Source organism: Lientehia hominis, assembly GCF_021044755.1.
Classification (GTDB): Bacteria; Bacillota; Clostridia; order Lachnospirales; family Lachnospiraceae; genus Lientehia; species Lientehia hominis.
Window position 1 is genome coordinate 343397 of sequence record NZ_JAJNOR010000004.1, and the last position, 57671, is coordinate 401067.

Sequence of the window (57671 nt, forward strand, 5' to 3'; positions counted from 1 at the left end):
GAACCGGAGAGGTTTGACATTGTAGTCTTTCGGTTCACCCATAAAAAGGACACCTTTTATATCAAACGTGTGATCGGCCTGCCCGGCGAAACAGTGCAGATCATCGGCAGCGATATTTATATCAACGGTGAGATACTGGAAGAGGATTACGGCCTGGAACCCATCCAGGACGCGAAAAGAGCGGCACAGCCCATCACCCTCGGAGAAGATGAATATTTTGTCATGGGCGACAATCGGAATGACAGCTCCGACAGCAGGGATCCTGCGGTAGCCAATGTGAAGCGGAGCCAGATCGTGGGCAAGGCATGGCTGCGTATCTGGCCTCTTAATAAGATTGGATTTATCAGCCATCGGTAGCGTGATATACAGTAGGAGAACTATATGACCATACAAGAGATAAAAATACAGATTGAACAGGCAGGCAATGCGGATTTACCCGCATTGCTTGCGTTTTATAAGAAGGATGAGAGAGCCGGCGTCAGGAAGCTGGCGGAATCCGCGGAAAAAAAGCAGATGCTCCTGCAGGCAGAATATGACCGGCTGGATTCCATGCTGTCATATGAACGGAAGTACAGGAGGTTTGGAGTCATCTGCGGAATTGATGAGGCCGGACGGGGACCGCTGGCGGGGCCGGTGGCTGCTGCTGCGGTGATCCTTCCGGAGGACTGTAAAATTCTTTATGTCAACGATTCGAAGAAGCTTTCCGAAAAGAAAAGGGAGATGTTGTATGATGAGATCATGGACCAGGCGGTAAGCGTGGGAATTGGTATCGTAGGGCCGGGAAGAATCGATGAGATCAACATTCTTCAGGCGACTTATGAAGCAATGAGGGAGGCGGTCTCGGAGCTCTTGCCCTGTCCGGATGTGAGTCTCAATGATGCGGTCACGATTCCCGGCCTTCCCGGGTCTGTGCGGCAGGTGCCGATTATCAAAGGAGACGCAAAGAGCCTGTCCATAGCGGCCGCCAGCATCATCGCGAAGGTGAGCAGGGACAGGATGATGCGGGAATATGACAAGCTTTATCCGGAATATGGTTTTGCCGGTCACAAGGGCTACGGTTCGGCGGAACATATTGCCGCCGTCCGGAAATATGGAATGACGCCCATACACAGGAGGAGCTTCCTGAAGAATCTGCTGTGATCGGCGCCGGGGATAAGAATACCAAAAAGGAGTGGGCATTTGAACCGTCGGCAGATCGGAGTCAAGTATGAGGAACTGGCGGCCAGGATATTGTGCAGTTCCGGTTATCGGATACTAGAAAGAAATTTCCGCTGCCGGCTGGGAGAGATTGATATCATAGCCAGACACAGGGGCTATCTGGTGTTCATTGAGGTCAAGTACAGAAAAGACGCTGGGACGGGATATCCAGAGGAGGCCGTGGACGTGAGGAAACAGACGGTCATAAGAAAAACAGCGGAATTTTATATGAAGAGCCGTGGGTATGGACTGTCGGTCCCCTGCCGGTTTGATGTGGTGTCCATGGAAGGGGAACAGATCCGAATTATCGAAGACGCCTTTTGGACATATTAGGAAAGGAGTGCGGGATGATGTGCGGAACATCTTCAGAGCAGACGGCTGCTGGAAGGGTGAAGAAAGAAAAGACGATATCGTGGAACAGGAAAGCCGGAGAGAAGGAACAGGAGATTCGGTGCCGTACACGGGATGGGATTCCGTTTTTAAGCTTTCCTTTGCTGGAAAAATCAGGGCTTGTGAAACATGGCTTTTCCACCCGTTTGGGAGGAGTCAGCGAGGGGGCTTGTGCATCTATGAACCTGGGATTTCATCGGGGAGACGCCAGGCAGAAGGTAATGGAGAATTACCGGCGCATGGCGGAGGCCCTGGAAATGCCCATGGAGCGGATGGTTTTGTCTCAGCAGACTCATACGACGAATGTCAGAGTGGCGACAGAGGCCGATGCGGGAAACGGCATTATCCGCCCGCTTCCCTATTCAGATGTGGATGGGCTGATAACGAACGTGCGCGGACTTCCGCTGGTCACTTTTTATGCGGACTGTGTGCCCTTATACTTTGTCGATCCGGTCAACAGGGCCATCGGTCTTTCTCATTCCGGCTGGAGGGGGACAAAAGACCGGATGGGCCGCCATACTCTGGAGAAGATGCGGGAAGCTTACGGCAGCCGGCCAGAGGAGGTACTGGCCTGTGTAGGTCCCAGCATCTGCCGAAGCTGCTATGAGGTGAGCCTGGATGTGGCGGAGGAATTTCGGAAGTCTTTCGGAGAGCTGGCGGATGAACGGCTGCTGGATGAAAAGCCGGACGGCAAATTCAAACTGGATTTATGGGAGGCGAACCGTCTGATCCTGCTGGATTCCGGTATTTTACCGGAGCATCTTGCCGTAACGGATATATGTACCTGCTGCAATCAGGAGCTTTTATTTTCCCACAGGGCGTCCGGGGGCAGACGGGGAAACCTGGCGGCGTTTCTTTGCCTGGAATGACAATATGAAGATTATGATTTCACCTGCTAAAAAAATGAAAGAAGACATGGACAGTCTGGAGATTTGCGGCTGTCCTGTATTTCTGGAAGAGGCGGATATACTCCGCCGGTATATGAGGTCGCTGTCTTTTCAGGAGGCAAAAAAACTCTGGTGCTGTAATGACAAGATTGCTGAGCTCAATTACAGGCGGTTTCAAACAATGGACTTAAAACGCCGCCTGACACCGGCGCTCCTTGCGTATGAGGGAATCCAGTATCAGTATATGGCCCCAGCCGTTTTTGAATCGGAGAGTTGGAAATACATCCAGGAGCGCCTGCGGATCCTTTCCGGATTTTACGGAGTTCTGAAGCCTTTGGACGGCGTAGTGCCCTACCGTTTGGAAATGCAGGCAAGAGCAGAGGTTTCAGGAAAGAAGAACCTCTATGAGTTTTGGGGCAGAAAGCTTTTTGAAGAGGTTTCCAAGGAGACCGATCTGATCTTGAATCTGGCCTCGCGGGAATACAGCCGCTGCATTACGGAATATCTGGCGGAGGGAAGCCGGATTTCCGGCCGGTCTGGGAGAATCCGTGTTCTCACCTGCCGGTTTGGGGAAGGACGCGGAAACAGGATAGTGGAAACAGGAACACAGGTGAAAATGGCCAGAGGGGAAATGGTCCGTTTTCTTGCGGAAAATCAAGTGGAGAATCCGGAGGAGATGAAGGGATTTGACGGTCTGGGCTATCATTTCAGCAGGGAAATGTCGGAGGAAGACTGTTATGTGTTCTTAAAAGGGAAATATATATGAAAATTATATTTTATATTAAAAAGTGCCTCCGGGAACGATTCCGCGGAGACACTTTTTTGTATACGGTGTTTTACGCCTGTTGTTTAGTCTTTCCAAAAAGGACTTTGAAACCATCGATTACCATTATGATGGCCAGTACGACGATTGGTACTACCAGAATATCCTGAAGCCCTTCTACCAGGAATGTCCCGGTTCCGTCAACCAGCTTCTTTACGTTGTTTACGAAGGTGATGACCAGAGAGGACAAGGTTGCTGCAAGCATGAAGAACATCGGGAAATAAAACATTTTGTGGTTTCTGCCGATTTTTTTAAGCCAGCAGGCCACGGCCAAAAACGCAGGTACAGCCACCAGCTGATTACAGGCGCCGAACAATGCCCAGATTTTGCTGTATCCGGCGATGGTCAGAAGCCCGGCGGCGGCAATTGTGATAATGGTCGCCACATACATGTTCCCGAGGATATTTTTGCTTCCGTCTTTTTTAGTGGCAAAGAGCTCCTGGAAGAGGAAGCGGCCGAGCCTGGTGGCCGTATCCAGGGAAGTGAGGGCAAAAGCGGAGATGGCCAGCAGGATGATGGTGTGTACGGTGCTCACTGCCTTGTCTCCCATACCCATGTTCGCGAAGAAGGTACTGATGGCGGTGGCGAATACCTTCGGCGGGGTGCCGATGCTCGTATATGCGCCGTCGGCGGTCAGATAGCCGACAGCAACCAGTGCGATCACGGCCAGGACACATTCGATAAGCATGGAACCATAACCGATGAGTTTGGCATCTTTTTCACTGTTGATCTGCTTAGAGGTAGTGCCAGAACTGATAAGGCTGTGGAAGCCGGATACGGCGCCGCAGGCTACCGTGATGAATAAGAAGGGGAACAGAGTCTGCCCGTTGATATTCCATCCGGTGAACGCGCTCAGCTGTACATTGGGGTTGGTGCCGAAAATGCCGATGATGGCGGCAATGATCATGAAGTACAGTAAGAAGCTGTTCAGATAATCCCTGGGCTGCAGGAGAATCCACACGGGAGCCACAGACGCGACAAAAATATAAGCGAATACGATGAACAGCCATACATTTTTGGACACATGGAGCGGAAAGTTGAGGCCGGCCACGATACAGACGGCCAAAAGGACTACGCCGATGACAGTTGAGATCAGCAGATTCAGATTTTTCCGGTTCATGAATCCGAACATGACGGCCAGCGGTATAAACAGCATGGAGGCTGTAGCCACAGAGCCGTTGGCATTGGCGGCAGATACGGCAGCGGCGTCCGCGGAATCAGCGGCCACACCGGCGAAGGTACCTGCGACAATATCCGCAAAGGCGGCCACGACCAGAATCAGGACCAGCCACGCAAATACAGTGAAACAGACTTTTGCCTTGGTACTGATGTTTTCTTCAATTACTTCGCCAAGAGATTTTCCTTTATGACGGATGGAAGCAAACAGAGATGAGAAATCCTGTACAGCTCCAAAAAAGATACCACCGATGACGATCCATAACAGTACGGGGACCCAGCCGAAAATTGCAGCCTGGATAGGGCCGTTTATGGGACCCGCCCCGGCGATGGAAGAGAAGTGATGTCCCAAAAGGACCGGAGCCTTGGCCGGCACAAAATCGACACCGTCTTCTTCTGTATGGGCGGGGGTCTTCCTTGACGGATCCACGCCCCATTGCTTTGCCAGCCATGAACCATAGGTTACATAAGCAATCAGAAAGACTGCAATGGCAATACCTAAAATTGCTATACCACTCATTATTTTTTCCTCCCTTGTTCTTATGTTATGAATGGATTTTATTCTACAAAAAGATCATTTGAAGATCTTTTTATATTCTTTGACCAGATCCCTTGCAGCCGGGTTTCCGTATACTTTTTTTGTGGACAGATCGAACCCGACAGTGCGGAGCTGGCAGAAGCCGCGGATGGAAAACCGATAATTTTTGTGAAATTTCAAATGCCGGACCGCTTTTTTTGTTTTTTCGGAACCCCCACATTCTTCAATGAAGATGACCGTTACGTATGTATACATATGATCCTTGGGCGGACAGGTCTTTCCCTCCCGCACCAGATCTGGCTCGATATGGGAGATCAGCTGTTCCCGGAATGCTGATATCAGTTCCGGTGAGATGTGTTCCCGGCGGATAAAGAATACATGCTCTTTACATTCGGAGCGCCAAAGCTGCGCACGCTTGACCAGAACATAGCGGGAATTGCTCATGGAAAAAGAGGCGTACAGATCATAGGACATATTGCCGAAGGTATGATCTTCCGCTAAATCATAATTGGCTTCATAATAGGAACGAAGCCGGCGGGTGAACTCATCATCTTTCATCATAGCGAAACAGAGCCCTTTCTAAAAAACGCTTAAGTATGTTGCAAATATAAAGAAATTATAAAAATTCCATAAAATCATATCATTTTTAGTCCGGAAATACAAGAAAAAGTGAAGAAAATTGTGCTGAGAACATATAAGAATATGATATTGCAGATATAATCAGAAGCTATAGCAGATGAATTTCATTCAAACATAAGGAAAATACAAAGGAAAATATAAATGACCGGCTGCTTTATGGCAGCCGGCAAATGTACAGCAATATTTCAGTTGTCATCAGATTGTCCGGAACGGGCCTGCATAGCCGCGTGTTCCTTTTGTAATTCTCCATGGAGTTCGAGAGAATTCCAGTACTGGTTATGTTCGGTGACCACAGCCTTCAGAGGGATAGAGGGGATTCCATGACGGCGAAGGAGCTGCAAAAGCTCATCGATCCTGCTTCCGGTGAAACCGCGCATGATCAGCATCTGTTCCTGGAAGCCGCTGCCTTTATAGACTTCTCCTGAAGGAGGGATAGCTTTGATTCCGGCCAGCCAGCCAATGGGTTCCAGATATTGGTCCGGCTCCACAAGTTTGATGCGGACGCGCATCTGTAAGAGGACAGATTTAAGCTTTTGTCCGATACCGCTGCCAGAAAAATTATATAAGAGTACCGTTTCTGTAGGATTCATAGGGGTTCCTTTCTGCTTGTCAGGAATCGTCAGATTCGTTTTTCTAGATTCTGTCTTTCATTTTAACAATGAAAATCCCGGCCGTCAACGGGGGACCGCTGAAAAAATACTTGCATAATAAATGGGGATATGCTACAATAAATCTCGGCTTGAAAAGTCACGCGGATGTGGCGGAATGGCAGACGCATCAGACTCAAAATCTGACGGGGGCGACCTCGTGTGGGTTCAAGTCCCACCATCCGCATTTTAAAGGAAAACAGTTTTCCCATTTAGATGGCTGCCGATAAGGAAGTATTATAAGAAAACTAACTTAATGGCGATAGTTTGCAAAAAGTGGTATCGTACTAGAAATAGTGTGATACCGTTTTTTATTGCCGTATGACTTCCTGCACCAAAGGATCATTTAATAAAACACTTTTTGGAATCATTTCTAGAAAGCTCTGATCAAGCTCCAGTTCAGCACCGGCAGAAGTTCCAGACCGTCACGATTTCGGTTCGCTGGCGATGCCGTGGCCGCTTTATCTCCGCTCCGGCAGTACCGCTCACATGTCGACAGGAAATTAATGTCTGCATAGTGGTAAACGGCATAATAAAACTTCTGTCCAAAAGAGAAAAGCCGGCAGTTGCTATATTTCAAGCGTGCTGTCGGCTCTGCATCTTTGCGTCTGGCTATTAAGGTTACTTGCTTATACTTCGGCAGAATAACGGGAAGTTTTTTAGCTCGGTATCTCCCTTATTTTGAGCCTTGTTTTACTTTGGCATGTAGGGCATATTATCTCCATTCCATATTTAAACTAAATAGCCCAATCCCGACTGATCATTTGCAGCTTTACCATATGGGGATAAATTTTTCCTGTATTCATCAGGTTTTCCGGCGTTCCCTGTTCGGCAACCGCACCGTCCGAAAGCACGACCACTTTATCCGCGCCGCTCACAGTACGCATACGGTGAGCGATAACAAGTACGGTCTTATCCTTTATCAGCCTCGACAAAGCAGCCTGTATCAGTGTTTCATTTTCCACATCAAGGCTTGCCGTTGCTTCATCCAGTAAAATGATAGGGGAATTTTTGAGGAAAGCGCGGGCGATGGAAATACGCTGGCGTTCACCGCCGGACAGTTCGCAGCCGTTTTCACCAATCATACTGTTATACCCGTCCGGGAGCTTTGCTGCAAATTCTTCACAATTGGCCAGCCTTGCCGCTGCAATCACTTCTTCATCCGTCGCGTCCTTTCTGCCGATTCTGATATTCTCCATGATCGTATTGTTAAACAGAGTCACATCTTGGAATACGATGGAATACAGCGACAGCAATGTCTCCGGCTCTATTTTCGAAATATCCATACCGCCGACAGTGATTTTCCCTTTGTTTATATCCCAAAACCGCGCGGCAAGGCGTGACACCGTAGTTTTGCCGCCGCCGGACGGTCCGACTAGGGCGGTAACTTCTCCCTGCTTTGCCGTAAAGGACACGTCCTTCAATACGGCTTCCCCGGTATTATAAGCAAATCCTACATGGTCGAACACAATATCATAACCGTTATTTGTTACCTGGCTGCTGCCTGTCTGGACAGGCTGGTCAAGGATTTCGTTCATGCGGTTTATGTTCGTTTTAGTGGAGATTACCGCTGCAAGATTTTGTAACGCGCCCTCAAGCGGGGCATACAGCCTTGAAGCTACAAGTAAAAACAGAAAGAACAGCGGAATATCAATCTCCCCCCGAATGAGCAGCGCAGAACCTACAAGTGCAACCGTAGCAATCCCAAACTTTAATATCAGCGTAGAGGAAACAACAAAAAGGGCAGTACCCAGTTCTGTTATGATATGCCGTTTTTCCACATAGTCAATTTTTTTGTTCAGTCCTTTTAGGTAGTTTTTTTCCGCATTATTCGCCTTTAAGTCCTGCAGGTTTTCAATGCACTCCTGCACACCGCTTTCCAGCGCGACATTTGCAGCTACGGATTTGCGGTTGAAATATTCCTGTATGCGTGCTGAAAAAAATGTGATGGTAAAGGCAATGGGTAAAACCCAGACCGCCGCAAGAGCCATACGCCAATCGTAAGCAAAAAGACATATGGCAATCAGCGTTGTTGAAATCAGGGAGCCTGCCAAAGCGGGTACATAATGGGAAAATGCGGTTTCCAGCGTCGCACAATCGCCCATAATGGAATTTGTCAAATCAGCAAGGTCTTTTTTGCCGAAAAAGGACAGCGGGATTTTACGAAGCTGTTCCGCTAAGGAGATACGCCTCACACCGCTTTCCACATAAGTAGCCAGATAGGTGGCATTGTATTGAAACCAGGTTACCAGGAATATAAGCGCAAGGCAGGCCAAAGCGCCGACCGCATAGAAGGCAATGCGGCTTCCGTTTACGCCCCCGTTCAGGATATCAATGACAAAGTTATAGAGAAGCCAGGCGGGGAGCATAAAGGATATATCCTGCGCAACACAAGCGATACAGCCTTTTACCAAATCGACAGCCCCTTGTCTTGACAATGCAAAGCGCCTTTGTAATGTCTGAATCATACTCTTACCTCCGATTCCGTTTTTTCGTTTAAAATCTTCCATTCTGCCGCTTCGGAATAATTCTTCCACATACGCGTAAATATGCCGTTCTTCTGAATCAGCTCCCTATGCGTGCCTCTTTCGGCAATCTTACCGTCTTGCAGCACATAAATGCAATCCGCGTCTGTAATTGACGATAGCTTGTGTGCGATCATAATAACGGTTTTTCCTTTTGAAAGAGCAGATAAAGCCTGCTGTATGCGCACCTCATTGTCGGGGTCGGCAAATGCGGTCGCTTCATCAAGAATTAAGATCGGCGCGTTTTTCAAAATTGCGCGGGCAATCGCGATTCGCTGTTGTTCGCCGCCGGACAGGTACACGCCGTTTGTACCGATAACCGTATCTATGCCATTCGGTAATTTTTCGATAATATCCAAGCACTGTGCGGCTTGCAGGGCATGGGTAATTTCCTCGCGTGTCGCGTCAGGCTTTGCCATGCGCACGTTTTCCAAAACGGAGGCTTTGATCAGGCGGCTGTTTTGAAACACAAAAGACACCTTATTCATCAATGTTTCTTTTGGAATATCGCGTATGTCGATATTGCCGATCAGCACGCGGCCTTTTTGCGGATCAAAAAATCTTGTGACGAGATTTGCAAGAGTTGTTTTGCCGCTGCCGGACGCGCCGACCAATGCTGCTGTCTGCCCCGGTTCGACCCGCAGCGACACATCACTAAGTGCATTTTTCTCAGCGTCACGGCCCAGGCCGTCTTCTCTGTCTCCTTGGGGGACATTCGCCTTGTAGCTGTAACTAACGTGTTCCAATATAACCCCGTTGTCATCCGGCGCCTTATTCACCTGACTTTCGGATAACGGCTTTTCGTTCAGCACCTCATCAATTCTGCTTATTGCGTCGCCTACAATCATGGCATCCTCGCTCATAAACATGATTTTTGTGAGTGTCGTACTGATAACGGGCGTGATCACAATATAGAAGATAAGATTTAGCAGCAATTCCTTTGTTACGCCGCCCCTTGTAAAAAGTATACCCCCGGCAATCAGAAAAGCGAATACGCCGTTGATTGCAGTTGTATAAAACATCATAGGCAGACGGAGCCCCTTTGTGTAAGCGATTACCCATTTTTCGTAATTGTCAATCGAGCCTTTGAAGCGTTTGAAGGAAAAGATGGTCTGCCCGAAGGTCTTTACTACGGGTATGCCCCTCACATATTCAACGGCTTCATTTGACATATCGGAAAGCGAATTTTGATACTGTTCCATTCTCTGCGCCATGTCTTTTCCGGTCATTTTCATCATAATCAGAAAACCAAGCGCGACGGGAACAAGGCTTAAAAGTCCTAACCGCCAATCGAACACAAGCAGTAAAAAGAGCAGACCTATGGGCGTGGCAATCGCCCCCGCTTTATCGGGCAACCTGTGTGCTAGATACGTTTCCGTAGCGGCACTGGAATTGTTTACAATTCGCCGCAGCTTTCCGCTGCCATACGTTTCCGTTACGCCAAGCGGCAGTGCTGTGATATGCCGCATAAGCTCTTTTCGGATATTAGCCGCAACCCGGAATGCGCTTATGTGTGAACACATCAAAGCGGCTATATAGACAACAATAGAGATAACCGCAAACCATACGGCAGACCAGCCATATCTTGTAACATTTTCCGCTTGTGAGAAGTCCGGGGAAACCTCCAGTATGTCGTGAATGATACGCCATATATACCAAAATGGCACAAGAGCCAACAGCGCACTCATGACAGACAGTACCCAGGAAAGATAGGTCAATATTTTATGCCCTCCGGCATAACCCATCAGTCGGGATAAGTTAGACTGTTTTTTCATCAAAAAACCTCCTTAATAAAATTTTTATGATATGAGGGGGCATTTTACGTCCTCGAATATCCTTGTCTAAGTTCGTTGTTTTCTTGTGAGTTAGCAATGACTAACCAATGTGCCAAATATAATGGAAAGTGCACACTTTCCATTATTAAAAACTATAAATAGGATTGCTTTGCTTATTGCCCCATAATTTTCATCCAACCGGCAGTATAAAAGGCTCTCATTTCTTTCAGATAACGTTTTGCTTCATCAAGGGGCATTTCGTGTATAATCAACTCGAAAAAAGTGTTGAACATTCCTGTGATCAGGATATGCTCTAACCGTTCATCGATGGGCGGTGACGGTCTGCCCAACCTTTTAAGCACCTCTAAATAATCATGCGTCCCCTTTGTTTCTATCTCCACCATTTCATCAATGAGCCTTGAAAAACGTGTTCCCTCTGAACAACAAAGAATGAGCTTAAATTCATTCAAATGCCCATAAGCATATAAAAGCATTTCATACATACACTCGCCGGATGTGGAGGTAAGATTGTCCGGCTGTTTCTCCGGGGGGATTTCTGCAAATTCTTTTTGTGCCTTGCAAAAGCAATCCAATAAAAAGTTGTAATGTTCTCCTACCAGCGCTTCAAATAATTCTTCCTTGCTTTTATAGTAGCCATAGAATGCACCCGTTGTCACGCCTGCCGTTTTGACAATGTTCCGCAGGGAAGCGGACTTGAAACCCTTTTCAAGAAATTCCTGCAAGGCGGCTGAAAAAATTCGGTTTAAGGTTGTCTGTTCTGCTTCATTCATCTGTTCATCTCCGTTATAACACTGTTATATAATATGGCAAATCAAATAATTTGTCAATGGCTTCAAAAAAAGTTTTGCAGATTTAAGCTGAATATCCATTCGCGCATGTTTTCATAGCTTGCAAAATCGCGTTCCAGAAGCAATTCGCCGCTGTCGGTGGAAGAAAAACAGCCGATGCCGTATTCTTCGATCAGCCGGTATTTTTCGCTGGGAGCGAACAGAGCCTTTAAATGTATGGAACCAGAGGTGAAATAGTCATCAAGCTCCAGCTCCGTTTCCGGTATGGTCCTGACTAAATAGGTTTCTTCCATAACTTGAAGCTCCCAAAGCCGATTCAGCTTAAAGAGCCGGTAGCCTTGTCTGTCGGGACAGTAGCCAAAGACATACCAGGAGGACCATTTAAAGATCAGATGATAGGGCTCGATTCTTTTTTGCTGTTCACCCTTGGAATAATAGTAATTGAAAGAAAGGAGACGCCGTTTCCGGATCGCATATTTTATGAGTTCTATTTTTTGAGTGAGCGGTTTCTGATAATGAGATGCCAGGTCAAGGATTATGATGTCCTCTGATATTACGCGGTTTTCTTTGTCCGAGAGCTTTTCTAGGAGTGTTTTCAAATATGAGGTTTTTGATACGCTGTCGATTCCTTTTAATCCGGCGAAGATTATCTGCAGTTCCTCATCTGTGAAGAATGACCTGTCTATTTTGTATTTGTCGTCAATGGAAATACCTCCTCCATATCCCTGGGTGGTAATGAGGGGGATTCCCGCCTTACAGATGACTTCGATATCTCTGTTTATGGTCCGCCTGGAAACTTCAAACCTCTCGGCTAGCTCCGGCGCCGTTATTTTGTCCTGCTGCAGTAAAATTGTAATGATGCCGATCAAACGGTCAATTTTCATATGTTACCTCTGTGATCTGAATATGGTGTTTTCGTTTTGAAATGGTTTTTATTCTGTAAACAGAGAGCGGATTTGGAGATCCTGGTCTTCTCTTTCTGTATGATTCCAATATTCCAAGCTGCTGCGCTCCAGGCGCAGATTATCGCTGGATTCTCGTCGCTGGGCAGTATAAATGTCGTATGCCTCCCTTGGCAAGTGATCGTACATCGCATTATCGATTATAATTTCTGTTTTATCCCAGATATTTTGATCGATCAGTACAATATCCCGGTCAATACTGATTTTTCCATCAAACCATGGCTGTGCTTCCAGTACATCTTGAATGCTGCGAATTACGAACTCTACAAACTGATCAGTAAGATCATCTTCCAGAAATGCGCTCAAATTATATTCAAAATGATCAATGACATCCTCAATGGGCATATCCGCGGGAATCTCCCGCACTAAATGGTCAAATTCCGATTGGTCATATTTTTGCATGGAAAACGTATTAAAATCACCGACCTCGTTCAGCAATTTGTATTCTGTATACTCCGCGGCTTTTTGCCGGAAGAACGCAAGATCATAATCATATTTTTGTACCGGATCAGAGAACACAGACCAGATGAGAGACAGCACCTGAAGTAGTTCATTAGAATCTTGAGCGCTTTTCATCAAACTGTCTACAAAGCCGTTGACCGATAGATTACGCCCCATTTGATAGTAGGAAAACAGCGGTTCTGAAAACAGCGGCAGAATATAGGACAGACAGCCGTTCAGCAAAAACGGGCGATAGTTATTGACAGCCCCCTGCCGGATCAGGCAGATTAGTTTGTTGCGGTACACGTCATCCAGCAAGGGCTGCCGTACAATACACTGATAAGCCAAAATATTGCCCAAATATGTATGATCCTGAAAACGCAGACTGAGGAGTGAATGATCTTCAAACTTTTGCTCTATCAGTGCAAGCAGTGCTGGAGAGTTTAGAATATTTTGTATGGAATTTCCATGCATGACCTTATATATCTGTTCGAAATAGACTGCTGAGGCGGTGATAGCTTCCTGCTCCAGCGGGTGTTGCCGTATGTATTGGGACAGGAAGTCATTGACGGAAGGATTAAGAACTGATATTTTCCGCGTCTCATCCCAGGTCTGTCGAAGCATGGAACGATTCAGCCGCCTCAGTGCGTTTTCTGCCTGGTTGACCGTTTTATCGATTTCCGGCATGGTTCTGATTCGTGCGGCGTAACATGTCTCCAATAGAGCAAAATCCACGTTCGTATTTGCCAGGGAATATAGGGTCGTCAATAGGAGCCGGTCTTCTGGACGGAGATTTTGCTCAAATTCCTGCGCCCAGATATTTGCCGGATCATTGAGAAGCTCCAGCAGGCGGTCATATAAGTCTTTTGGATCGGACAGGCTTGTTATCATGGCAGCTGTCATACCAATGATCCGCGGATTAAAGTTGCGGTGATGAATAATATTCCAGTATCGTCCCTCGGAGGCAATGTAACGATAGACCTTTGGACAGTCACCGCACTGCTTTTTCAGAATGTTGTGGAGTATGCGTGCTTTTTCATAATCTGTCAGTTCGTCCACTTTGATTTTTTGGATATTGGAAAAAATCCGGGTGAAGAGAGGTATGCTCCGTTCTGCCTCCTGCAGAACTGTAATACGCGAGTTCAGGAGAATCCGCTTGTGTTTGCTGCGCTGGACAAAATGAAGCAGTGTCTCAAGCTCAGCGGCTCTGCCTGGATCAAGTGTTACGTACATTTGTCCCAGAAAGTCGTCCAGCAGAATCAGTTCCGGCGTATCATCCTGTGAGAGGATGCCCTTTATATCATGTAGGTTTCCGTCTGTCGTATAACGGACCTGATATCCCTGCTGTGCCAGTTCCAAAGCGATACGCCGCGAGATTACAGTTTTTCCTGTGCCAGGTGCACCCTGCAGAAGGACTGCACAATCCTGCTCCAACAGTTCAATGCACGCGCAATAACTCTCTGTGGGTACGAATTCGCTGAATGATTGGATATCCAAAAGCATTTCCCGCGTGTCAAAATCAATGTTTTTATAAAGCGCTCTGCTGAGGATATCCATGGAAAAGTTCCAAAGCTTCGGATGTTTCTCAAGGACATCTCCATATTCTTTTTTTTGAAGCAGTTCATCCATTTTACCTAGAGTAAAAATATGTTCCAGGTCAAACCTTGTGACTGGATTAAATAAGTTTACGATTTCTTCCAGACGCTTCCGGGTGAGATTTTTTGGCAAGAACAAATAATAGGTTTCTGGACGCAGCCATTCCACACGTTCTTTTTCCTTTTTCAATTTACGTATCAGTTTATCTGCGGGAGTGAAAATAAAGTTCTTTGCCTGACCTATGATTCGGGGATTTTGAAGATTATCTGTAAAATCAATACCTTCATCATAGGGACCGTCCGTCAGATAAAGAGTTTTTTTGACTATTTTTTGTAAAATATCTTTAGATAGTTCTGCAAACTCTCTCGGTTCCAATGTAAAGAAATTCAGCATACTCTGTTACCTCCGCCCAATCTGTAGTTCGAACCATTACTGCTTGATTATATCAGCTTTCGTTAATATGGGCAATGCATCAAGAAGAGCTGCCGTCTCTACGATTTTCAATCGTTAAAGCGGCAGCTCCTCTGACTTTGAGTTTTAATTGGTCACGGTGGGGAGATTTCCCAAATTGTTGCTTTCTGTATCGTCGGGAAGCGATTTCAGATATTCATTTCCATTTCGTGAAGAAATTCCGACTCCCTGGATTTCTCCCTGCTTCGCAAGCTCTACTCCTTCCGCTTTGTTCACGATCCGTCCGTCGGACAGCTGGTATCCTGAAATCTTGCCGCTGTGCTTTACCAGCCCTGTGATCTTTTTGGCATCGGCATTAGGCGTGGGAATCTCGCTGAGGGCATTCATGGGAAGGCTTTCTGCCTTCTGGTATTTTACAGTCATATGCGTTTTCCTCCTGTTGAATTTTTATTCGGAACGATGGTTCAGACAAATTGTTTCTTCCGTTTTCTTTGTTAGTATTGATCGGAAGGGGTATAAGTATTCGTTAGGAGAAAACAGGACATCCGCAGCCATTTAAAGCTGCGGATGTATTTAAAAATTGAATTCTTTTTCCCAGTCAAATTCACCTGACTGTTCGACGCTCTGCGGCCAATGGCGGCACCATTCGGGTAGCCCGGGTGTGTCCACGCGGTCAAGGCTCGGAGTATATGGCTTGATGTCCAGGAAAGGCGTGTTGTCAAAAGCATCGATATAATCCAGTGAGATAATGCCCTTTTCATGGTCAATGTGAAGAATTCCCGCGGTGGAAAGTGCGATCGGATTCGGGCGTACAGGCGCTCTTGTGGAAAAGATTCCCATAATTTCGGGGGATCTTTTATAAGGCTTAGGTATCTGGAGAGTCTGTCTGGCTTCTTTTAAATCAAAGTCACTGAACCACCATAGAACGTTTAAATGGGAGAACCCGTCCAAAGCTGTTAAAGCGGGGATGAACTGCTTGTCCAGTTCCAGGGACATGGCTTCATTACGGACACGAATCCGGCCGATCGGGTTTACTGAAAATTGTTTCATGATAAATTCCTCCATTTCTTGTCTGCTTCTGAATGGAGTGTAAACCATGACACGGTGGGAGAGTCAAGTGGTTTCTTCCAGAGGTATCTGGATTTCTGTCAGATAGTTCCGGGAGCTGTCTTCATTCCAGGGGCCTCGGTGTACGATCTGCCTGCTCTGTCCGGTCATACGGTAGAGGCTGTGTTTTTGAAGCCAGTCCGCCATTGAGAGATAGGCGCCGGCGATGTTTTCGAAAGGGCCGTATACCATGGAACAGGCCATGACAGGCACCGTTTCCGTTTCACGGTAGACGAACCCTTCACAATCATTCCCTGTTTTTTTCGTCAGAACGCATAATTCCACATCAACGTCCTTTTCCCGATAATCCGGATCGTGATAGATGGAAAAGGTATCCTGGGAAACAGATAACCCATGCTCTGTCACGAACCGGGACATTTCCTGCCACAGCTTGCTTTCAGCATAATAATCTGGTATGATTTTCCTCAGTGAGAGGACCTGATGTCCGGGGACTGACTTAAGGGAAACCTGATAATGCATCTCATTTTTATCTGACAGAATGTTTTTTTGAGCCAATGCAATTTTTTCCAGCTTCGCCTGTTCAGACAAAATGCTATCTTTTATCTCTGCCTGTTTTTTTTCAAACTGCCTGAGGATGAAATCAGAAGAGCTGTGTTTCAAGGCCTCGGAGATTTCCGCCACATTAAAACCGCTGTCCCTTAAGAACAGGATTTTATTGAGGACCGGTATCTGTTCGGCAGAATACAAGCGGTATCCGGTGTACGCATCTGTCTGTGCGGGCCTTAACAGTCCTGTTTCGTCATAGTAGCGCAGCATTCGGATGGATACTTGCGTCAGTTTGGAGAATTCACCGATTTTAAACATTGCGGCATAGTCCTTTCGATTCCGTTATTAAGTTTGATTTTTCAGATATTCCGAGAATATTTCGATAATTTCCCTGGGATAGGGGCTCTTGGTATGGCTGAATTTTCCTCCGGACAGCTCCGTGAGAAAGTCTTCCCCTCCGTTTCTCATGATCACGTCCCGTATGGTCCTGATATCCCGTTCAATATTCTGCACATCCTCTTTATATCGAATAGCAATCGGGAAGTACACATCTTTGCGGATGTTGCATAATCTTGATTCATCTTCCATCACCATCTCTACTGCCAGTACAAAGTAGGGATAGCCCTGGTAGCTTTTGGATACTCCGACTGTCTGTAATAATTCGTACATCTTTTTCATATCATATCTCCTCCTAATTCTTTATATAAGAGAAATATAAGAAAGAAAGGAAATTATTACCATGAATTCGACAGATTTAGCCAAATTATGACAGAGAACAGGACAGCTTTTTGGTTTTCATCTTTTTACAAGATTATTTGAATTATAGCAAGAAAAGGAAGGGCTCCTTTTTCTTATGGATATCCTCTATAAAAATATAAGAAGACATGATATAATGGCGAAAGAATCACATAGAAAGAGGGCATTATATGACCAGATGCATGGAAGTTCAGGCCCAGATCACGGACTATATTGACGGAAAGCTCCCGCCAGAGGAGCTGGAGGCCTTTGTTTCCCATATAAACGAGTGCGAGGAATGCAGGGAAGAACTGAATATCTATTATACGATATATGCAGGGCTTTCACAACTGGAACATGACGATCAGGAAATCAATGAGCTGTATGATCTGGATGGGGCCTTGGAGGAGGAGCTGTACCAGTCGGAGCTTTTGATAAAAAAGCGCCATTTTTTCCAGGGGTTCCGTTACGTGGTGTATACAGTGGCTTTCTGGTGTATCGTGCTGGCTGTTTTTCTGCAGCTGCGCTTGTTCGCTGATATGGGAATATTATAAAAGATCGAGGAAGAAAAAGGAACCGGATATGAGAGAAAAAATCGTATTGATTGACGGACACAGCATTTTGAACCGGGCTTATTATGGCGTCAATATGGGCATGACCAATTTCGAGGGGCTCCATACCAACGCCGTATACGGTTTTTTGAACATTTTACTGAAGATCATCGACGAAGAACAGCCGCAGTATATGACTGTGGCTTTTGATGTAAAAGCCCCGACCTTCCGTCATGAAATGTATGAAGCGTATAAGGGAACACGGAAGGGAATGCCAGAGGAGCTGCACGAGCAGGTGCCTTTGACGAAGGATGTGCTTAAGGCAATGGGAATCCAGGTGGCGGAGCTTCCTGGCTACGAGGCAGATGATATCCTGGGGACGCTGTCAGCCCGATGTGAGAAAGAGGGGCTGGACGTTGTTCTGGTTTCTGGTGACAGGGACATGCTGCAGCTGGCGAGCGGCAGGACAAAGATCCGGATACCGAAAACGAAGGGCGGGACGACTGCCGTTGAGGATTATTTGGAAAAGGACGTAAAGGAGAAGCTTGGAGTAACCCCGTCGGAGTTTGTGGACGTAAAGGCGCTTATGGGGGATTCCTCCGATAATATTCCAGGCGTCCCTGGCATTGGGGAAAAGACAGCGTTTGCCTTGATTCAGAAATATCACAGTTTGGAAGCCGTCTATGCGGATGTGGACAATGTAAAGCCGGCCAGGGCGCAGAAAGCGCTGGCGGCGGGCAGGGAAATGGCGGAGCTGTCCCAGACACTGGCCAGGATAGACAGAGAATGTCCTGTGGAATTTTCTCTGGAACAGGCCAGAATAGGCAAGCTGTTCACTCCGGAGGCTTATGAGATCATGAAGCGTCTGGAGCTGAGAAGTCTGTTGAAACGGTTTGAGGCGGGATGCCAGACTCAGAATTCAGTGGAGCGTGCTTTTTTATTCCTTGATGATCTGGAAGGCGCGGAGCTGGCGTTTGAAAAGGCCATGGGAGCAGAGCGGATTGGAATGCAGCTGGTGGCGGAAAACGGAGAACTCCTCGGTCTGTCACTGGCTTTTGGGGAAGAAGATATCTATTTCCTGGAGGCTTCCGATTTTCTGACCGGAGAGTACCTGGCCGGAAAAGCCAGGCAGTTGTGCCTTCGCGGGAGAGATACCTGGATGCTGGATTTAAAGGAGGCACTTCCCTATCTGGGCATAGAGGAAACAGAGGGGGTATACGATGCCGGTGTGGCGGGATATCTGCTGAATCCCCTGAAAAGCGCCTATGTGTATGATGATCTGGCCAGAGAATATCTGGAGCTGACGGTCCCTTCCAGGACGGACCTGCTTGGAAAGGTTTCTTTTCAGTCCGCCCTTCAGGATAAAAAAGAGAGCTGTATCACGTGCTTCTGCTATTCGGCGTATACGGCCATGGCGTCGGGAGAGATCCTGCTCACGAAGCTTCGGGAAACAGGCATGGAGCCGTTGTTTCGAAATATTGAGATGCCTTTGATCTACAGCCTTTACCATATGGAGAAAGAGGGTATCCAGGTGGAAAAAGAGGCGCTCAGGGTTTACGGAGAAACGCTGAGGGTCCAGATCGAACGCCTGGAGATAGAGATATATGAGCTTTCCGGAGAAACCTTCAATATCAATTCTCCTAAGCAGCTGGGAGTGATCCTGTTCGAAAAACTGAAGCTGCCCTATGGAAAAAAGACAAAGACGGGATATTCCACGTCCGCCGACATTCTGGAAAAATTGGCGCCTGAGCAGCCTCTGGTGGCAAAGATCCTGGAGTACAGGCAGCTTACGAAACTGAAATCTACCTATGCCGATGGCCTGGCTGTATATATTGGAGAGGACGGAAGAATCCACGGAAAGTTCAACCAGACCATCACGGCAACAGGCCGTATCAGCAGTACAGAGCCAAACCTTCAGAACATCCCGGTCAGGATGGCTTTAGGACGGGAAATCCGCAAGGTATTCGTACCGAAGGAAGGCTGTGTATTTGTAGACGCGGATTATTCTCAGATTGAGCTGCGGATCCTGGCTCACATGTCGGGGGACAGCCGGCTCATCGAAGCATATCATCAGGCGGAGGATATCCACAGGATGACGGCGTCACAGGTGTTTCATGTGCCCTTTGACGAGGTGACGCCTCTTCAGAGAGGGAACGCTAAAGCTGTCAATTTTGGAATCGTATACGGCATCAGTGCCTTTGGACTCAGCGAGGGCTTAAGCATAACCAGGCAGGAAGCGCTTGATTATATCAAACAGTATTTTGAAACTTATCCCGGAGTCAAGGTCTTTCTGGATGGTTTGGTGGATTCAGGCAAAGAGAAGGGATATGTGACGACCTTATTCGGCCGCAGACGTCCCGTGCCGGAGCTGTCTTCCTCCAACTTCATGCAGAGAAATTTTGGAGAGAGGGTCGCCATGAACAGTCCCATTCAGGGGACGGCGGCCGATATCATGAAGATCGCGATGATCGGTGTGGACAGGAGGCTTCGCAGAGAGAATCTCAGATCCAGGCTGATTCTCCAGATCCATGACGAGCTTCTGGTGGAGGCGGCGGAGGACGAAGCCGAGCAGGTTAAACGCATACTGAAGGAAGAGATGGACGGCGCGGCCGAGCTGTCGGTGCCCCTTGAAGTGGATTTGAACACAGGATACAGCTGGTTTGAAACGAAATAGGGCTTTCGGAGAGAAAAAAATGAAGATAATCGGAGTGACTGGCGGTGTAGGAGCAGGAAAGAGCACGGTGCTGGAAATCTTAAAGGAAGAATACGGCGCCGGAATCTTGACGGCAGATGAAATCGGGAGGGAACTCATGGAACCGGAGGGCGCCTGCTTTGCACAGGTGAGAGATGTCTTTGGTGAAGGAGTCATAAGACAGGACGGGACTCTGGACCGGAGAAAGATCGCGTCGATGGTGTTCCGGGACCGGGCAGCGTTAAAGCGGCTGAACGGCATCATCCATCCGGCGGTCCGGAAAGAGACGGAAAAACGGCTTCAGGACTTTGAGATATCCGGAAAGGATATTGCCGTGATCGAGACGGCCATTCTGTTTGAAGCCGGGTATGAGGATATCTGCGATGTGGTCTGGTATGTCTATGCCGACGAGGAGACGAGGATTCAGAGGCTTATGCAGAGCAGAGGCTATGGAAGGGATAAATGCCGGGAGATCATGGCAAACCAGATGCCGGACCGGGAATTCAGACGGCGGTGCGGCGCGGTCATCGACAACAGTGGGAGCAGGGCGGATACGAAAGAGCAGATTGCATCTTCCTTGTCCTTATGATAAAATAACACATGATGTCTGCAGACAAAATAAACAATAATATAGAGATAAAGTGAGGAATGTGACATGATGCGCCTCGTCAGTATAGCCAGCGGCAGCAGCGGAAACTGTATCTATGTAGGTACGGAGCACACCCATCTCCTGATCGATGCAGGGATATCCGCCAAACGGATTGAATGCGGGCTGTGTGAGCTGGGAATCAAAGGCTCAGAGCTTTCCGGTATCCTGATCACCCATGAGCACTCGGACCATATCGGGGGACTGGGAGTCTTTTCAAGAAAAAATGAGGTGCCCATATATACCACCCGGGAAACCTATGAAGGCATACGGTCGGCGAAGACTGTGGGAGAACTGCCGGAAGGACTTCACAGAGAGATTTTTCCGGATGTGGATTTTTCCATAGGAGATATGAGGATATCACCGTTTTCCATTGATCATGACGCTGCGAATCCATGTGCGTTCCGGGTGGGTTCCGGCGGAAGCTCAGCCGCTGTAGTGACAGACCTTGGCAATTACAGCCAGTATACTATCAATCATCTGCAGGGACTGGACGCCGTTCTTCTGGAAGCGAACCATGACGTACATATGCTGGAAGCGGGACCGTATCCCTATTATCTGAAAAAGCGGATCATGGGGAACAGAGGACATCTTTCCAACGATTCGGCGGGGCGGCTGCTGGGGGAAGTTCTTCACGATAAGTTTAAGAAGGCGCTGCTGGGACATCTTTCCAAAGAGAATAATTATGCGGATCTGGCCTATGAGACGGTCCGCCTGGAGGTGACCATGGGAGAGAACGCTTACCGGGGCACTGATTTTGATATCGCAGTTGCGGACAGGAGCAGGATGTCGGAGATCGTGTACCTTTGATGTTTTATGATCTGGCTTAAACCGTAGGTTATTTCACATATAGGACGAGGAGAATGAAGATGAAAAAAACTATTATCACAGTCGTAGGCAGGGATACCGTAGGTATCATTGCGAAGGTATGTACATATCTGGCCAATAACCGCATCAACATTGAGGATATTTCCCAGACCATCCTGCAGGGTTATTTCAACATGATGATGATCGTGGACGCCAGCCAGTCAGCCAAGCCCTTTGGCGATGTGGTCGAGGAGCTGGACCAGATCGGGGAAGAGATTGGTGTGAAGATCCGCTGTCAGCATGAGGATATCTTCAACAAAATGCACAGAATTTAAGAGGGACGGCTATGATAAACAGATTTGAAGTAGATGAGACGAATAAAATGATCGAGCAGGAGAAGCTGGATGTCCGGACGGTCACCATGGGTATCAGCTTATTGGACTGTATCGATTCTCAGCTGGACAAGGTAAATGAAAAGGTTTATAAAAAGATCACCTCTTATGCGAAAGATTTGGTCGATGTAGGGCATGAAATTGAAGTGAAATACGGTATCCCGATCGTGAACAAGAGAATTTCCGTTACGCCCATCGCATTGGTGGGAAGCGCGGCTTGTAAAACAGCGGAAGATTTTGTGACACTGGCGAGGACTCTTGATCTGGCGGCAAAGGAAGTAAAAGTGAACTTCATAGGAGGATATACCGCTCTGGTCAGCAAGGGGATGACACAGGCCGAAGAGCTTCTGATTCGTTCGATTCCCCAGGCCCTCGCTTGTACGGACAGAGTCTGCAGCTCCGTGAATGTGGGATCCACCAAGACCGGAATCAATATGGACGCGGTAAAGCTGATGGGAGAGGTGATCAGGGAAACGGCGCTTGCCACCAGGGAGCGGGACTCCCTGGGATGCGCGAAGCTGGTAGTGTTCTGCAACGCTCCCGATGATAATCCGTTTATGGCCGGAGCTTTCCACGGTGTGACAGAGGCCGATGCCATCATCAATGTCGGAGTCAGCGGGCCGGGAGTGGTGAAGACTGCCCTGGAAGAAGTGCGTGGACAGAATTTTGAGGTGCTTTGTGAGACCATTAAAAAAACGGCGTTCAAGGTGACGCGCGTGGGCCAGCTGGTAGCACAGGAAGCTTCCCAGAGACTGGGAGTTCCCTTTGGGATCGTGGATCTGTCGCTGGCTCCGACACCGGCTGTGGGAGACAGTGTCGCGGAGATCTTGGAAGAGATCGGCCTGGAAAGTGTAGGCGCTCCGGGGACGACAGCCGCTCTTGCCCTTCTGAATGATCAGGTGAAAAAGGGAGGCGTGATGGCTTCCTCCTATGTGGGAGGCCTGAGCGGCGCATTTATTCCCGTGAGTGAGGATCAGGGAATGATTGATGCTGTGAACAGAGGAGCCTTGAGCATCGAAAAACTGGAGGCTATGACATGCGTATGCTCCGTCGGGCTGGATATGATAGCGATCCCTGGGGACACCACTCCGGATACCTTGTCCGGTATCATTGCTGATGAAGCCGCCATTGGAATGATAAACCAGAAGACCACGGCGGTCCGCCTGATTCCCGCCATTGGGAAAAAGGCCGGCGACACAGTTGAATTCGGAGGGCTTTTGGGATACGCGCCGGTGATGCCGGTGAACCCTTATTCCTGTGCAAAATTTGTCAGCAGGGGAGGCAGGATTCCTGCTCCCATTCACAGCTTTAAGAACTGATCACAGCCGGACAAAAGACGGGAGGAACATCATGGACTTAGGTCTAAAGGGACAAGTGGCAGTCATCTGCGGAGGAACGACGGGAATCGGCGCCGCCGCTGCGTTACGATTTGCGGAGGAAGGCTGTAAGGTTGCTGTCTGCAGTCATTCGTTTTCAAAAGTGGAGGCATTTGAACAGCAGGCGAGAGACTCTGGATACGAGGATATCCTGGCGGAACAGGTGGACGTGACAGAGCTTTCCCAGATACGGGCGTTTGCGGATGATGCCGCAAAGCGGTTTGGGGGAATCGATATCTGGGTGAACTGCGCGGGAGGAAATAAACACGGCCCCCTCCATTCACTGCCGGAGGAGACCTTCCGCTATATCATGGATTTGAATCTGACCAGTACTTTCCTTGGTATTCAGACGGCAGCAAAGCATATGATGCCCAAAAAGAGCGGAGTAATCATCAATCTGTCTTCTCTCTCCTCCAGAATACCGGTGGATTACCGGGTGACTTATGGGGCCGCGAAAGCGGGGGTCAATATGCTGACAGTTGGCGCCGCGTCGGAGCTGGCGCCCTATGGAATCCGCGTCAATGCGGTATCTCCGGGAGTGATCGATACGGTGCTTTCCGCAAAGGCAATCTATGAGCAGAGAGACTATACAATGTCCATGATACCTCTTCATCGGGCCGGCCGGCCGGAGGAGATCGGAGATGTGATAGTCTGCATGGCGAGCAGCCGCTTTGGCTATATGACCGGTACCGTGGTGAATGTGGACGGCGGGAAAAACAGTGTAGAGGATACAGAGCTTCCGTGGAAAAAGCCCTGGGAGGGATAAAATCGTATCATTTTCATAATGAAAAACGCATTTCCTGGATGAAGCCGGGAAATGCGTTTTTTAACGACTGGACTTGCAGCTGCTCAAAATCACGGTTCTACGATTACGCCCTGAGTATATTCGTTTTTCGTCCGATAACCGAATTTATGATATACTACGGATTGATACAGATTGGAGGCGAAGACCTCCTGGTTCAGCATATCGAAGCCTATGGGCGCCAGCCGGTTTTCCGCGTCAGCCATTTTGGTAAGGAGCGGGATAGAGCCGTTCTTTTTTATACCCTTCAGCAAAGGGCCGGAAGACTTTTTGAAGCCCAGGACTCTGGCATAGGGAACAAAGTCGTTGCTTTTATACCGGGCGATATCATCCACCCGGATATCCAGCAGAATATGCAGCAAAGCACGGCTGATCCTCGTCCTGGTGTATTGCTTGCATTTCACCGAATCAATAAAATCCGAGAATGTGGAAACATCGGTCAGACAGTTTTTGATCCGGTTTTCCAGCTCAGGGGAAAGATCGGAATAGTCTGTTAAATCCGCATTCCGTGCGGAAAGAAGTTTATATAAGAGAACAGAAGAAAAATCATCCACAAAGATCGGCAGACGCTTATTAAAGTTTTCTGCAATCAGGCAGTAGGCTTCTTCCGGCACATAAGAACGGACTGTTTTCATGGTTTGCGACATAGGTCCGGAAGCCAGACCGGTGATTCTTGAATGAAAGACATGACGGATGGCAGAAGAAGAACAAAACGGGGCAGAAAGAGCTTTAGAAAGATAATCCGAAGTCCGCAGGATAGTGGCGGGCTTGATGGAAGAACGCCTTCTGTACAGAGCTTTTAAGTATTCAATGCCCAGAATGTTGTTGGGCGTGGAAAGAAGTGCGTTTACCTGATCCGTAAGACGGTCCTCAGGAGCAGACGGCAGCGCATTTAGGGAAAGATAAGAGAGAAGCGCCTGATTTCTGGCGGCCGGATAGCTGAGTCCCCTTTTCAGCAGATCTTTGATGAGCTGAGAAAATTCCTTCGGTTCATCGGACAGGATGGACGCGACAGATGACATCAGGGCCAGATCGCCGCTTTCGCTTCCAAAACAGAGTGAATCGACAATTCCCAGCTTATCCAGGATGGAGACCGCGCCCGCGGCAAAATATTCGGCGCTTCCTATGGCGAAAGGCACCGGCAGTTCAAGAATCAGATCTGCTCCGGACCGCAGTGCGATATGAGTCCTTAAATACTTGTCCATACAGGCCGGTTCACCGCGCTGAACATAATTTCCGCTCATGACTGCAATGCAGTAATCGGCGCCGGTGACCTTTTTTGCCTGCTGGATATGATAGCTGTGTCCGTTGTGGAACGGATTGTATTCTGTGATCAGACCGACAACCCTCATAAGCCCACACTCCTTTCTTCTGTATTTAATTTTATTTTAAAACAGAAGGGGAAAAAAGACAAGATGCAATTGTCTGTAAATGTGCCGATAAAGAGTGGAATGTGTGAAATAAAGTACAGAAATTCCCTTGTGAAGTGAATCCATATGCGTTATAATATGATATTAGATTAGAATTTAACGAACCACGAAAGGAGCCTTATCATCATGGCGTTTATTGACACGGTTAAAGCGAAAGCAAAAAGCAACAAAAAGACGATCATTCTGCCCGAATCCATGGACAGAAGAACCTTTGAGGCGGCAGCTCAGATTCTGGAGGAGGATTTTGCGGACCTCATCATCATCGGTACTCCCGAGGAGATAGCAGAAAACAGCAAAGGACTGGATATCTCCAAGGCGACCATCATCGATCCTCATACATACGAGAAGACTCAGGAGTATATAGACCTGTTTGTCGAACTCCGGAAAGCAAAGGGCATGACTCCGGAGAAGGCGAAGGAGACCATTTTCAATGATTATGCTTACTACGGATGCCTGATGATCAAGTCCGGACATGCAGACGGCATGGTATCCGGCGCCTGCCATTCCACGGCAAACACCCTTCGTCCCTGTCTGCAGATCGTAAAAACTAAGCCCGGTACAAAGCTGGTATCCGCATTTTTCCTGATGGTAGTTCCGGACTGCGAGCTCGGCGAGGAAGGTACGTTTGTATTCTCTGACTGCGGCCTGAACCAGAATCCGAATCCGGAGGAGCTGGCTGCTATCGCAGGCTCTTCAGCAGAGTCCTTCCGTCTTCTGGTAGGCAAAGAGCCGAAGGTCGCGATGCTTTCCCATTCTACCATGGGCAGTGCAAAACACGCAGATGTGGATAAGGTAGTGGAGGCTACAAAGATCGCGAAGGAAACATATCCGGATCTCAAGCTGGACGGCGAGATGCAGCTGGACGCGGCGATCGTTCCCAGCGTAGGCGCTTCCAAGGCTCCCGGCAGTGAAGTGGCGGGACAGGCCAATGTACTGATCTTCCCTGACCTGGATGCGGGAAACATCGGCTATAAGCTGGTACAGAGACTCGGAAAGGCAGAAGCTTACGGTCCCATGACCCAGGGCATTGCGGCTCCGGTAAACGATCTTTCCAGAGGCTGCAGCGCTTCTGATATCGTAGGCGTGGTTGCCATTACCGCGGTACAGGCCCAGGCCCAGTAAAAAGAACCTTTGATCGTTGGCAATCTGCGCGATAATTGTTGACAAATTGAATGCACCTATGTATAATAGTACAGGTGTGTATTAGGAGAATACTATGCACATTCATTTATCAGACTCCCTGACCCATGAACAGGAGACAAAAGATTACACGGCAGAGCTGGAATTTGACGTGTTTGAGAACGGGGTAGCCGACTATCCGGTCATAGATAAGAAGCCTGTGAAGCTGCGGGTGACCAATACCGGAGATAAAAAGCTGCTCATTGAGGCAGATGTGTCGTTTGCTCTCGTGATGCCTTGTGACCGTTGTCTGGAAGCTGTGACCGTTCCTTTTTCTTTCCCGATCAGCCGTTTGGCCGATTTTCGTGAAGGAAAAGAGGAATCAGAGGAGCCGGAGGAGCAACCGTATATCGAAGGATATACCCTGGATGTGGATGTGTTGGTACGCGATGAGCTGTTCGTGCATATGCCTATGAAAGTTCTGTGCAGGGAAGACTGCAAAGGAATCTGTAATAGATGTGGTGCAAATCTCAATCATGGGGTTTGCGGCTGCGAGGTCACGGAACAGGACCCCAGGATGGCGGTTATCCGTGATATTTTCAGAGACGCGAATCAGTAATGCATGAAATGAAATTTATCGGTTAAGGAGGTGTGTGACCATGTCTATCTGTCCCAAAAATAAGCATTCAAAGGCGAGAAGAGACAGCCACAGGGCAAACTGGAAGATGAGCGCAGTGAATTTAGTGAAGTGCAGCAAATGCGGTGCTTTGACGATGCCTCATAGAGTTTGCAAGGCTTGCGGCTGCTATAATAAGAAAGAAATCATCAACGTAGATTGATGGATTGGCTTGAGACGGGCTTTCCTGAAAGGAAGCCCGTCTTTTTCATTATGCTCAAATATAGAAAATTGGAAAAATCATTGATTTATAGATTGATATTGTGTATATTATTTCTTAGAATCCTTCGGACATGGCATGGCACTTTCGAAAGTTGCGGCCGCTTCTCTCTGCATAGGAGAAAGGTACCGGAAGATATTAGGTTCTTCGTAATATGGAGGAAAGAAGATGCAGGAAACAGTTAGAGTTGCGCTGGACGCCATGGGCGGCGACAATGCTCCCGGTGAGATGGTAAAAGGCGCAGTGGATGCGGTGAATGCGAAAGAAAATATCCAGGTCATCCTGGTGGGAAAAGAAGAAGCGATAAAAGCGGAGCTTTCTAAGCACACCTATCCAAAGGACAGAATTGAGATCCGCAGCGCATCGGAGGTGATCACCACAGAGGAAGCGCCGGTCACGGCCATCAGAAGAAAAAAGGACTCTTCTATCGTAGTGGCTCAGACCATGGTGAAGAAGGGAGAGGCCGATGCCTTTGTTTCTGCCGGAAGCACTGGGGCCATTTTAGTGGGAGGCCAGCTGGTGGTAGGCAGAATCCGGGGAGTGGAAAGGCCGCCTCTGGCGACACTGATCCCCACAACAAAGGGCGTGTCCCTTCTGGTGGACAGCGGAGCGAATGTGGACGCCCGTGCCAGTCATCTGGTACAGTTTGCGAAAATGGGTTCTATTTATATGGAGCATGTCATAGGCATTAAAAAACCAAGGGTCGCCATAGTCAATGTGGGAGTGGAGGAAGAAAAAGGAAATGCTTTGGTTAAGGAGACATTTCCGCTTCTCAAGGAATGTGGCGATATCTGCTTCACAGGAAGCATAGAGGCGAGAGAGATACCTCACGGCGGCGCGGACGTGATCGTGGCAGAGGGCTTCTCCGGCAATGTGATCTTGAAGCTGTATGAGGGGCTTGGATCTGCCCTCATCGGAGAAATAAAGAAGGGTATGATGTCTACCTTCCGTTCTAAAATGGGAGCTCTTTTGGTGAAGCCAGCTCTAAAGGAAACACTTAAGACCTTTGATGCCACAGAGTACGGCGGAGCGCCGATGCTGGGGCTTAACGGATTGGTAGTGAAAACTCATGGGAACGCCGGCGCGAAAGAAGTGAGGAACACGATCTTCCAGTGTGTGACGTTTAAAGAGCAGAAAATTAATGAGAAAATGAAAGCGTGTTTTATAAAAAAAGAGGAGAATGAATAGGAAAGGGTGAATTTCTATGGAATTTGAAAAACTACAGGGGATTATTGCAGAGGTATTGAATGTAGAGACAGATGAGATAACGATGGACACTACGTTTGTGGACGATCTGGGAGCGGATTCGCTGGATATATTCCAGATCATCATGGGGATCGAGGAAGAGTTTGATATCGAGATTCCCAACGAAGCGGCGGAGCAGATCGTCACGGTGGGAGACGCGGTGGAGCAGATCAAGAGCGCATGCAATTAAATAACGGATTCGGAAAAAGCCCTGGCCGGATTTCGGATGGGGCTTTGCTTTTAGGAATAAGTAAGGGGAAAGAAACATGAATCAGGAATTTGAAAAATTAAAAATGCTGGAAGATACAGTCGGCTATGTGTTCTGTGACAAGGCGCTTTTATACCATGCCATGGTACACAGCTCCTATACCAATGAGCACCGAATGAAGCGTTCTGAGAATAATGAGCGTCTGGAGTTTCTGGGGGATGCGGTCCTTGAGCTGTCCAGCAGTGATTATCTATACCGGGAATTCCCGGACAAGCCCGAGGGGGAGATGACCAAGCTGCGCGCCAGTGTCGTATGCGAACCCACTCTGGCATACTGTGCGAGAACGATCGAACTGGGACAGTATCTGTTTCTGGGAAAAGGAGAGGACGCTGAGGGAGGAAGGCAGAGAGATTCGATTCTTTCGGACGCTTTGGAAGCGCTGATCGGCGCAATCTATCTCGACGGTGGTTTTGCTAATGCAAAGGAGTTTATCTTTCGTTTTATCATGAATGATTTGGAGCATAAGAAGCTTTTTTACGATAGCAAGACTATCCTGCAGGAAATGGTACAGAGCCGGTATGAGGGAGGCCTGTCTTACGAGCTTCTTGAAGAGAAAGGACCCGACCACTGCAAGGTGTTCCGTGTTCAGGCGGTGATTGCCGGAAATGCGGCCGGAGAAGGAGAAGGACGGACGAAAAAGGCGGCGGAACAGATGGCGGCGTATAAGACCATCCTGATGCTGAGGGAAAAGGAATAAGAACTTATGTTTCTAAAGAGTATTGAGGTGCAGGGATTTAAATCCTTTGCCAATAAAATCCTATTTGAATTTAATGACGGCATCACCGGAATCGTGGGGCCGAATGGAAGCGGAAAGAGCAACGTGGCCGACGCAGTCCGCTGGGTGCTGGGTGAACAGAGCGCGAAGCAGCTCAGAGGAGCCAGCATGCAGGACGTTATATTTTCCGGAACGCAAAATCGAAAGCCCCAGGGTTATGCTTATGTGGCGATCACCCTCGACAATTCCGACCATTCCCTTCCCATAGACTACGATGAAGTCACCGTATCCAGACGGGTTTACCGTTCCGGAGAAAGTGAATATCTGCTTAATGGAGCGGCGTGCCGTCTGCGGGATATCAATGAGATGTTTTATGATACCGGCATTGGGAAAGAAGGCTATTCTATCATCGGACAAGGGCAGATTGATAAAATTTTGAGCGGAAAGCCCGAAGATCGGAGGGAGCTTTTTGACGAAGCAGCCGGAATTGTAAAATTTAAAAAAAGAAAGAATATTGCTCAAAAGAAGCTTTTGGATGAACAGCAGAACCTGGTCAGAGTGACTGATATCCTGACCGAGCTGGAAAAACAGGTGGGTCCTTTGGAAGAACAGTCTGGAAAAGCGAAGGAATATCTCAGGCTGAAGGAAGAACTGAAGAATTTGGACATGCACAGCTTCTTTCTGGAAAGCCAGGCTCAAAAAGAGAAAAAAAAGAGTATAGAGGATAATCTGACGGCGGTTTCTGCTGATCTTAATGAGAGTCGGAGGCGTTCAGAGGAACTGAAGGGCCGGTATGATGAATTGGCAGAAACTATTTCCCAGGTGGATGAGAAACTGGAGTACAGCCGAACAGAGTTGGGGAACAGCCATCTGGCATTGGAATCCATGGAAGGCCGCATAAAGGTGCTGGAGGAGCAGATCCATACGGAAGAGGCCAGTGAAGAGCATGTGAAGGCCCGTATGTCGGCTATTTCCCGGGAGCTTTCTGATAAAATAGAGCAAAAAACAGGTTTCACCAGGCAAAAAGGAGAAATCAACGAGATTCTGGATGCTCTGGACGACAGGCAGGGGCTGCTCCGTGAAAAGATTGAGGAAGATGAAGACAGGATTCATGCGCTGGAATTTGAGATTAGCACCAAGAAAAACGACATTTTAGGCACATTAAATGATAAAGCGTCCCTGGGAGCAAAAAATCAGCGGTTTGTGACTTTGCTGGAGCAGAATCAGGTCAGAAAAAGCGAGCTGAGCCAGAGGCTTCTCAGGGTGAAGAGCGAAGAAGAGGCGCAGAAACAGGTCATAGACCGGATCAAGGTTCAGATTAAAGTAACGAATGAAGAAATAGACGGACTCAGCCGTGAGAACGAGGAAAAAAACCTGGCATATAAGGATGCACAGGAAAATTACTATCGTGAGAATAAGATTCTGAATCAGAAGCAGCAGGAATATCATACACTTCGAACGAGACTGGAATCTCTCAGGAATCTGGCGGAACGGTATGAAGGATACGGAAACAGTATCCGGAAGGTCATGGAGGCAAAGACTTCAACACCGGGAATCATCGGTGTCGTAGCGGATCTTCTGGAGACACCGAAGGAATATGAAACAGCCATAGAGACAGCCCTGGGCGGTTCTATTCAGAATGTGGTGACGGATTCTGAGTCCACGGCGAAGAATCTGATTCAGTATCTGAAGAAGAATAAATTTGGCCGGGCGACTTTTCTGCCCTTAACGAGTATCACGGCCCGGGGCGGATTCCAGAAGAAAGAAGCGCTTGGGGAGCCGGGAGTCATAGGCCTTGCTCATGATCTGGTCAGTGTAAAAGGCGGATACAACAAGCTGGCTGAATACCTGTTGGGCAGGATTCTGGTGGTCGACAACATTGATCACGCCATTGCCCTCGCGAAAAAATTCAAATATTCGCTTCGGATCGTCACTTTAGAAGGAGAGCTTTTGAATGCAGGCGGTTCCATGACAGGAGGCGCTTTCCGCAACAGCAGCAATCTTCTTGGCAGAAAGAGAGAGCTGGAGGAGCTGGAGCGCTCTATGAATCAAGTGCTTTCCCAGTATGACAAGGTGCAGGAGAGGGTCACGGCAGTCTCGAAGGAAATGAAGAACCTTCAGGAGGCCATCGAGACAAACAGAGACGCTCTTCAGAAAGCACAGGTGTCATTGTCCTCTCTTGAGGCGAACTTATCCGGCGCCGGTAAGAAGGCGGAAGAGATTGCCGCGGGATATGAAAGTATTGCGGCAGAAGGAAGACAGCTTGCGGCTCAGTTTGCGGAGATCGAAGCTGAAAAAGCAGAATTAAAAGCAGAAAGCAAAGACCTGGAATCGAAGAATAAGGAATATGAAAGAGAAATAAAGAAATTAGAGACGAAGGCCGAAAAAGAACGGGAAAAGCGGGAAGCCCACAGGGCAGAATATTCCAAGGCCCAGCTGGAATTTTCCTCCATGTCCCAGAAGGACAGCTTTATTTTGGAGAACATTCTCCGGATCACAGGAGAGGCAGGACGTCTGAAGGAGGAAGAAGCTTCCCTTCGGGAAAGTATGGAGTGCTGCAGAAAAAATGTGGAGGAAAAACGGGCGCAGATCGTATCAATCCGCAGTCAGATAGATGAAAAGGCGGAAGAGTCAGTTCGTCTGGAAACTTCTATTTCTGAATATACGGCTGAAAAAGAGCGGTATGCGAAGGAACAGAGGAGCTTTTTTGAAAAAAGAGAGGCTCTCTCCAATGAGATCAGCCGGCTGGACAAGGAGGTCTATCGTCTGGAAAGTCAGAAGGAAAAATGTGAGGAATCGATCGAACAGCAGATTCAATATCTCTGGGAGGAATATGAGCTCACACCTTCTGCCGTTTCTGCCATGTCATTTGAGGAGGAGCTCAGCCTGACTGCCATACGCCGGCAAGTGGCGGCGCTCAGGCAGGCAATCAAGGAGCTGGGCCCGGTCAACGTAAACGCCATTGAGGACTACAAAGAGATATCGGAGCGGTATTTCTTTATGAAGGGACAGCACGATGATCTGAAAAAAGCAGAGGAAAGCCTGGTTCAGATCATTGAAGAACTGGACAGCGGCATGCGGCGCCAGTTTGAGGAGAAATTCAGGGATATCAGATTGGAATTCGACAGAGTATTCAGGGAGCTTTTCGGCGGAGGCCAGGGAACTTTGGAGCTGGTGGAGGGAGAGGACCTTCTGGAAGCAGGAATTCAGATCATCGCGCAGCCTCCCGGCAAGAAACTTCAGAATATGATGCAGCTGAGCGGCGGAGAAAAGGCGCTGACGGCGATCAGCCTGCTGTTCGCCATCCAGAATCTGAAGCCGTCCCCGTTCTGTCTTCTGGACGAGATCGAGGCGGCCTTAGACGACAGTAATGTAGGGCGTTATGCAGCCTATCTGGAGAAGCTTAAGAAGCATACACAGTTTATTGTGATAACCCATAGAAGGGGGACTATGCTGATCGCTGACCGGCTGTATGGCATCACCATGCAGGAAAAAGGCGTGTCGACGCTGGTTTCGGTAGACCTTACGGAACAGCCGGCATAACCTGCAGATATGTCAGGCTTAGTCTATAGTTATTTGACAGAATAGCAGAAACAGGTGTACATTTAGTATAACGGAGGAGGCGCATATATGAGCCAGGAGAAAAAAGGATTTTTCAGCCGCTTAGTTGCCGGCCTAAGTAAGACCAGGGATAATATCGTCGCGGGGATTGATTCCATCTTCAGCGGTTTTTCCGCCATTGACGACGATTTTTATGAAGAGATCGAAGAGACCCTGATCATGGGCGACATTGGAATCCATACGACGGAATCTATCATCCACGATCTGAAGGCTCAGGTAAAGGAACGGAAGATCAAAGAGCCGTCCGAGTGTAAGGCGCTGTTGATCGATACCATCAAGAAGCAGATGGACCTGGGGGAGAATGCTTATGAATTTGAGAACAGGAAATCGGTAGTGCTGGTAATCGGAGTCAACGGAGTGGGAAAGACTACTTCGGTGGGAAAGCTGGCCGGACAGCTGAAGGAAGAGAAAAAGAAGGTCTTGGTGGCAGCGGCCGATACGTTCCGTGCCGCGGCGATCGAGCAGCTGACGGAATGGGCCGTACGGGCAGGAGTGGATATCATCGCGCAGCAGGAAGGGTCCGATCCGGCGGCTGTGGTCTATGACGCGGTTTCGGCGGCTAAAGCCAGAAACGCGGACGTGCTGATATGTGATACCGCCGGCCGCCTTCACAATAAAAAGAACTTGATGGAGGAACTTCGGAAGATCCACAGGATCATAGATAAGGAATATCCGGAGGCGTATAAAGAGACGCTGGTGGTCCTGGACGGTACCACAGGGCAGAATGCCCTTGAGCAGGCAAGACAATTCCGGGAGGTGGCGGATATCACCGGCATCATTCTGACGAAGCTGGACGGTACCGCAAAAGGGGGAATCGCCGTAGCGATACAGGCAGAGCTCGGCATTCCGGTAAAATACATCGGCATCGGCGAACAGATGGACGATCTGCAGAAATTTGATCCCGATGAGTTTGTCAATGCTTTATTCCACATGGGACAGTTATGAGAGACGATATACAAAGTGAGGGAAAGGGAAAATGCTGACACTTGAGAAATTTGAAGAGGCGGCGGAGGCCGTCAGCAATGTAACACTGGAGACAAAGCTGGTATTTAGTGAGTATTTCAGCGCACAGACCGGAAACAAGGTGTATTTCAAGCCGGAAAATCTGCAGTATACAGGAGCCTATAAGGTACGGGGGGCTTATTACAAAATCAGCACGATGACAGAAGAGGAGCGGGCAAAGGGCCTGATCACTGCATCCGCCGGAAACCATGCTCAGGGAGTGGCTTATGCTGCTAAGAAGTTCGGAGCAAAAGCGGTCGTAGTGATGCCTACCACGACGCCTCTTATGAAGGTGAACAGGACTAAAAGCTATGGCGCTGAGGTCGTTCTTTATGGGGACGTATACGACGAGGCATGTGAATATGCCTATCAGCTGGCGGAGGAGAACGGATACACCTTTATCCATCCCTTCAATGACCTCACCGTGGCGACTGGACAGGGAACTATTGCCATGGAGATCGTCAAGGAACTACCTACGGTGGATTATATCCTGGTGCCCATCGGCGGCGGCGGACTCTGTACTGGCGTTTCCACGCTTGCAAAACTTCTGAATCCCAGCATTAAGGTCATCGGTGTGGAACCGGCCGGGGCTAACTGCATGCAGGAATCCCTGCGTCAGGGGAAGGTGGTCACTCTGCCTAAAATAAATACCATTGCGGACGGCACCGCTGTGAAGACGCCGGGCGACCTTCTGCTGCCTTATATCCAGGAGAATGTGGATGATATCATAACCGTGGAGGATACGGAGCTTATCGTGGCGTTTTTGGATATGGTTGAGAATCACAAAATGGTGGCGGAAAATTCCGGGCTTTTAACAGTAGCTGCCCTTAAGCATTTGAATGTGAAAAATAAAAAAGTAGTGTCCATCATCAGTGGCGGAAATATGGATGTGATCACCATGTCTTCCATCGTACAGCACGGACTGATCCAGAGGGACCGGATCTTTACAGTATCTGTACTGCTGCCGGATAAGCCAGGTGAGCTGGTGGATGTTTCCTCTGTGATCGCCGGAATGCAGGGAAATGTTATCAAGCTGGAGCATAATCAGTTTGTGAGCATCAACAGGAATGACGCCGTGGAGCTTCGGATCACGCTGGAGGCCTTTGGAACTGAGCATAAGCATCAGATCGTAAATGCTCTGGAGGAAAAGGGATACCGCCCGAAGGTAGTTAAACAAAAGGGTATTTTCCAGGGCTCATGACAGAAAAATGCGCTTGAGCGGACGGATGCCGTAACGAATTGTTAATAAATATGAAATCCATTTATCGTTGACAAAGCTGCCGCTTCTGTGTATACTATTTCTCAATAAGAGGGAGTAGCTAACATCGAAGAGAAGATGTTCTATCCTGCGTCACGACGGTTAGGGACTAACCCGCAGATAGCTTAATAGCAAGACTTTTATTGCAGCCGGACGGCTGCGGTAAAGGTCTTTTTCTTTTATATGACAGAAATATCCGGAGAAAGGCCTTGGAAGCTCCGCAGCGGGCTCCGGAAGTAACTCGGAGGTTGTCATCATACATACAGGAGGTTAAGTATGAAAAGCTTTTTTGAAACTTATTTTAACAAAGGACCGAAAGTAGTAGAGCCGGATTCTGACGGTCCGAAAAAATCGGGAAGAGGGAAAAAGGTCCTGAAGCATGGAAAATGGGTGTCGGCCATCCTGCTGGCCGCAGTGGTGGTAGTCCTGCTGGCTGTTAATTCTACTTATACCATCAACGAACAGGAACAGGCGGTGGTCACAACTTTTGGAGTCGCCAAATCTGTAAAAGAATCCGGACTGCATTTTAAGGTTCCTTTCGTACAGCAGGTGAAGAAAGTGGACACTACTATTCAGGGGTTTTCCGTAGGATTTGACAGCGAGGGACAGTCGGTGACCGAAGAGGCGGTGATGATCACCTCCGACTTCAATTTTGTGGATATAGATTTCTATGTGGAGTATCGTGTATCGGATCCGGTGAAAGCCGTGTTCGCTTCTGAAAAGCCGGTGGAGGTCCTTAGGAATCTGGCCCAGAGCTGTATCAGGAGCGTGGTGAGTAATTACGATGTGGACAGCGTTCTGACGACAGGAAAAAATGAAATCCAGTCCAAAATAAAAGAATTGCTGCTGGAGCAGCTGGAACAGAAGGATATCGGCCTTCAGCTGGTGAACATCACCATACAGGATTCCGAACCCCCTACACTTGAGGTTTTGGAAGCGTTTAAAGATGTGGAGACCGCAAAACAGGGGAAGGAAACTTCCATTAACAATGCGAATAAGTACCGGAATGAAAAGCTTCCCAAGGCAGAAGCGGATGTGGATCAGATTCTGCAGGAAGCCGAATCCACCAAGACAAAACGTATCAATGAAGCTCACGCGGATGTATCGATGTTCAACGCCCGGTATGAGGAATATGTAAAGAATCCGCTGGTCACGAAACAGAGGATGTTTTATGAAACAATGGAAGCGGTGCTTCCCAACCTGAAAGTCATCATCGACGGGACCGACAGCACCAGCACTATGCTGATGGATCAGCTGTCCGGCGGAACGACGGGGAATCAAGCAGCTGCGGCAGGAAGCGCGGCGGGGAACGGCACAGGCTCTTCCGGGACTGACGCGGGTACCTCAGGCACAGACGCCGGCACGGCGGATTGATCAGGAAAGGATTAGGAGGACATAAATCATGAAGAAAAAGATAATAGCGGTTGTTCTCGGGATTTTAGCGGTTGTTCTTTTGGCGTTGTCCATTGTGATAACGAAAGAGAATGAATACAGTCTGATACGCCGTTTTGGAAAAGTGGACAGAATCATAGCGGATGCCGGGATAACATTCAAGATTCCCTTTTTGGAATCCGCGGATAAGATTCCTAATCAGCTGCTTCTGTATGATCTGCCGGAATCGGATGTGATCACCATGGATAAAAAGACCATGATCGCAGACAGCTATGTTCTTTGGAGAGTGACAGACCCTCTGAAGTTTGCAAAGACATTGAATTCGTCTCAGACCAGCGCGGAGCAGAGGATTGACGCGGCGGTATATAATTCCACTAAGAATGTCATCAGTAATATGACGCAGAACGACGTGATCGCAGCCAGGGACGGTGAGCTTCAGGAGGCGATCCAGGCGGGAATGGGAGAGTCTATGGACTCCTATGGAATAGAGCTTCAGACCATCGAGCTAAAGCAGTTGGATCTTCCGGAGGACAATAAAGAGGCAGTTTATGAAAGGATGATCTCTGAACGGGGAAAGATCGCGGCGACTTATCAGGCAGAAGGCGATTCAGAAGCGCAGAAAATCCGGAATACCACGGATAAAGAAGTGGAGATCATGCTGTCAGATGCAAAAGCACAGGCGGCAGGAATCATCGCAGAAGGAGAATCCGAGTACATGAAGATACTGGCAGACGCTTATTCCGATGAGAACAAAGCGGATTTTTATGCCTACGTACGTTCTCTGGATGCGGCAAAGGCCTCATTGACCGGAGGGAATAATACGCTGATACTTCCCAAGGATTCTCCTATAGCAGAAATATTCATGAATCAGGGTTAAGATTATTTGACTTCCGTAAGACCTGAGATGTCAGGATCGGCTATCATGGAGTAATTGGTGTGGTAAATGACAAAACCAGGCTTTGCGCCGCTTACTTTTTTTACCTGCTTTTTTTCCACGTAGTCGATTTCCACCTTGTCATTCTCGCGGCCTTTGGAATAATATGCGGCCAGGCGGGCGGCTTCCTCATACAGACGGTCGGGAAGCTCCTCCCTGGCCTTTCCCTCGGCCTTGACGATAACGTGGGAGCCAGGTATGCCTTTGGCATGAAACCACCAATCATTCCCAGACGCGAAGTGAAAGGTCAGGTCCTCGTTCTGTAGGTTGTTTTTTCCGACATAAATATGATAGCCGTCTGAAGAGAGATAATGAAACGGGATACTGGTGATTTTTGTTTTTTTATCCTTCGGGCCCCGTTTGCGGATATATCCGGATTCCCGGAGCTCTTCCTTGATCTGTGTGAGATCTTCCTCTGTCCTGGCAATATCCAGTGCAGAGGAGACGGAATCCAGATAATCGATTTCTTCTTTTGTCTCCTTTGTGAGTTCAGTAAGAGCTTCAAAGGTGCGTTTCAGTTTTCCGTATTTGTCAAAATAATGTTTGGCATTTTCCTGAGGAGTCATGGTATCATCCAAAGGGATTTTGACTGTCTCGCCGGAATAATAATTCAAGGCCTTCAGGGCTTTTGCGCCGGATTCCAGTTCATAGCCGTAAGTATTGATGAGTTCGCCGTAAACACGGAATTTGTCCCGCTTTTCTGTGTCTTTCAGCTGGCGGAGCTGCAGATCGTATTTTTTCCGGTTCCGCTCCAGGGCTGTCTGGACGATCCGGCGCAGGTCCGCAGACTTTTGCCGGATACGGGTCACTATTTCGCGGGAAGCGTAATAAGATTCCAGGACCTCACTGATGGAATCAAAGGTTTTCTGGTCATAAGCCGCCAGATGCGTGAGCGGCAGGGCTGAAAATTCCACAGGGAGCCTGCCTTCATATGCGATACAGGGGGTGAAGCGCCCGCATTTCACATCCTCCATGAAGGATTGGAAAATCCCGAACAGATGAGTCAGCTCCAGATCAGATAAAGTATTGATGGGCCGGGAGCTGTCCAGAGAAGCGGCGCAGCAGATCTCCTCCGCCATTACTGGACTCAGTCCGGTATATCCGGTGTAAAGAGCTTTTGAGAGCGCCATGGGTTTGGCGGCGGCGCCGGAGATAAAGCCCTCCATGGAAAGCGACAGGGGATTTTCTTTTTTCATGGTGTCGGGGATAAAATAAGGCCGGCCAGGGAGTACCTCCCGGACGGAACTTACGGAAAGCGGAATATGCTTTATGCTGTCAATGATGGTATCATTGCTGTCGCAGAAGATAAGATTACTGTGTTTTCCCATGAATTCTGCAACCAGCTTTTTCCGGCACAAGTCTCCCATTTCATCCAGATGTTCGATTTCCAGCACCAGGATCCGCTCTAGTCCGGGCTGTGTCACGGAGATGATGCGTCCCCCTCCGATATGCTTGCGGAGAAGCATGCAGAAATTGGGGGCCGTCATGGGATTCTGCTTGCTCTGCCCGGTGAAATAGACGAGGGGAAGGCTGGCTCCCGCCGATAGGAAGAGCTTCCAGGTGTCTTTTTGGTTCTTTATGGTGAGCATCAGGGCGTCTGCTTCTGGCTGGGCGATCTTTGCAATCCGTCCTCCCGTGATGCGTTCCTTCATTTCTTTTGCCATACAGGCGATTACGATTCCGTCCAGTGCCATATGAATCATACCTCCTCATAATGATACCCCTTATTTTAGCACAAGTAGAGACGGGGGACCAGAGGAAATTTCCTGAGGCCATTTCATTGACTTGTATCAGGGAATGAATTATAATAAACTAGATTATGTGTAAATGCAGGACATCAAATAATCGGAGCAGGAGACGGCCCCGGTAATTGGAAGGACAAAGAGACAATGGTAAAGAGCATGACAGGCTTCGGCAGATACGAGGCGTCCAATGAAGATTATAAGATTTCGGTGGAGATGAAATCGGTCAATCACCGTTATCTGGATTTGGGCATTAAGATGCCGAAGAAATTCGGAGCCTTTGAGGCGGATATCAGGAGCCTTTTGAAAAGCGGCATCCAAAGGGGCAAGGTGGATATCTATGTCTCTTGTGAGACATTCTCGGATAAGGCTGTGAGACTCAATTACAATGAGGCGCTGGCCAGAGAATACATGGATATATTTTCCAAGATGAGCGGTCAGTTTTCCATTGAGAATGATGTGAAGGTATCCTCTCTTTCCCGTTTCCCGGAGGTCATCACCGCGGAACAGTCGGAAGAGGATGAAGAGGAACTTTGGCTGCTTTTAAAGGAAGCGCTTTTAGGGGCTCTGGAAAAGTTTGTGGAGCAGCGGACGAAGGAAGGCGGACATCTGAAGGAAGATCTCTGCGAGAAGCTGGATACCATGGCCGGATGGGTCGGAGAGATTGAAAAGCGTTCTCCTCAGATCATCCAGGAATACAGGAAAAAGGTAGAAGACAAAGTAAAAGAGCTTCTTGAGGGCAGCGGCATCGACGAGAACCGGATCGCTGCGGAGGTCACATTGTTTGCGGATAAGATCTGCGTGGATGAAGAGACGGTACGTCTTATGAGCCATATTAAGACCATGAAGGATTCTCTCATGAAGGGCGGGGCCGTAGGAAGGAAGCTGGATTTCATTGCCCAGGAGATGAACCGGGAAGCGAATACTATTCTTTCCAAAGCAAATGATATGGAGATTTCCGGGACGGCCATAGATTTAAAGACAGAGATAGAAAAAGTAAGGGAACAAATACAAAATATTGAGTAGATATGGTGGTTACAGTGGGAAAGCTGATTAATATCGGATACGGCAATGTGGTTCATACAGAGAAGGTGCTGGCCGTGGTCAGCCCGGATTCCGCACCGGGGAAGCGTCTGATCCAGGCCGCCAGAGATGAAGGGCGGAGCATCGACGCCACACAGGGACGAAAGACGAAAGGTCTTATTGTGATGGACAATGGATATGTAGTGCTGTCGGCGCTGCTGCCGGAGACGATTGCCGGCAGGTTCAACGAATCCGGGATTCCGGACAGAATTTCAGATAAGGAGGGAGACTGTGAGTAAAGAAGGGCTTATTCTCGTGGTTTCCGGCTTTTCAGGTGTCGGAAAGGGCACTGTAGTGAAGCATCTTTTAGAGAAATATGATAATTACGCGCTGTCTGTCTCGGCCACGACCAGGGCGCCCCGGGAGGGTGAGACAAATGGAAAAGAATATTTTTTCATGAATGAGGACGAATTTTCTGCAATGGCGGACAGCGGACAGCTGATCGAATACGCAGGATATGTAGGCCATCATTACGGCACTCCCAGGGAGTATGTAAAAAGACGTCTGGAGGCAGGTGTGGATATCATTCTGGAAATAGAGATCCAGGGAGCTCTGAATGTCAAACGTCAGTATCCCGATGCCGTGCTGGTGTTTGTGATACCGCCTGATGCGGCTACGCTTAAAAGACGTTTGGTCGGGCGGGGAACGGAGACGCTTCCGGTGATTGAAGAACGCCTGAAACGCGCGGTGGAAGAATCCGAGGGGATGGAGCAGTACGATTATCTGCTCGTCAATGATGATTTGGAAACTTGTGTGGAGGAGCTTCATCAGATTATGCGCTGTGAGCATCGGAAGGCCGGACTTAACCAGGAACTCATCGATTGTATCAGGGACGACCTGAAAAGATTTGTGAAAGGAGAAAGATAAATGTTACATCCGTCATATTCAGATTTGATAAATGTAGTGAACAGTGAGGTGGAGCCGGGTGAGCATCCGATCATCCAAAGCCGTTATTCCATTGTGATCGCCACGGCAAAAAGGGCGAGACAGCTGATCGCAGGAGAAGAGCCCCTTGTGGAGACCACCTCCCATAAGCCGCTGTCTATTGCGGTCGAGGAGCTGCACCAGACCAAGGTAAAGATCGTCGGTGAAGACGATATCCCGGAGGATGAGATTGAGGAATGACAGACGCAGGCAGGCAGTCCGTGCCTGCTTGATTTGCTTTCCCAATCGGGGATATGTTTAGGGGAGGAAACGAAGAAAAGGAATGAAGTCAATATGAAAATACTGTTTGTATCCCTGGGGTGTGATAAAAACCTGGTGGATTCTGAAGTGATGCTGGGCCTTCTTGGCAGAGCCGGATATCAGTTTACCGACGATGAATCGGAGGCGGATATCATTGTGGTAAATACCTGCTGCTTCATCGGCGACGCGAAAGAGGAGAGCATCAACACGCTCTTAGAGATGGCAAAGCAGAAGGAGACAGGCCGCTGCAAGGTACTGATCGCTGCCGGCTGTTTGGCGCAGCGCTATAAGCGTGAGGTTCTGGAAGAAATTCCGGAGGTAGACGGCATCTTGGGTACGGCATCCTGCGATAAGATCACGGAAGTGGTGGAGCAGACCCTGAAAGGGAAGAAGAGCGAAGAGTTTGAAAGCCTTGACAGACAGAGACTGGAGATGCAGGAGCGTGTCGTCACAACGGGAGGTCATTATGCGTATCTTAAGATTGCGGAGGGCTGTGATAAACACTGTACCTATTGTGTGATTCCCAGCGTCCGGGGCAGATATAGGAGCGTTCCGCTCGATGAGCTTATAAAAGAAGCGGAACAACTGTCGGAGGGAGGCGTCCGGGAGCTGATTTTGGTTGCTCAGGAGACGACCCTCTATGGTGTGGATCTGTATGGAAAAAAGATGCTGCCGGAGCTGCTGAAAAAATTGGCCGGAATATCCGGCATCCATTGGATACGCCTCCTTTACTGCTATCCCGAGGAGATCACCGATGAGCTGATAGAAGTGGTAAAAAAAGAAGAGAAGATATGCCATTATATGGACATTCCCATCCAGCACGCCAGCGACCGGATATTGAAGCGGATGGGCAGAAAGACTGACCGGCAGGAGATCACGAAGCGCATCTGCCGTCTGAGGGAAGAGATACCGGACATTGCCATACGTACCACGATGATCACCGGATTTCCCGGCGAGACTGCGCAAGATATGGATGAACTTTTGGATTTTGTAGATGAGATGGAATTTGACCGCCTTGGCGTATTCCCTTATTCTCAGGAGGAAGATACGCCGGCCGCCGTCATGGATGGACAAGTGTCCGAGGAAGAAAAAAACGAGCGCCGGGACCAGGTCATGAAGCTTCAGCAGGAAATTGCCTTTGCCCACGGAGAAGATATGGTCGGCAGAGTGCTGGAAGCATTCATAGAAGGGAAGGTGGCAGATGAAAGTGCTTATGTGGGAAGGACTTATATGGATGCGCCGGGAGTTGACGGATATATATTTGTGAACACGGATCTGGAGCTGGTGAGCGGGATGTTCGTCCGCGTGAAGGTGACCGGGGCTGTGGACTATGATCTGATAGGAGAGTTGATAGATGAAGATGAATTTACCGAATAAGCTGACGATACTCCGTGTGCTGATGATTCCATTCTTTGTATTTTTCATGCTGGTGGATTTTCTCGGATATCCGGGCAGGATCATTGCTCTCGTTTTGTTCTGCGGAGCCAGCTTTACCGATTTCCTGGACGGCTTTATAGCCAGAAAATATCATCTGGTATCAAATTTTGGAAAGTTCATGGATCCCCTGGCTGACAAGCTTCTTGTCTGTTCTGCCCTTATCTGTTTCGTGGAAAGAGGGGAGCTGGCTGCCTGGATTGTTATCATCATCATGGCGAGGGAATTCATTATCAGCGGATTTCGCTTGGTCGCGTCGGATAACGGCGTGGTGATCGCCGCCAACATGTGGGGCAAGTTTAAGACGGTATCCCAGATGATCATGATCATACTGATCATACTGAACATAGAGAGCCTGTATATTCTGACTCAGATATTCATATATTTAGCGCTTGCACTGACCATTATTTCTCTTGTGGATTATATCCGGAAAAATGTTAACGTACTGAAAGAGGGAGGAGCCTGAACATGGTTGTAGAGATTCTTGCTGTCGGAACAGAGCTTTTGCTGGGGAATATTTCCAATACCAACGCCCAGTACCTGTCACAAAAGTGTGCGACCCTGGGATTGTCTGTATATCACCACACGGTTGTGGGTGATAATGAAAAACGTATGACGGATGCCATCAAACGCGCGATGAAGCGTTCAGATATCATTATTCTGACCGGCGGACTTGGGCCCACGGAAGATGATATCACAAAAGAGGTCTGTTCCAAAGTGATGGGATTTGAGCTTGTGGAAGATGCACACACGAAGAAGAGAATCACAGAATACTTCAAAGCCTCCGGAAGAAAGAACGTTACGGAAAATAACTGGAAGCAGGCGGTTGTGCCCCAGGGAGCCAAGGTCCTGGACAATCATAACGGCACGGCGCCCGGGCTCATTCTGGAAGCGGAGGGGAAGATTGCGGTTCTTCTTCCGGGACCGCCCAATGAACTGAAGCCTCTGTTCGCAGAGCAGGTGGCGCCATATCTGAGGAGTATCCAGCCGGAGACCATATGTTCTCAGATCGTGAAGGTATGCGGCATTGGTGAGAGCAGAGCAGAGACGATGGTACTGGATATGATCGACGCCCAGACGAACCCGACCATCGCCACCTATGCAAAGACCGGAGAAGTACATCTTCGGGTGACGGCGAAGGCGGAGAATGAGGAACAGGCTAAGAAGTTTCTGAAGCCTGTGGTAAAGGAACTGAAGAAACGTTTTGATATAAATGTCTATACAACAAATGAGGATGAGAATCTGGAGGATGTGGTAGTCAAGCTCATGAAAAAACACGGACTGACCGTGACCACGGCGGAATCCATGACCGGAGGAATGCTGGCGGGAAGAATCATCAACGTGGCCGGGGCGTCGGAATGTTTTAAGGAAGGCTTTATCACCTATTCCAATAAGGCGAAGAAAAAGACGCTGGATGTGAGCAAGGCGACTTTGAAAAAATATGGAGCTGTCAGTGAACAGACGGCAAAGGAAATGGCAAAAGGAGGCGTTTTTGCCACAGACTCTGATATCTGCGTGGCAGTGACCGGTTTTGCCGGTCCTGAGAATACCACAGAGGAGCCGAAGGGACTGGTTTATATTTCCTGCTATATTAAGGATAAGGTATTCGTGAAGGAATTTCATTTTACGGGAAACCGGATGAAGATTCGGGAGCAGGCGGTCGTGCAGGCTCTGGACTTGCTCCGCAGGTGCATCATCGAAAATTATAAGAGTGAAAAATAGACTGGCGGGATAAAGGCAGGCGTCTGGGAATTCCGCCTGTTCGGAGAGGAAAATATGAAGTGGTACCGGCAGCTGTATCTGAGTGAGAAGGCCAGGGAACAGAGAAAAACAGTGATAAAGAAATTTAAGGATGGAGGGATTCATCCCAGATTGTATGTGATAGCGCTGCCTTCCAACAAGGAAAATCTGCTGGATATTCTGCCTCAGCCGGTGCTCCTTCAGGAGTATTATAAAAAAGCCGGGGTATCTGTGGTAGGAGTCGCGTGCAGCAGACAGGAAGCCATGGAGCTTTCCGCAGCGATTGTTATGGACGCTTATCGGGCTACCGGATCAACAGATGTAAAAGCGTATCTGGGAGACGATTTTGGTTCTGTTCCTTTGGAGGGATTCGATGGAAGAGAGTGGTACAGAGAATGGTGAGTGAGGATGTGATGCGGTGCTTTCTATCATATGGGGCATTCTGAAAATCATTGGGATAGTGATTCTGGCTGTCCTGGGCATATTGCTCGTCTTGATCCTGATCGTCTTATTTGTACCCCTCCGATATGAGGGAAGGACCGCAGGCCGGTTCACCGCGGGAGAAACGGACGAAGGGAATCTTGAAGGCGGGTCGGCATATTGCGCCAGGTTTCGGGTGTCGTGGCTTTTACGGATCGTGACAGTGAGAGTCCGGGCAGATGAAAATGGGGTCAAGTATAAAATCAAGCTGTTTGGTATTCCGATACGGAGCAGCGAAAAAAAGGAAACAGCCGGTGAAGAATCCAGAGAGGAATCCATACATGTATCCATGCCAGATGAAGCTGTCGGGCAGCGTCAGTACGGAAATTCAGAAGAGCTGGAGGAACCTCTGACGGCACAGTCCCTGGGAAATGAAATGAGGGAAGAGGAGCCGGACCGATTGCTTGAGGAAAAAGAGGAAAGAGGTTTTTTCCGAAAACTTACCGTCAAGGTGATTTGTTTTTTCCGGAAGCTGGCTGAAAAATTTAAGGATTTTTTCCGGAGGATTCAATATACTTATGGAAAATTCCGTGATAAGATAAAAAAGGCGGGAGAGAAGTTCCATCTGGTCCGGGATTTTCTTGAGGATGAAGAGAATAAAGAGATGTTTCATTTTCTCTGGGCAAAAGGAAAAAAGGCGCTGAAGCATATTTTTCCCAGAAAGCTCTCCGGGAGCGTGGCCTTCAGCCTGGAGGATCCTGCGGCGACTGGAAGAGTCCTGATGGGACTTGGATTCCTGTATCCGTTTTTAAAGGACCGGATTCGGGTGACGCCGCTTTTTGAAAACAGGAACCATGTGTCGGGGGAACTTAATTTTAAAGGTAGAATAAGAGCTTTTTCTCTGCTCATAATAGCAATGAGAGTGTGGTTCAACAAAAAATTCAGGGCTTTCATGAAACGGGGACAGAAGCTCAGGGAGAATCTGAGCTGACCGGCAGAGGGAACAGATTGGAATAAGGAGGAATATTTATGTCAGCAGATAAAGAAAAGAATACATTTGGAAATACCGTGGAAAATCTGTTCAAGGGAATGGACGGCTTTATCACCACAAAAACGGTGGTGGGGGACGCCATCCACCTTGACGATACGATCATCCTTCCCCTGGTAGACGTATCCTTTGGCGTCGGTGCGGGGGCTTTTGCCGGAGACAGTAAGAATAACAGTGCAGGCGGCATGACCGGAAAGATTACTCCCAGCGCGGTACTCGTCATTCAAAACGGACATTCCAAGCTGGTCAATGTGAAGAATCAGGACAGCGTGACAAAGATACTTGATATGGTGCCTGATTTCATCAATAAATTTACAAAATCGGATAAAAAGGAAAAGGATATGGACGTGGACATTCCGGATGATGCCTTTGATTCTGCAGAATAAAAACGGGCCTTGCATATCAGGCCTGTCCCCTGCATAGGATGATAGCAGATAGAAAAAGCTGCGGCAGGGGGGAGGATATGAAAAGACTGATTGGCCTCTGCCTATTCTGGATGGGAATCGGCATGTTGCTTTATCTAATTTTGCCTAATAATTTCTTCAGCATCTGCCTGATGGCGGGATCCATTGCCGGAGGGTATTATCTGTTCTGCGGCTGCTGAGGCCGCAAAGAAAAGGAATAAAACTTAAAAGGACAATCCCGCAGGATTGTCCTTTTTTAATACTTTCAGATTAAGCTCTTTCTACCAGGCCGGATTTCAAACAGGATGTACATACGTACATTTTTCTTGTGCCGCCGTTTACCTTGACTCTTACGGATTTTACGTTTGATCTCCACATCTTGTTGGATTTTCTATTGGAATGGCTCACCTTATTTCCGAAGTGAGCGCCTTTCTCACAGATTGCACATTTCGCCATGATAGCACCTCCTTATACAGATTTGGCCGGCTTCCGTCCATGCCAGACCCATAACATTAAACATAATATCAGATATCAGGGAAAAAAGCAAGTAAATTCACTTTAAAATTTTAAAAAATTTATATTTCATTTTTGCCAGGAAAAGGGTATAATACTCTAAGATAGGTGCAGTGCGGTAATTTATGGGTTTCTGTACTGCATGAGGAAAATAATGGAGGTCAGCTTATGAAATGTCGGATCAATAACATGATGGGCGAAATCTTGATTGATACAGATGTCATTGCGAAATACGCGGGCAGCGTGGCGGTGGAATGCTTCGGTATCGTTGGCATGGCGGCGGTTAGTATGAAGGACGGCCTGGTAAAGCTCCTGAGAAAGGACAGCCTGACCCATGGAATTAATGTGGAGGTAATGGAAAACAAGCTTCATCTGAGTTTCCATGTGATTGTATCTTATGGTGTATCTATTTCAGCCGTGGCGGACAATCTCATAGAAAATGTGAAATACAAAGTTGAGAAGTTCACGGGCATAGAAGTCGAGAAGGTCAATATCTTCGTAGAGGGCGTCCGGGTAATAGACTGTTAATCAAGGAGGAACACTGTTGTGGCTGTAAATGCAATTGATGCGGCTCTTTTGAAAACCATGTTTCTGGCAGGAGCACAGGGTCTGGAGAGCAAAAAAGAATGGATAAATGAACTGAACGTATTTCCTGTTCCCGACGGAGATACGGGGACTAATATGACTCTTACAATCATGTCTGCGGCAAGAGAAGTACAGGCGATCGAAACGCCGACCATGGAAAATCTGGCCAAGGCAATTTCTTCCGGCTCTTTAAGAGGGGCGAGGGGGAATTCGGGCGTTATTTTGTCCCAGCTTTTCAGAGGACTGACAAAGGAGATAAAGACGGTCGATATCATCACGGCCCAGGTGCTTGCCAGGGCGTTTCAGAGGGCTACGGAGACGGCTTATAAAGCAGTGATGAAGCCCAAAGAGGGCACGATCCTGACAGTGGCGAAGGGCATTGCGGATAAAGCCATGGAACTTGCCGATGAAACGGAGGATATGGAGGTCTTTCTAAGAGAGATCATCGAGCATGGGGATCTGGTGCTCAGCCAGACTCCGGAGATGCTTCCGGTATTAAAACAGGCAGGGGTCGTAGATTCCGGCGGACAGGGTCTGATGCAGGTCATGAAGGGTGCGTTCGACGGATTCCTGGGAAAAGAGATTTCTTTGGATGCGGGAGAGCCTTCTGTTTCTTCGGGCACTGTAAAGCCTGCTGCGGATGAATTTGAAATTAAATATGGTTATTGTACGGAGTTTATCATCAATCTGGAAAAGGAGTATGATGAGAATACGGAGATGGAATTCAAAGGGTTTTTGGAATCCATCGGAGATTCTATCGTGCTGGTTTCTGACGACGGTCTGGTAAAGGTACACGTACATACCAATGACCCGGGACTGGCTATCCAGAGGGCGTTGACGTACGGATCCCTTTCCAAAATGAAGATTGACAATATGAGAGAAGAGCATCAGGAGAAGCTTATCAAGGATGCCGCGAAGCTGGCGGAGGAGCAGAAAGCTCTGGAAGAGACAAAGCTGACGGCAAAGAAGCTGGAGCCGAGAAAAGCGGTGGGCTTCATCGCAGTTTCTATCGGAGAAGGGCTTAATGAGATATTCAAGGGCCTGAATGTGGATTATCTGATTGAAGGCGGACAGACGATGAATCCCAGCACGGAGGATATGCTGAATGCCATTGAACATGTAAACGCCGATACGGTCTATATCTTCCCCAACAATAAGAACATCATTCTGGCGGCGGAACAGGCTATGCATCTGACAGAGGACAAGAAAATAGTCGTGATTCCGTCTAAAACGGTGCCGCAGGGCATCACGGCGATCATCAATTATATTCCGGAGCTTTCTGTTGAGGAAAATAAGGCGGCGATGATAGAAGAGATGTCCAGGGTTAAGACAGGACAGGTGACTTATGCGGTGAGAGATACTTTCCTTGATGGTTTTGACATTAAAGAAGGCGACATCATGGGTATCGGCGACAAAGCGATTCTTGCAGAGGGTAAAGATATCGCAGAAACCTCTCTGGCGCTTTTGGATGCCATGCTGGATGAAGATACGGAGCTGGTGAGCATATATTACGGAGCGGATGTGGAGCCGGAGGCGGCAGACGCATTCCGGGCAAGAGCTGAAGAACGGCATCCCGATGTGGATATTGAGCTGCATTTCGGCGGCCAGCCGATTTATTATTATGTGATTTCCGTAGAGTGATCTGCAGAGAGTAGAACATCAGAGTTTTTAGAGAAAGAAGAGGATTGCCGTGGGGCGGCAATCCTTTTTAATACAATGGGAAAGTCTTATGGATGTTTTGGAGGATGACGAAATGAAGCTTACGGATTCGGTGACAGCCATAAAGGGAGTTGGGGAAAAAACCGCCAGGCTCATGGAGAAGCTGGGAATACGAAACATTGAGGATCTGATCCATGCCTATCCCAGGGACTATGACCGTTATGAACCCGTGGCAGCTGTCGGGGATATCTCCGTTCCCGGAATCTACTCAGTGGATGCCACAGTGGCCAGACGACCGGAAGTGAAGCCGGCATCCAGGATAAAGGTGACGGCAGCTGTCCTGCAGGACGGCAGTGGATCCTTAAAGGCTGTCTGGTTCAATATGCCTTATCTGGTCAATGCTCTTAAACCGGGCGGACGTTACATCTTCCGCGGCAGGGTGGTGCGGAATCAATATGGTCTGTGTATGGAGCAGGCGGTTGTCCTTGGACATGACGAATATGAAAAACTTCTGCATACCAGGCAGCCGGTTTACAATCTTACGGCGGGGCTTACCAATAAAGCAATGATGAAGGCAGTATACCAGGCTTTAGAAGCGCTGCCAGTACAAAAGGATTATCTGCCTGATTGGATAAGGAAGAAGGAAGAACTGGCAGAATATAATTTTGCCCTGCGGACGATACATTTTCCGAAAGATGAACAAGAACTTCTGTTTGCGAGGAAACGGCTCGTCTTTGATGAATTCTTTCTGTTCATACTTGCTCTCAGACTTTTGCGGGGAAGCAGCGAACGGAAAAAGAACGGATTTCCTGTCAATGCTTTAGAAGAGGCGGAGAGACTGGAAAGGGAACTTCCATACGCGCTCACCGGCGGACAGAAGGAAACGCTGCGGGATATCTTTCGGGATATGAAAGGAAAGAGCCTGATGAGCCGTCTGGTACAAGGAGATGTGGGCTCTGGCAAGACAATAGTGGCGGTCCTTGCGCTGCTTGCCGTGGTGGAAAACGGTTACCAGGGAGCTATGATGGCGCCGACGGAGGTGCTGGCGAAACAGCATTATGAATCGATTACCGCGATTTTTTCCAATCATGGCATCGAAAAGAACATCGTACTGCTGACTGGTTCCATGTCTGCCAGGGAAAAACGGGAGGTATATGAAAAGATTGCTTCCCATGAAGCGGATATCATTGTAGGAACCCATGCCCTTATACAGGAAAAAGTGGTGTATGACAGCCTTGGCCTGGTAATCACAGATGAACAGCACAGGTTTGGCGTCCGCCAGCGGAAACTGTTTTCTGAAAAAGGAGGCGAGCCTCACGTCCTTGTCATGAGCGCTACGCCAATCCCCAGAACTTTGGCGATCATTTTGTATGGTGATCTGGATATTTCCGTCATAGACGAGCTGCCGGCGCGGAGGCTTCCCATCAAAAACTGTGTCGTCGGAGTTCCGTACAGGAAAAAAGCCTATCAGTTCATAGAGGGAGAAGTTAAAAAAGGGCATCAGGCATATGTCATATGTCCGATGGTTGAGGAAAGTGAACAGATGGACGGAGAAAATGTCATAGATTATGCCAGAAAGCTCCAGAGCATTTTTCCTCTCTCCATCAAAGTGGAATACCTCCACGGCAGGATGAGCGGCGCTGAAAAAGAGGAGATCATGGAGGCCTTTGCCGAAAACCGGATCCAGGTACTGGTGTCTACCACTGTGATCGAGGTGGGGATCGATGTGCCGAACGCTACGGTGATGCTGGTGGAGAACGCGGAACGGTTTGGACTGGCCCAGCTCCACCAGCTCAGGGGACGCGTGGGGCGCGGGAGTTCTCAGTCCTACTGCATTTTTGTAAACGGCTCGGAGGATGAAGAAAAAAACAAGCGCTTGGAGATTCTGAATAAATCCAATGACGGATTTTATATTGCCTCAGAGGATCTGAAGATGAGAGGGCCGGGCGATATCTTTGGAATCCGTCAAAGCGGCCTGATGGAATTTTCCATTGGAGATGTCTTTACAGACGCGGACATTCTAAAAGAAACGGCGGAAGCTGCGGAGACTGTCCTGTCGGAAGATCAGGACCTTTCCTCGGATAAATACCGGGTGCTCCGCCAGAAGATCGAACTTCAGCTGATGCGGAGGGCAGACAGCGCGCTGTCTTTATAAATGAAAATTGGCGAAGGATTCTTAAGATTGAAAAAGAAGAATATACAGCTGTATGAAAGAATGCTATAATAAAACAAATGCCTTTTAAAGGCTGTTTGTTTGGTAATGCAGGAATTTTGAATAAAGGAGATAATAAAAGTGGCTTCTATACTTGAATGCAGGAATCTGGAAAAGTCTTATGACGGCGGAAGAACAAATGCCTTAAAAGGAGTGAGCTTATCTCTGGGCAAAGGAAGGATCATTGGGCTTCTGGGTCCGAACGGAAGCGGAAAGACGACGTTTATCAAGCTGATCAACGGACTGCTGACGCCAGAAAAAGGCGAGCTTTATATCGGCGGTTACCCGGTAGGGGAGGAGACAAAACGTATCATTTCGTATCTGCCGGAGGTGACATATCTGAATAAATCCATGAGGATTCATCAGATCATCGATTATTTTCGCGATTTCTATGATGATTTTGATACTACGCGGGCTTATGAAATGTTGAAAAGACTGAATATCAATCCGCAGGACAGGATGAAGACCATGTCGAAAGGGACCAAGGAAAAGGTCCAGCTTATCATGGTTATGAGCAGAAATGCCAGTCTGTATGTGCTTGATGAGCCGATCGGCGGGGTAGACCCTGCTGCCAGGGACTATATTTTGAGTACCATCGTATCCAATTATAATCCGGAAGCGACGATTCTGATCTCCACCCATCTGATCGCAGATGTGGAGCAGATTCTCGATGATGTGATATTTTTAAAGAATGGAAACGTGGTGATGGCCGCCCAGGCCGAGGATTTGAGAAAGACGAAGGGCTGTTCCATTGATGCCGTGTTCCGGGAGGTGTTCAGATGTTAGGCAAGCTGTTAAAATACGACTATAGATCCAATCTTTATTATTTTCTGCTCATGTATGCGGTTTTTATCGGCATCACATTCTTAGCGCGTGTTTCCATTTCCATGGTGGATATTGATTACCCGGCTTTCGATAATGACGTTCTTTCTATGATGACCGTTATGGGATCCGTCGTCATGTATTTCATTGGCTGCGGCGCTCTGATGGTGCTGACGTATCTTATGATCGCCATGCGCTTTTACAAAAATCTGATGGGAAACGAGGGATATCTTTCCTTTACCCTGCCGGTGTCCTATCATTCCCACCTGATTTCAAAAATTATCAGCGGTGTGACCCTGCTGATTGTCAGCTTTGTGATTCTGGCTTTGTCCGGAGTGATACTGACTGCGGGAACCGATATGTGGGGATATCCCATGGTGAGTTTTGCAGAGAGGCTGTTTGAAGCAGTTAAGCTCTATAATCCTTTTATCGCGATTTTGTATGTCCTGAACGGACTGGTCTCTGTCATCCAGATGGTATTGGTGATTTATTTTTCCATCTGTGTCGGCCAGCTGGTATCAAAACACAGAGTCCTGGCGGCTATCGGCATCTATATAGGAACGAATATTGTGCTGGGGATGATTTCAGCGCTTGGCAGTACGATTTTTATCAGCCTTCTTGACGGCTCCTACGGTTCCACCTTGTATTTCACCGTGACGAATCTTGCTTCTATATTGTTTAAGACCGCGGTAGCAGCAGGAGGATACATTGGTTCTTACTGCATTTTAAAGCATAGGCTGAATTTGGAATGAGGCTGTTGCGATAAATAAAGAGAGAGTCCGGTTCTGCTTGGTTGAGGGCTTCTCTCCCAATCTGGAGCGGGATGCGGATTTTGCCCACATAGGTAAAGTAGACTTCAATGGTGACATGCTTCTTCCCGCCGATTCGCTCCGGGCTGTGCACCACAATTTTACTCACTAGTTCGTTCAGGAGGGCGGCGTCCAGCTCTTGTATCTCCATGTATCTGTCCACCGGCTGGTGCTCTCATGCATCCGGCGCACCCTGACCTATGTGCGGATGTTCCGGGAGGATTTCACCCAGGAGATGCTGAAAGACATTCTTCATCATCTCCTGAAAGCCGGGGCGGTTAAAACTCGTCCCGCTGTACCCGTCGTCCACGAAAAAGACGGTATTTTTGAGGCCGTGGTCGGCGGCATACTTCGACAGTAAAGCCTTTTGATTGGTAATAGAATTGCTCTCGCCGTCCAGGGCGTCGTCCTGGCTCAAACGGCAGTATAGTGCTGTGATTTCCCCCCATTCGGGGACACGTCTGGCTGCTGGTTCATAAACAGCTCCTTTCCTCCCGTATACGGGATTGGCAGCCAAGCGAACGGTTGCCTCTATTGTAACGCTCCGGTTGAGGTTTTGCAGCCCTTTTCATTCTTTTTCTTCCAGCTCCCGTTCCATAATGCGGCGCAGCTTGCTCACGACGCTCTCCGCGCCCTTGTCCGCGTAACGGGGGAGCAGGTGATAGACCGTGTTTCCCTCTGTGACGGTTTACTCGTCCGCGTCCAGTTCAAAGACAAACGCGCCGTCCTGATAGTGCCGGGCAATGCGCTCCACAGCCTCCGGCTCCAATTCTTCCAGCAAATGCTTGTTATCTGTCATTCGTGTGTCCTCCTTTCTTTTCGGCCACAGGGATATTCAGCGTGATCTTCGCCGGCCTGCCTAGGCCCTGCTTTTTGCGCACGATCAGCCCGCAGGCTTCCAGCTCCTGAAAGGCGCGGGTGGCCACCTGGCGACTGAGGCGCAGCTTGTTCTTAGCTTCCTCCACGGTGAAGTAAAGGCGTACCGTTCCGTCCGGTTCCAGGTAGCCGTTCTCCCTGGAGAGATTGGCCCGGTCGAACAGCAGGGCGTAGAGCAGCCTGGCATCGTTGGAGATTTCCAGAGCTACCAGGAAGCGGGGGAACGGGAGATAGGCGGGCGTGGGTGTGTCGTACGTCAAGGGATAAAGAGTATTGTCGTTCATGATTCCATCCTTTCCATCCATCTGACTGATTTGATTGATTGTTTTACTATCTTCTCTTTAACTTACTTTTCTTTCATTACCGTCTAAATCAAGGCTGTCAGACGTCGGGTTTGCCATGCGCTGAAAGCCATGAAATGGAGCGCCCAGAGCGTCGGCTTTTCCGCGTTCTGAAAACCCAATATTGGAAAACCCGGTTTAGGTAATGTTATCTGTTGTTTCTTCTGCCCAGTCCATTCCTGTGAGCCTGTTCGGGAAAATCCCGTTTAGGGAAACGCATGTGGACAGTTAGAGGGGTGCTTGGGCGGGGTACAAGGGATTTATGCCTCCTGCCCGTCGAGGGATGCTGAAAACGCCTGTAAAGTCAGGACTTTTTTGCCTCTAACTGTCCACGATTGAGCCGTCTTTTCCGCTCGCTCTGCGCCTTCTGTCTGCGGTGGACCCCCGTCGCGCAAACCTTGCAGTATTTCGCACGGTTGGAGCCGGGAAGGAAGGGCTGGCCGCAGATGATGCAGCGTTTCAACTCATCACGGAACAGCAGGGCGGTTTCCAGCCCCTTGTCCAGCGGCAGGACGGCGGCCTTAAACCACTTGCACAGCAGGGAGTAGGAAATGCTTTGGACGCAGATACATTCCTCGCCGTCGTCGAGAGCGATGCAGTTACCGCCCGCGTAGTTGCAGCACTCGTGTACCAGCTTCCGCGTCCTGCGGTACTGCGGGTAGGTCATGATGGGGATTTTGTCTTTGATATGTCTTGCCTCCTTTCCAAGCGGACAGAAAAATGTCCCTCTATATACCCGTACATTTTAAGGAGAAATGTTGCACCCCTTTCCGAAAAAATCGGCTTATCCATGAAGCAAAATCGCACTTGCCTCCCGCAAAAATTTATCCCTCCATATACCTGTACATTTTGGTTGAAAACGACGGGGCTTCATAAAAATTTCTCTCTGCTATTCCGTACATATTCAGGCCTAATTCGCCCCTTTTGCAAAAGATTATTGTAAAAATTAACAAAGCCGCCGCAGTATGAAACCGCGATGGCTTTCTTAGTTAAGTATTCTGAAAACAGCAAAACGCCGCCATCCACCTTTTGAAAGGGAATGACGGCGTTCTGCTTTTCGGTGGATTACCCTAACGCGCTTGTCAGCCTGCATTTCACCACCAGGCGGTTTTTGCCGCTTGCGGTACAGGTAATCAGCGCCAGGGCATGTTCCCCTTCGTAGTCCTCCAGCACGTTAATTTCGTCTGGAGCAATGATTTGGATGCCATACACTACATATTCGTAAGCCTCTCCATACTTGTCTGTGAGCCGGACGACGGCGCCGGTTTCCAGCTCGTCCAGCCAACCAAAGTGGGAGTCGTTCTTGTAGTTGTGGCCTACAATGACGATGTTTCCCGTGTCCTCCGGCGAACCCGGCCCCGCATAGAGGCAAGGGGGCGGTTTTTAAGGCGTTGTCGGAGAGTTCCGCCAGCACCGCAGCTCCAGGCCGATTTCCTCGATGGCAAGCCTCGCCATGACCGGGTAGCCGCCCACGTCCTCCAGAACGGGGACGCGGGACGGCTCCGGCTAGGTTGTTTCCTCCGGCTGGGGTGTGGCCGGTCGCGGCAGAGGCGGGGCTTGGCTCTGCTGGGGATCCTCCAAGGCCGGCCAGGAGGGCGGCATACCCACCACCACAGCCTCCGGCTCGTTGGCGGTGAGGGCGGAAAAGCCCGCCAGCAGGAGCAGCGCGCCCAGCCACAAAGGGGTTTTCAGCCGGAACGCGCACTTTGTCCGCTTGTGTTTTCCGCGCTTATCCATGCCGCTTTTTGTAGCCGCCTTTTCTGCCCACCAGCGCGGCGCAGCCCAGCAGTGCCGCCGTCGCCAGCAGCGCCCAGGGCCAGGGGCTGCTCGTATCGCCCGTCTGCGGGATGGTGGAGGAATTGATGGTGATGGTTACGGTGTGGGGCACGCCGTCCACCGTGTAGGTCGCGGTGGCCTTGCCCACTTTGAGCGCCTTAAAGGTGTAAGTATCGCCATTCTTCTTCATTTCCAGCAGGTCTGTGTCGTAGCTCCAGGAGCCGCCCGCGGGGGCGGGCGTCCAGCTTATGCTCTGGCCTTGCAGCAGGGTATAGCTCTCCGGCAGGCCGATGATGACGGTTTTGGCAGTCACCTTTGCCACCGCATAGAGGGACAAGCTGGAGAACGTGCCTTTGGCGATACCGCCGCTCACGGTGACGGTGCGGCTTTCCAGCACGTTATCCTTGCAGTGCAGGATGATGGCTGTTTGGTCGTTGTACTTGGCGTCCACCGGGATTTCCACTTCCAAGTCGCCCTTGTACTTGCCGGATTTGAGGCCGATGTCAAAGAGCACGATCAGATCGCCCTTGTCCTGCCGGGCACGGATGTCGTCGCAGACCGAGTAGGCGCCGGTGGGATGCAGCAGCATTTCCTTGACTTCCAGCGCCGCTCCCTCGGTAAACAGGCCGCTCACCCGCACGCCGGTGGCCTTGTCGGTCAGAGTGCGCCAGGTATAGGTGGGGCCAGGGTCAGAGCTGCCGCCCGTGTAGC

The 57671-nt window shown here is 48.7% G+C and carries 60 protein-coding genes, 1 tRNA gene and 1 pseudogene (2 of these 62 running past the window's edge); 40 read left to right on the plus strand and 22 right to left on the minus strand.

Going from position 1 to position 57671, the window contains the following annotated elements; all coding sequences use genetic code 11:
• The 5 genes in view from lepB to yaaA are tightly spaced (at most 39 nt apart) and all read left to right on the plus strand, a layout consistent with a single transcriptional unit that may run on beyond the window.
• Positions 1-357: the 3' portion of a signal peptidase I gene (gene lepB / locus LQE92_RS08415; RefSeq protein WP_147596447.1), read on the plus strand. Its footprint begins 285 nt before the window's first position; the window shows 357 of its 642 coding nt (coding positions 286-642); its start codon lies off the left edge, out of view; the stop codon is at positions 355-357.
• Between the two features lie 24 nt (positions 358-381).
• A complete protein-coding gene (locus LQE92_RS08420; protein ID WP_231062529.1) occupies positions 382-1140 on the plus strand; it encodes a ribonuclease HII in 759 nt (252 codons plus the stop codon).
• A gap of 39 nt (positions 1141-1179) precedes the next feature.
• The gene (locus tag LQE92_RS08425; RefSeq protein ID WP_231062530.1) at positions 1180-1530 is read left to right on the plus strand and encodes a YraN family protein; all 351 of its coding nucleotides are present in this window, start codon (positions 1180-1182) and stop codon (positions 1528-1530) included.
• Positions 1531-1544: 14 nt separating this feature from the next.
• Positions 1545-2456, plus strand: coding sequence for a peptidoglycan editing factor PgeF (gene pgeF, locus LQE92_RS08430; protein WP_231062531.1), 912 nt, complete (start codon positions 1545-1547; stop codon positions 2454-2456).
• A 4-nt stretch (positions 2457-2460) separates the two neighbouring features.
• Complete coding sequence (yaaA, locus tag LQE92_RS08435; RefSeq protein ID WP_231062532.1) at positions 2461-3240, plus strand: peroxide stress protein YaaA; 780 nt, start codon at positions 2461-2463, stop codon at positions 3238-3240.
• 70 nt (positions 3241-3310) lie between these two features.
• Here yaaA and LQE92_RS08440 read toward each other — a convergent pair whose 3' ends face one another.
• The 3 genes from LQE92_RS08440 to LQE92_RS08450 form a co-directional block, all read right to left on the minus strand.
• A complete protein-coding gene (locus LQE92_RS08440) occupies positions 3311-4993 on the minus strand; it encodes a carbon starvation CstA family protein (protein ID WP_231062533.1) in 1683 nt (560 codons plus the stop codon).
• Between the two features lie 54 nt (positions 4994-5047).
• Positions 5048-5572: a hypothetical protein gene (locus tag LQE92_RS08445; RefSeq protein WP_231062534.1), complete on the minus strand. Its 525-nt coding sequence runs from the start codon at positions 5570-5572 to the stop codon at positions 5048-5050.
• A 263-nt stretch (positions 5573-5835) separates the two neighbouring features.
• Entirely contained in the window at positions 5836-6240 is a 405-nt protein-coding gene (locus tag LQE92_RS08450) for a DUF3783 domain-containing protein (protein WP_231062535.1), read from the minus strand.
• 161 nt (positions 6241-6401) lie between these two features.
• Here LQE92_RS08450 and LQE92_RS08455 point away from each other — a divergent pair.
• Positions 6402-6484 (plus strand) — tRNA-Leu (locus tag LQE92_RS08455).
• A 186-nt stretch (positions 6485-6670) separates the two neighbouring features.
• On the opposite strand, the gene LQE92_RS08460 is transcribed toward LQE92_RS08455, so the two are convergent.
• The 10 genes from LQE92_RS08460 to LQE92_RS08505 form a co-directional block, all read right to left on the minus strand.
• Complete coding sequence (locus tag LQE92_RS08460) at positions 6671-6877, minus strand: hypothetical protein (RefSeq protein ID WP_231062536.1); 207 nt, start codon at positions 6875-6877, stop codon at positions 6671-6673.
• Between the two features lie 157 nt (positions 6878-7034).
• The gene (locus LQE92_RS08465) at positions 7035-8765 is read right to left on the minus strand and encodes an ABC transporter ATP-binding protein (RefSeq protein ID WP_231062537.1); all 1731 of its coding nucleotides are present in this window, start codon (positions 8763-8765) and stop codon (positions 7035-7037) included.
• Complete coding sequence (locus LQE92_RS08470) at positions 8762-10597, minus strand: ABC transporter ATP-binding protein (protein ID WP_231062538.1); 1836 nt, start codon at positions 10595-10597, stop codon at positions 8762-8764. Before LQE92_RS08470 ends, LQE92_RS08465 begins: the two co-directional genes overlap by 4 nt.
• A gap of 173 nt (positions 10598-10770) precedes the next feature.
• The gene (locus tag LQE92_RS08475; protein WP_231062539.1) at positions 10771-11388 is read right to left on the minus strand and encodes a TetR/AcrR family transcriptional regulator; all 618 of its coding nucleotides are present in this window, start codon (positions 11386-11388) and stop codon (positions 10771-10773) included.
• A gap of 62 nt (positions 11389-11450) precedes the next feature.
• A complete protein-coding gene (locus LQE92_RS08480) occupies positions 11451-12290 on the minus strand; it encodes a helix-turn-helix transcriptional regulator (RefSeq protein ID WP_231062540.1) in 840 nt (279 codons plus the stop codon).
• A gap of 48 nt (positions 12291-12338) precedes the next feature.
• Positions 12339-14798, minus strand: a complete 2460-nt coding sequence (locus tag LQE92_RS08485) for an ATP-binding protein (protein ID WP_231062541.1) — start codon at positions 14796-14798, stop codon at positions 12339-12341.
• Between the two features lie 144 nt (positions 14799-14942).
• On the minus strand, positions 14943-15239 hold the full coding sequence (locus LQE92_RS08490; protein ID WP_231062542.1) for a DUF3892 domain-containing protein: 297 nt from the start codon (positions 15237-15239) through the stop codon (positions 14943-14945).
• Positions 15240-15389: 150 nt separating this feature from the next.
• Positions 15390-15866: an SAM-dependent methyltransferase gene (locus LQE92_RS08495; protein ID WP_231062543.1), complete on the minus strand. Its 477-nt coding sequence runs from the start codon at positions 15864-15866 to the stop codon at positions 15390-15392.
• Between the two features lie 63 nt (positions 15867-15929).
• Positions 15930-16748, minus strand: coding sequence for a MerR family transcriptional regulator (locus LQE92_RS08500; RefSeq protein WP_231062544.1), 819 nt, complete (start codon positions 16746-16748; stop codon positions 15930-15932).
• Positions 16749-16775: 27 nt separating this feature from the next.
• Positions 16776-17108 carry a sporulation initiation factor Spo0A C-terminal domain-containing protein gene (locus tag LQE92_RS08505; RefSeq protein ID WP_231062545.1) on the minus strand — a complete coding sequence of 111 codons (333 nt, stop codon included), beginning with the start codon at positions 17106-17108 and terminating at the stop codon, positions 16776-16778.
• A 248-nt stretch (positions 17109-17356) separates the two neighbouring features.
• Between LQE92_RS08505 and LQE92_RS08510 the strand changes: the two genes are divergently transcribed.
• The 7 genes from LQE92_RS08510 to LQE92_RS08540 all read left to right on the plus strand — a co-directional run bounded on the left by LQE92_RS08510 (position 17357) and on the right by LQE92_RS08540 (position 24395).
• Positions 17357-17719, plus strand: a complete 363-nt coding sequence (locus tag LQE92_RS08510; protein ID WP_231062546.1) for an anti-sigma factor family protein — start codon at positions 17357-17359, stop codon at positions 17717-17719.
• 28 nt (positions 17720-17747) lie between these two features.
• A complete protein-coding gene (polA, locus tag LQE92_RS08515) occupies positions 17748-20390 on the plus strand; it encodes a DNA polymerase I (RefSeq protein WP_231062547.1) in 2643 nt (880 codons plus the stop codon).
• Between the two features lie 19 nt (positions 20391-20409).
• On the plus strand, positions 20410-20997 hold the full coding sequence (coaE, locus tag LQE92_RS08520; protein ID WP_231062548.1) for a dephospho-CoA kinase: 588 nt from the start codon (positions 20410-20412) through the stop codon (positions 20995-20997).
• Between the two features lie 69 nt (positions 20998-21066).
• Positions 21067-21864, plus strand: coding sequence for an MBL fold metallo-hydrolase (locus LQE92_RS08525; protein ID WP_231062609.1), 798 nt, complete (start codon positions 21067-21069; stop codon positions 21862-21864).
• Positions 21865-21923: 59 nt separating this feature from the next.
• Positions 21924-22196, plus strand: a complete 273-nt coding sequence (locus LQE92_RS08530) for an ACT domain-containing protein (RefSeq protein ID WP_231062549.1) — start codon at positions 21924-21926, stop codon at positions 22194-22196.
• An 11-nt stretch (positions 22197-22207) separates the two neighbouring features.
• Positions 22208-23572 (plus strand): PFL family protein, encoded by a 1365-nt coding sequence (locus LQE92_RS08535; RefSeq protein ID WP_231062550.1) that lies wholly within the window; start codon positions 22208-22210, stop codon positions 23570-23572.
• Between the two features lie 31 nt (positions 23573-23603).
• Positions 23604-24395 (plus strand): SDR family NAD(P)-dependent oxidoreductase, encoded by a 792-nt coding sequence (locus tag LQE92_RS08540; protein ID WP_231062551.1) that lies wholly within the window; start codon positions 23604-23606, stop codon positions 24393-24395.
• Positions 24396-24484: 89 nt separating this feature from the next.
• Here LQE92_RS08540 and LQE92_RS08545 read toward each other — a convergent pair whose 3' ends face one another.
• Entirely contained in the window at positions 24485-25783 is a 1299-nt protein-coding gene (locus LQE92_RS08545; protein WP_231062552.1) for a nucleotidyltransferase, read from the minus strand.
• A gap of 204 nt (positions 25784-25987) precedes the next feature.
• Between LQE92_RS08545 and pta the strand changes: the two genes are divergently transcribed.
• From pta to hflC, 11 genes are all read left to right on the plus strand, one after another.
• Positions 25988-26983 carry a phosphate acetyltransferase gene (pta, locus tag LQE92_RS08550; RefSeq protein WP_231062553.1) on the plus strand — a complete coding sequence of 332 codons (996 nt, stop codon included), beginning with the start codon at positions 25988-25990 and terminating at the stop codon, positions 26981-26983.
• A gap of 94 nt (positions 26984-27077) precedes the next feature.
• Positions 27078-27599 carry a YceD family protein gene (locus tag LQE92_RS08555; RefSeq protein WP_231062554.1) on the plus strand — a complete coding sequence of 174 codons (522 nt, stop codon included), beginning with the start codon at positions 27078-27080 and terminating at the stop codon, positions 27597-27599.
• A gap of 40 nt (positions 27600-27639) precedes the next feature.
• Complete coding sequence (gene rpmF, locus LQE92_RS08560) at positions 27640-27819, plus strand: 50S ribosomal protein L32 (RefSeq protein ID WP_147596425.1); 180 nt, start codon at positions 27640-27642, stop codon at positions 27817-27819.
• 225 nt (positions 27820-28044) lie between these two features.
• A complete protein-coding gene (plsX, locus tag LQE92_RS08565) occupies positions 28045-29064 on the plus strand; it encodes a phosphate acyltransferase PlsX (RefSeq protein WP_231062555.1) in 1020 nt (339 codons plus the stop codon).
• Positions 29065-29080: 16 nt separating this feature from the next.
• Positions 29081-29311 carry an acyl carrier protein gene (gene acpP, locus LQE92_RS08570; protein ID WP_231062556.1) on the plus strand — a complete coding sequence of 77 codons (231 nt, stop codon included), beginning with the start codon at positions 29081-29083 and terminating at the stop codon, positions 29309-29311.
• Positions 29312-29387: 76 nt separating this feature from the next.
• Entirely contained in the window at positions 29388-30086 is a 699-nt protein-coding gene (gene rnc / locus LQE92_RS08575) for a ribonuclease III (RefSeq protein WP_231062557.1), read from the plus strand.
• Between the two features lie 6 nt (positions 30087-30092).
• Complete coding sequence (smc, locus tag LQE92_RS08580) at positions 30093-33647, plus strand: chromosome segregation protein SMC (protein ID WP_231062558.1); 3555 nt, start codon at positions 30093-30095, stop codon at positions 33645-33647.
• Positions 33648-33734: 87 nt separating this feature from the next.
• Complete coding sequence (gene ftsY, locus LQE92_RS08585) at positions 33735-34670, plus strand: signal recognition particle-docking protein FtsY (protein ID WP_231062559.1); 936 nt, start codon at positions 33735-33737, stop codon at positions 34668-34670.
• A 31-nt stretch (positions 34671-34701) separates the two neighbouring features.
• On the plus strand, positions 34702-35928 hold the full coding sequence (gene ilvA / locus LQE92_RS08590) for a threonine ammonia-lyase (protein ID WP_231062560.1): 1227 nt from the start codon (positions 34702-34704) through the stop codon (positions 35926-35928).
• 333 nt (positions 35929-36261) lie between these two features.
• Entirely contained in the window at positions 36262-37359 is a 1098-nt protein-coding gene (gene hflK, locus LQE92_RS08595) for an FtsH protease activity modulator HflK (RefSeq protein WP_231062561.1), read from the plus strand.
• 28 nt (positions 37360-37387) lie between these two features.
• Positions 37388-38254 carry a protease modulator HflC gene (gene hflC / locus LQE92_RS08600; protein ID WP_231062562.1) on the plus strand — a complete coding sequence of 289 codons (867 nt, stop codon included), beginning with the start codon at positions 37388-37390 and terminating at the stop codon, positions 38252-38254.
• Between the two features lie 2 nt (positions 38255-38256).
• On the opposite strand, the gene LQE92_RS08605 is transcribed toward hflC, so the two are convergent.
• Positions 38257-40005, minus strand: a complete 1749-nt coding sequence (locus tag LQE92_RS08605; RefSeq protein ID WP_231062563.1) for an Rqc2 family fibronectin-binding protein — start codon at positions 40003-40005, stop codon at positions 38257-38259.
• A 195-nt stretch (positions 40006-40200) separates the two neighbouring features.
• On the opposite strand from LQE92_RS08605, the gene LQE92_RS08610 reads away from it, so the two are divergent.
• The 11 genes from LQE92_RS08610 (at position 40201) to LQE92_RS08660 (ending at position 47567) form a co-directional block, all read left to right on the plus strand.
• Entirely contained in the window at positions 40201-41079 is an 879-nt protein-coding gene (locus LQE92_RS08610) for a YicC/YloC family endoribonuclease (RefSeq protein WP_231062564.1), read from the plus strand.
• A 14-nt stretch (positions 41080-41093) separates the two neighbouring features.
• Complete coding sequence (locus LQE92_RS08615) at positions 41094-41375, plus strand: DUF370 domain-containing protein (RefSeq protein ID WP_147596413.1); 282 nt, start codon at positions 41094-41096, stop codon at positions 41373-41375.
• A complete protein-coding gene (gmk, locus tag LQE92_RS08620; RefSeq protein WP_231062565.1) occupies positions 41368-42003 on the plus strand; it encodes a guanylate kinase in 636 nt (211 codons plus the stop codon). Before LQE92_RS08615 ends, gmk begins: the two co-directional genes overlap by 8 nt.
• On the plus strand, positions 42004-42261 hold the full coding sequence (gene rpoZ / locus LQE92_RS08625; protein WP_147596411.1) for a DNA-directed RNA polymerase subunit omega: 258 nt from the start codon (positions 42004-42006) through the stop codon (positions 42259-42261).
• 93 nt (positions 42262-42354) lie between these two features.
• Positions 42355-43698, plus strand: coding sequence for a 30S ribosomal protein S12 methylthiotransferase RimO (rimO, locus tag LQE92_RS08630; RefSeq protein WP_231062566.1), 1344 nt, complete (start codon positions 42355-42357; stop codon positions 43696-43698).
• Positions 43682-44221, plus strand: coding sequence for a CDP-diacylglycerol--glycerol-3-phosphate 3-phosphatidyltransferase (gene pgsA / locus LQE92_RS08635; RefSeq protein ID WP_231062610.1), 540 nt, complete (start codon positions 43682-43684; stop codon positions 44219-44221). Before rimO ends, pgsA begins: the two co-directional genes overlap by 17 nt.
• A gap of 2 nt (positions 44222-44223) precedes the next feature.
• Positions 44224-45477 carry a competence/damage-inducible protein A gene (locus tag LQE92_RS08640; RefSeq protein ID WP_231062567.1) on the plus strand — a complete coding sequence of 418 codons (1254 nt, stop codon included), beginning with the start codon at positions 44224-44226 and terminating at the stop codon, positions 45475-45477.
• 54 nt (positions 45478-45531) lie between these two features.
• On the plus strand, positions 45532-45897 hold the full coding sequence (locus LQE92_RS08645) for a hypothetical protein (protein WP_231062568.1): 366 nt from the start codon (positions 45532-45534) through the stop codon (positions 45895-45897).
• A gap of 16 nt (positions 45898-45913) precedes the next feature.
• Complete coding sequence (locus LQE92_RS08650; protein WP_231062569.1) at positions 45914-46906, plus strand: hypothetical protein; 993 nt, start codon at positions 45914-45916, stop codon at positions 46904-46906.
• A gap of 38 nt (positions 46907-46944) precedes the next feature.
• Complete coding sequence (locus LQE92_RS08655) at positions 46945-47349, plus strand: GerW family sporulation protein (protein WP_147596406.1); 405 nt, start codon at positions 46945-46947, stop codon at positions 47347-47349.
• Between the two features lie 77 nt (positions 47350-47426).
• Positions 47427-47567: a hypothetical protein gene (locus LQE92_RS08660; protein ID WP_231062570.1), complete on the plus strand. Its 141-nt coding sequence runs from the start codon at positions 47427-47429 to the stop codon at positions 47565-47567.
• A gap of 70 nt (positions 47568-47637) precedes the next feature.
• On the opposite strand, the gene rpmB is transcribed toward LQE92_RS08660, so the two are convergent.
• A complete protein-coding gene (gene rpmB / locus LQE92_RS08665; RefSeq protein ID WP_231062571.1) occupies positions 47638-47823 on the minus strand; it encodes a 50S ribosomal protein L28 in 186 nt (61 codons plus the stop codon).
• Between the two features lie 225 nt (positions 47824-48048).
• Between rpmB and LQE92_RS08670 the strand changes: the two genes are divergently transcribed.
• The 5 genes from LQE92_RS08670 to LQE92_RS08690 all read left to right on the plus strand — a co-directional run bounded on the left by LQE92_RS08670 (position 48049) and on the right by LQE92_RS08690 (position 53910).
• Complete coding sequence (locus LQE92_RS08670; RefSeq protein WP_147596404.1) at positions 48049-48408, plus strand: Asp23/Gls24 family envelope stress response protein; 360 nt, start codon at positions 48049-48051, stop codon at positions 48406-48408.
• Positions 48409-48426: 18 nt separating this feature from the next.
• On the plus strand, positions 48427-50106 hold the full coding sequence (locus LQE92_RS08675; protein WP_231062572.1) for a DAK2 domain-containing protein: 1680 nt from the start codon (positions 48427-48429) through the stop codon (positions 50104-50106).
• Positions 50107-50194: 88 nt separating this feature from the next.
• Entirely contained in the window at positions 50195-52279 is a 2085-nt protein-coding gene (recG, locus tag LQE92_RS08680; RefSeq protein WP_231062573.1) for an ATP-dependent DNA helicase RecG, read from the plus strand.
• Between the two features lie 138 nt (positions 52280-52417).
• A complete protein-coding gene (locus tag LQE92_RS08685; protein ID WP_231062574.1) occupies positions 52418-53122 on the plus strand; it encodes an ABC transporter ATP-binding protein in 705 nt (234 codons plus the stop codon).
• On the plus strand, positions 53116-53910 hold the full coding sequence (locus tag LQE92_RS08690) for a hypothetical protein (protein WP_231062575.1): 795 nt from the start codon (positions 53116-53118) through the stop codon (positions 53908-53910). Before LQE92_RS08685 ends, LQE92_RS08690 begins: the two co-directional genes overlap by 7 nt.
• Here LQE92_RS08690 and LQE92_RS14690 read toward each other — a convergent pair.
• The 6 genes and pseudogenes from LQE92_RS14690 to LQE92_RS08715 all read right to left on the minus strand — a co-directional run.
• A complete protein-coding gene (locus tag LQE92_RS14690; protein WP_408611448.1) occupies positions 53837-54118 on the minus strand; it encodes a DUF4368 domain-containing protein in 282 nt (93 codons plus the stop codon). The two genes, LQE92_RS08690 and LQE92_RS14690, sit on opposite strands and share 74 nt — an antisense overlap.
• A gap of 24 nt (positions 54119-54142) precedes the next feature.
• A complete protein-coding gene (locus tag LQE92_RS08695) occupies positions 54143-54484 on the minus strand; it encodes a recombinase family protein (protein ID WP_331001272.1) in 342 nt (113 codons plus the stop codon).
• A gap of 271 nt (positions 54485-54755) precedes the next feature.
• The gene (locus LQE92_RS08700; protein WP_231062576.1) at positions 54756-55127 is read right to left on the minus strand and encodes a replication initiator protein A; all 372 of its coding nucleotides are present in this window, start codon (positions 55125-55127) and stop codon (positions 54756-54758) included.
• Positions 55128-55488: 361 nt separating this feature from the next.
• Complete coding sequence (locus LQE92_RS08705; RefSeq protein WP_231062577.1) at positions 55489-55851, minus strand: cysteine-rich VLP domain-containing protein; 363 nt, start codon at positions 55849-55851, stop codon at positions 55489-55491.
• A 398-nt stretch (positions 55852-56249) separates the two neighbouring features.
• A pseudogene (locus LQE92_RS08710) lies at positions 56250-56543 on the minus strand (sortase); the annotation flags it as partial.
• 370 nt (positions 56544-56913) lie between these two features.
• A protein-coding gene (locus LQE92_RS08715) for a leucine-rich repeat protein (RefSeq protein WP_231062578.1) crosses the window boundary here: on the minus strand, positions 56914-57671 show its final stretch. Its footprint extends 3223 nt past the window's final position; 758 of the gene's 3981 nt are visible here — the last part of the coding sequence; its start codon lies off the right edge, out of view — the gene reads right to left on this strand; it ends in the stop codon at positions 56914-56916.

Excerpts from the sequence above, each read along its gene's own strand:
- LQE92_RS08420 (WP_231062529.1), top strand. The coding sequence starts at position 382 with ATGACCATACAAGAGATAAAAATACAGATTGAACAGGCAGGCAATGCG.
- pgeF (WP_231062531.1), top strand. The coding sequence starts at position 1,545 with ATGATGTGCGGAACATCTTCAGAGCAGACGGCTGCTGGAAGGGTGAAG.
- yaaA (WP_231062532.1), top strand. The coding sequence starts at position 2,461 with ATGAAGATTATGATTTCACCTGCTAAAAAAATGAAAGAAGACATGGAC.
- LQE92_RS08440 (WP_231062533.1), bottom strand. The coding sequence starts at position 4,993 with ATGAGTGGTATAGCAATTTTAGGTATTGCCATTGCAGTCTTTCTGATT.
- LQE92_RS08445 (WP_231062534.1), bottom strand. The coding sequence starts at position 5,572 with ATGATGAAAGATGATGAGTTCACCCGCCGGCTTCGTTCCTATTATGAA.
- LQE92_RS08450 (WP_231062535.1), bottom strand. The coding sequence starts at position 6,240 with ATGAATCCTACAGAAACGGTACTCTTATATAATTTTTCTGGCAGCGGT.
- LQE92_RS08465 (WP_231062537.1), bottom strand. The coding sequence starts at position 8,765 with ATGATTCAGACATTACAAAGGCGCTTTGCATTGTCAAGACAAGGGGCT.
- LQE92_RS08470 (WP_231062538.1), bottom strand. The coding sequence starts at position 10,597 with ATGAAAAAACAGTCTAACTTATCCCGACTGATGGGTTATGCCGGAGGG.
- LQE92_RS08475 (WP_231062539.1), bottom strand. The coding sequence starts at position 11,388 with ATGAATGAAGCAGAACAGACAACCTTAAACCGAATTTTTTCAGCCGCC.
- LQE92_RS08480 (WP_231062540.1), bottom strand. The coding sequence starts at position 12,290 with ATGAAAATTGACCGTTTGATCGGCATCATTACAATTTTACTGCAGCAG.
- LQE92_RS08485 (WP_231062541.1), bottom strand. The coding sequence starts at position 14,798 with ATGCTGAATTTCTTTACATTGGAACCGAGAGAGTTTGCAGAACTATCT.
- LQE92_RS08490 (WP_231062542.1), bottom strand. The coding sequence starts at position 15,239 with ATGACTGTAAAATACCAGAAGGCAGAAAGCCTTCCCATGAATGCCCTC.
- LQE92_RS08495 (WP_231062543.1), bottom strand. The coding sequence starts at position 15,866 with ATGAAACAATTTTCAGTAAACCCGATCGGCCGGATTCGTGTCCGTAAT.
- LQE92_RS08500 (WP_231062544.1), bottom strand. The coding sequence starts at position 16,748 with ATGTTTAAAATCGGTGAATTCTCCAAACTGACGCAAGTATCCATCCGA.
- LQE92_RS08505 (WP_231062545.1), bottom strand. The coding sequence starts at position 17,108 with ATGAAAAAGATGTACGAATTATTACAGACAGTCGGAGTATCCAAAAGC.
- LQE92_RS08510 (WP_231062546.1), top strand. The coding sequence starts at position 17,357 with ATGACCAGATGCATGGAAGTTCAGGCCCAGATCACGGACTATATTGAC.
- polA (WP_231062547.1), top strand. The coding sequence starts at position 17,748 with ATGAGAGAAAAAATCGTATTGATTGACGGACACAGCATTTTGAACCGG.
- coaE (WP_231062548.1), top strand. The coding sequence starts at position 20,410 with ATGAAGATAATCGGAGTGACTGGCGGTGTAGGAGCAGGAAAGAGCACG.
- LQE92_RS08525 (WP_231062609.1), top strand. The coding sequence starts at position 21,067 with ATGCGCCTCGTCAGTATAGCCAGCGGCAGCAGCGGAAACTGTATCTAT.
- LQE92_RS08530 (WP_231062549.1), top strand. The coding sequence starts at position 21,924 with ATGAAAAAAACTATTATCACAGTCGTAGGCAGGGATACCGTAGGTATC.
- LQE92_RS08535 (WP_231062550.1), top strand. The coding sequence starts at position 22,208 with ATGATAAACAGATTTGAAGTAGATGAGACGAATAAAATGATCGAGCAG.
- LQE92_RS08540 (WP_231062551.1), top strand. The coding sequence starts at position 23,604 with ATGGACTTAGGTCTAAAGGGACAAGTGGCAGTCATCTGCGGAGGAACG.
- LQE92_RS08545 (WP_231062552.1), bottom strand. The coding sequence starts at position 25,783 with ATGAGGGTTGTCGGTCTGATCACAGAATACAATCCGTTCCACAACGGA.
- pta (WP_231062553.1), top strand. The coding sequence starts at position 25,988 with ATGGCGTTTATTGACACGGTTAAAGCGAAAGCAAAAAGCAACAAAAAG.
- LQE92_RS08555 (WP_231062554.1), top strand. The coding sequence starts at position 27,078 with ATGCACATTCATTTATCAGACTCCCTGACCCATGAACAGGAGACAAAA.
- rpmF (WP_147596425.1), top strand. The coding sequence starts at position 27,640 with ATGTCTATCTGTCCCAAAAATAAGCATTCAAAGGCGAGAAGAGACAGC.
- plsX (WP_231062555.1), top strand. The coding sequence starts at position 28,045 with ATGCAGGAAACAGTTAGAGTTGCGCTGGACGCCATGGGCGGCGACAAT.
- acpP (WP_231062556.1), top strand. The coding sequence starts at position 29,081 with ATGGAATTTGAAAAACTACAGGGGATTATTGCAGAGGTATTGAATGTA.
- rnc (WP_231062557.1), top strand. The coding sequence starts at position 29,388 with ATGAATCAGGAATTTGAAAAATTAAAAATGCTGGAAGATACAGTCGGC.
- smc (WP_231062558.1), top strand. The coding sequence starts at position 30,093 with ATGTTTCTAAAGAGTATTGAGGTGCAGGGATTTAAATCCTTTGCCAAT.
- ftsY (WP_231062559.1), top strand. The coding sequence starts at position 33,735 with ATGAGCCAGGAGAAAAAAGGATTTTTCAGCCGCTTAGTTGCCGGCCTA.
- ilvA (WP_231062560.1), top strand. The coding sequence starts at position 34,702 with ATGCTGACACTTGAGAAATTTGAAGAGGCGGCGGAGGCCGTCAGCAAT.
- hflK (WP_231062561.1), top strand. The coding sequence starts at position 36,262 with ATGAAAAGCTTTTTTGAAACTTATTTTAACAAAGGACCGAAAGTAGTA.
- hflC (WP_231062562.1), top strand. The coding sequence starts at position 37,388 with ATGAAGAAAAAGATAATAGCGGTTGTTCTCGGGATTTTAGCGGTTGTT.
- LQE92_RS08605 (WP_231062563.1), bottom strand. The coding sequence starts at position 40,005 with ATGGCACTGGACGGAATCGTAATCGCCTGTATGGCAAAAGAAATGAAG.
- LQE92_RS08610 (WP_231062564.1), top strand. The coding sequence starts at position 40,201 with ATGGTAAAGAGCATGACAGGCTTCGGCAGATACGAGGCGTCCAATGAA.
- rpoZ (WP_147596411.1), top strand. The coding sequence starts at position 42,004 with ATGTTACATCCGTCATATTCAGATTTGATAAATGTAGTGAACAGTGAG.
- rimO (WP_231062566.1), top strand. The coding sequence starts at position 42,355 with ATGAAAATACTGTTTGTATCCCTGGGGTGTGATAAAAACCTGGTGGAT.
- pgsA (WP_231062610.1), top strand. The coding sequence starts at position 43,682 with ATGAATTTACCGAATAAGCTGACGATACTCCGTGTGCTGATGATTCCA.
- LQE92_RS08640 (WP_231062567.1), top strand. The coding sequence starts at position 44,224 with ATGGTTGTAGAGATTCTTGCTGTCGGAACAGAGCTTTTGCTGGGGAAT.
- LQE92_RS08645 (WP_231062568.1), top strand. The coding sequence starts at position 45,532 with ATGAAGTGGTACCGGCAGCTGTATCTGAGTGAGAAGGCCAGGGAACAG.
- LQE92_RS08655 (WP_147596406.1), top strand. The coding sequence starts at position 46,945 with ATGTCAGCAGATAAAGAAAAGAATACATTTGGAAATACCGTGGAAAAT.
- LQE92_RS08660 (WP_231062570.1), top strand. The coding sequence starts at position 47,427 with ATGAAAAGACTGATTGGCCTCTGCCTATTCTGGATGGGAATCGGCATG.
- rpmB (WP_231062571.1), bottom strand. The coding sequence starts at position 47,823 with ATGGCGAAATGTGCAATCTGTGAGAAAGGCGCTCACTTCGGAAATAAG.
- LQE92_RS08670 (WP_147596404.1), top strand. The coding sequence starts at position 48,049 with ATGAAATGTCGGATCAATAACATGATGGGCGAAATCTTGATTGATACA.
- recG (WP_231062573.1), top strand. The coding sequence starts at position 50,195 with ATGGATGTTTTGGAGGATGACGAAATGAAGCTTACGGATTCGGTGACA.
- LQE92_RS08690 (WP_231062575.1), top strand. The coding sequence starts at position 53,116 with ATGTTAGGCAAGCTGTTAAAATACGACTATAGATCCAATCTTTATTAT.
- LQE92_RS14690 (WP_408611448.1), bottom strand. The coding sequence starts at position 54,118 with ATGGAGATACAAGAGCTGGACGCCGCCCTCCTGAACGAACTAGTGAGT.
- LQE92_RS08700 (WP_231062576.1), bottom strand. The coding sequence starts at position 55,127 with ATGAACGACAATACTCTTTATCCCTTGACGTACGACACACCCACGCCC.
- LQE92_RS08705 (WP_231062577.1), bottom strand. The coding sequence starts at position 55,851 with ATGACCTACCCGCAGTACCGCAGGACGCGGAAGCTGGTACACGAGTGC.